This window comes from Flavobacterium limnosediminis JC2902, assembly GCF_000498535.1.
GTDB classification, from domain to species: Bacteria; Bacteroidota; Bacteroidia; order Flavobacteriales; family Flavobacteriaceae; genus Flavobacterium; species Flavobacterium limnosediminis.
In genome coordinates this window covers 115343-173013 of record NZ_AVGG01000019.1, presented here as the reverse complement: position 1 = coordinate 173013, position 57671 = coordinate 115343, and the positions used below count along the sequence as shown (strand labels likewise).

49 protein-coding genes and 1 tRNA gene (2 of these 50 running past the window's edge) are annotated in these 57671 nt (G+C 39.6%); 24 read left to right on the top strand and 26 right to left on the bottom strand.

Annotated features, from left to right (window positions below; all coding sequences use genetic code 11):
* Positions 1-593, top strand: the 3' portion of a protein-coding gene (gene prfH, locus FLJC2902T_RS13635; protein WP_023580389.1) for a peptide chain release factor H. 100 nt of this gene lie to the left of the window's left edge; the window shows 593 of its 693 coding nt (coding positions 101-693); its start codon lies off the left edge, out of view; it ends in the stop codon at positions 591-593.
* The gene (locus FLJC2902T_RS13630; RefSeq protein WP_035678805.1) at positions 577-1131 is read left to right on the top strand and encodes a hypothetical protein; all 555 of its coding nucleotides are present in this window, start codon (positions 577-579) and stop codon (positions 1129-1131) included. Before prfH ends, FLJC2902T_RS13630 begins: the two co-directional genes overlap by 17 nt.
* 53 nt (positions 1132-1184) lie before the next feature.
* Here FLJC2902T_RS13630 and scpA read toward each other — a convergent pair whose 3' ends face one another.
* The 6 genes from scpA to udk all read right to left on the bottom strand — a co-directional run bounded on the left by scpA (position 1185) and on the right by udk (position 6299).
* Positions 1185-3308, bottom strand: a complete 2124-nt coding sequence (scpA, locus tag FLJC2902T_RS13625; RefSeq protein WP_023580388.1) for a methylmalonyl-CoA mutase — start codon at positions 3306-3308, stop codon at positions 1185-1187.
* A 26-nt stretch (positions 3309-3334) separates the two neighbouring features.
* Positions 3335-3631 carry a type II toxin-antitoxin system RelE/ParE family toxin gene (locus FLJC2902T_RS16625; protein WP_023580387.1) on the bottom strand — a complete coding sequence of 99 codons (297 nt, stop codon included), beginning with the start codon at positions 3629-3631 and terminating at the stop codon, positions 3335-3337.
* A complete protein-coding gene (locus tag FLJC2902T_RS13615; protein ID WP_155958914.1) occupies positions 3621-3854 on the bottom strand; it encodes a hypothetical protein in 234 nt (77 codons plus the stop codon). Before FLJC2902T_RS13615 ends, FLJC2902T_RS16625 begins: the two co-directional genes overlap by 11 nt.
* Positions 3855-3949: 95 nt before the next feature.
* Positions 3950-5314, bottom strand: coding sequence for a methylmalonyl-CoA mutase subunit beta (locus tag FLJC2902T_RS13610; protein WP_023580386.1), 1365 nt, complete (start codon positions 5312-5314; stop codon positions 3950-3952).
* A 15-nt stretch (positions 5315-5329) separates the two neighbouring features.
* The gene (locus tag FLJC2902T_RS13605; RefSeq protein WP_023580385.1) at positions 5330-5671 is read right to left on the bottom strand and encodes an FtsB family cell division protein; all 342 of its coding nucleotides are present in this window, start codon (positions 5669-5671) and stop codon (positions 5330-5332) included.
* A gap of 19 nt (positions 5672-5690) precedes the next feature.
* The gene (gene udk / locus FLJC2902T_RS13600; protein ID WP_023580384.1) at positions 5691-6299 is read right to left on the bottom strand and encodes a uridine kinase; all 609 of its coding nucleotides are present in this window, start codon (positions 6297-6299) and stop codon (positions 5691-5693) included.
* A 442-nt stretch (positions 6300-6741) separates the two neighbouring features.
* Here udk and FLJC2902T_RS13595 point away from each other — a divergent pair, with 442 nt between their 5' ends.
* Entirely contained in the window at positions 6742-8358 is a 1617-nt protein-coding gene (locus tag FLJC2902T_RS13595) for an NAD-dependent malic enzyme (RefSeq protein WP_023580382.1), read from the top strand.
* Between the two features lie 64 nt (positions 8359-8422).
* On the opposite strand, the gene FLJC2902T_RS15945 is transcribed toward FLJC2902T_RS13595, so the two are convergent.
* On the bottom strand, positions 8423-8770 hold the full coding sequence (locus FLJC2902T_RS15945; RefSeq protein WP_162147693.1) for a heavy-metal-associated domain-containing protein: 348 nt from the start codon (positions 8768-8770) through the stop codon (positions 8423-8425).
* Positions 8771-9226: 456 nt separating this feature from the next.
* A tRNA-Pro gene (locus FLJC2902T_RS13585) sits at positions 9227-9301 on the bottom strand.
* Positions 9302-9465: 164 nt separating this feature from the next.
* Here FLJC2902T_RS13585 and trxB point away from each other — a divergent pair.
* Together trxB and FLJC2902T_RS13575 are read left to right on the top strand one after the other, a co-directional pair.
* A complete protein-coding gene (gene trxB, locus FLJC2902T_RS13580) occupies positions 9466-10440 on the top strand; it encodes a thioredoxin-disulfide reductase (protein WP_023580379.1) in 975 nt (324 codons plus the stop codon).
* A gap of 6 nt (positions 10441-10446) precedes the next feature.
* A complete protein-coding gene (locus FLJC2902T_RS13575; protein ID WP_023580378.1) occupies positions 10447-10665 on the top strand; it encodes a putative signal transducing protein in 219 nt (72 codons plus the stop codon).
* A 52-nt stretch (positions 10666-10717) separates the two neighbouring features.
* Here the strand turns inward: FLJC2902T_RS13575 and FLJC2902T_RS13570 are convergent, their stop codons facing one another.
* The 3 genes from FLJC2902T_RS13570 to FLJC2902T_RS13560 all read right to left on the bottom strand — a co-directional run bounded on the left by FLJC2902T_RS13570 (position 10718) and on the right by FLJC2902T_RS13560 (position 13880).
* Positions 10718-11875 (bottom strand): DmpA family aminopeptidase, encoded by a 1158-nt coding sequence (locus FLJC2902T_RS13570; protein WP_023580377.1) that lies wholly within the window; start codon positions 11873-11875, stop codon positions 10718-10720.
* A 163-nt stretch (positions 11876-12038) separates the two neighbouring features.
* Complete coding sequence (locus tag FLJC2902T_RS13565; RefSeq protein ID WP_023580376.1) at positions 12039-13373, bottom strand: PKD-like domain-containing protein; 1335 nt, start codon at positions 13371-13373, stop codon at positions 12039-12041.
* 69 nt (positions 13374-13442) lie between these two features.
* Positions 13443-13880 (bottom strand): SRPBCC family protein, encoded by a 438-nt coding sequence (locus FLJC2902T_RS13560; protein ID WP_023580375.1) that lies wholly within the window; start codon positions 13878-13880, stop codon positions 13443-13445.
* A 161-nt stretch (positions 13881-14041) separates the two neighbouring features.
* On the opposite strand from FLJC2902T_RS13560, the gene FLJC2902T_RS13555 reads away from it, so the two are divergent.
* The 3 genes from FLJC2902T_RS13555 (at position 14042) to FLJC2902T_RS13540 (ending at position 20803) form a co-directional block, all read left to right on the top strand.
* Positions 14042-15676, top strand: a complete 1635-nt coding sequence (locus tag FLJC2902T_RS13555; protein ID WP_023580374.1) for an ABC-F family ATP-binding cassette domain-containing protein — start codon at positions 14042-14044, stop codon at positions 15674-15676.
* A 346-nt stretch (positions 15677-16022) separates the two neighbouring features.
* A complete protein-coding gene (locus tag FLJC2902T_RS13545) occupies positions 16023-19499 on the top strand; it encodes a T9SS type A sorting domain-containing protein (RefSeq protein WP_023580373.1) in 3477 nt (1158 codons plus the stop codon).
* A 188-nt stretch (positions 19500-19687) separates the two neighbouring features.
* A complete protein-coding gene (locus FLJC2902T_RS13540) occupies positions 19688-20803 on the top strand; it encodes a hypothetical protein (protein WP_023580372.1) in 1116 nt (371 codons plus the stop codon).
* 92 nt (positions 20804-20895) lie between these two features.
* On the opposite strand, the gene FLJC2902T_RS13535 is transcribed toward FLJC2902T_RS13540, so the two are convergent.
* Both FLJC2902T_RS13535 and FLJC2902T_RS13530 read right to left on the bottom strand, forming a co-directional pair.
* Entirely contained in the window at positions 20896-21381 is a 486-nt protein-coding gene (locus tag FLJC2902T_RS13535) for a YybH family protein (protein ID WP_023580371.1), read from the bottom strand.
* Between the two features lie 216 nt (positions 21382-21597).
* Positions 21598-22434, bottom strand: a complete 837-nt coding sequence (locus tag FLJC2902T_RS13530) for a DUF6929 family protein (protein WP_023580369.1) — start codon at positions 22432-22434, stop codon at positions 21598-21600.
* Positions 22435-22568: 134 nt separating this feature from the next.
* Here FLJC2902T_RS13530 and FLJC2902T_RS13525 point away from each other — a divergent pair, with 134 nt between their 5' ends.
* Complete coding sequence (locus tag FLJC2902T_RS13525; protein WP_023580368.1) at positions 22569-23444, top strand: PPK2 family polyphosphate kinase; 876 nt, start codon at positions 22569-22571, stop codon at positions 23442-23444.
* A 192-nt stretch (positions 23445-23636) separates the two neighbouring features.
* Here the strand turns inward: FLJC2902T_RS13525 and FLJC2902T_RS13520 are convergent, their stop codons facing one another.
* Positions 23637-24197, bottom strand: a complete 561-nt coding sequence (locus FLJC2902T_RS13520; protein WP_035678792.1) for a hypothetical protein — start codon at positions 24195-24197, stop codon at positions 23637-23639.
* Positions 24198-24415: 218 nt separating this feature from the next.
* On the opposite strand from FLJC2902T_RS13520, the gene FLJC2902T_RS13515 reads away from it, so the two are divergent.
* Positions 24416-25789: an MATE family efflux transporter gene (locus FLJC2902T_RS13515; RefSeq protein WP_035678790.1), complete on the top strand. Its 1374-nt coding sequence runs from the start codon at positions 24416-24418 to the stop codon at positions 25787-25789.
* Between the two features lie 109 nt (positions 25790-25898).
* On the opposite strand, the gene FLJC2902T_RS13510 is transcribed toward FLJC2902T_RS13515, so the two are convergent.
* Positions 25899-27311 (bottom strand): TlpA family protein disulfide reductase, encoded by a 1413-nt coding sequence (locus FLJC2902T_RS13510; RefSeq protein ID WP_023580365.1) that lies wholly within the window; start codon positions 27309-27311, stop codon positions 25899-25901.
* Between the two features lie 32 nt (positions 27312-27343).
* Entirely contained in the window at positions 27344-28039 is a 696-nt protein-coding gene (locus FLJC2902T_RS13505; protein WP_155958913.1) for a hypothetical protein, read from the bottom strand.
* 573 nt (positions 28040-28612) lie between these two features.
* On the opposite strand from FLJC2902T_RS13505, the gene FLJC2902T_RS13500 reads away from it, so the two are divergent.
* The 3 genes from FLJC2902T_RS13500 to FLJC2902T_RS13490 all read left to right on the top strand — a co-directional run bounded on the left by FLJC2902T_RS13500 (position 28613) and on the right by FLJC2902T_RS13490 (position 30306).
* On the top strand, positions 28613-29518 hold the full coding sequence (locus FLJC2902T_RS13500; RefSeq protein WP_023580363.1) for a prohibitin family protein: 906 nt from the start codon (positions 28613-28615) through the stop codon (positions 29516-29518).
* A gap of 97 nt (positions 29519-29615) precedes the next feature.
* Positions 29616-29843, top strand: coding sequence for a hypothetical protein (locus FLJC2902T_RS13495; RefSeq protein WP_023574249.1), 228 nt, complete (start codon positions 29616-29618; stop codon positions 29841-29843).
* A 97-nt stretch (positions 29844-29940) separates the two neighbouring features.
* The gene (locus tag FLJC2902T_RS13490; protein ID WP_023580362.1) at positions 29941-30306 is read left to right on the top strand and encodes a four helix bundle protein; all 366 of its coding nucleotides are present in this window, start codon (positions 29941-29943) and stop codon (positions 30304-30306) included.
* A gap of 241 nt (positions 30307-30547) precedes the next feature.
* Here FLJC2902T_RS13490 and meaB read toward each other — a convergent pair whose 3' ends face one another.
* Positions 30548-31633 carry a methylmalonyl Co-A mutase-associated GTPase MeaB gene (gene meaB, locus FLJC2902T_RS13485; RefSeq protein ID WP_035678886.1) on the bottom strand — a complete coding sequence of 362 codons (1086 nt, stop codon included), beginning with the start codon at positions 31631-31633 and terminating at the stop codon, positions 30548-30550.
* A gap of 118 nt (positions 31634-31751) precedes the next feature.
* On the opposite strand from meaB, the gene FLJC2902T_RS13480 reads away from it, so the two are divergent.
* From FLJC2902T_RS13480 to FLJC2902T_RS13470, 3 genes are all read left to right on the top strand, one after another.
* Positions 31752-32663, top strand: coding sequence for an AEC family transporter (locus tag FLJC2902T_RS13480; RefSeq protein ID WP_023580360.1), 912 nt, complete (start codon positions 31752-31754; stop codon positions 32661-32663).
* The gene (locus tag FLJC2902T_RS13475; protein WP_035678788.1) at positions 32663-33874 is read left to right on the top strand and encodes an MFS transporter; all 1212 of its coding nucleotides are present in this window, start codon (positions 32663-32665) and stop codon (positions 33872-33874) included. Before FLJC2902T_RS13480 ends, FLJC2902T_RS13475 begins: the two co-directional genes overlap by 1 nt.
* 113 nt (positions 33875-33987) lie before the next feature.
* Positions 33988-35391, top strand: coding sequence for an FAD-binding oxidoreductase (locus FLJC2902T_RS13470; protein WP_023580358.1), 1404 nt, complete (start codon positions 33988-33990; stop codon positions 35389-35391).
* Between the two features lie 82 nt (positions 35392-35473).
* Here FLJC2902T_RS13470 and FLJC2902T_RS13465 read toward each other — a convergent pair whose 3' ends face one another.
* Entirely contained in the window at positions 35474-35872 is a 399-nt protein-coding gene (locus tag FLJC2902T_RS13465; protein ID WP_023580357.1) for a hypothetical protein, read from the bottom strand.
* Between the two features lie 164 nt (positions 35873-36036).
* Between FLJC2902T_RS13465 and FLJC2902T_RS13460 the strand changes: the two genes are divergently transcribed.
* The 3 genes from FLJC2902T_RS13460 to FLJC2902T_RS13450 all read left to right on the top strand — a co-directional run bounded on the left by FLJC2902T_RS13460 (position 36037) and on the right by FLJC2902T_RS13450 (position 40012).
* A complete protein-coding gene (locus FLJC2902T_RS13460) occupies positions 36037-36405 on the top strand; it encodes a hypothetical protein (RefSeq protein WP_035678883.1) in 369 nt (122 codons plus the stop codon).
* Positions 36406-36621: 216 nt separating this feature from the next.
* On the top strand, positions 36622-38781 hold the full coding sequence (locus FLJC2902T_RS13455) for a TonB-dependent receptor (RefSeq protein ID WP_023580355.1): 2160 nt from the start codon (positions 36622-36624) through the stop codon (positions 38779-38781).
* Positions 38771-40012, top strand: coding sequence for a sialidase family protein (locus FLJC2902T_RS13450; RefSeq protein WP_035678785.1), 1242 nt, complete (start codon positions 38771-38773; stop codon positions 40010-40012). The genes FLJC2902T_RS13455 and FLJC2902T_RS13450 overlap by 11 nt, the downstream gene beginning before the upstream one ends.
* 116 nt (positions 40013-40128) lie before the next feature.
* On the opposite strand, the gene FLJC2902T_RS13445 is transcribed toward FLJC2902T_RS13450, so the two are convergent.
* The 6 genes from FLJC2902T_RS13445 to FLJC2902T_RS13420 form a co-directional block, all read right to left on the bottom strand.
* Entirely contained in the window at positions 40129-40707 is a 579-nt protein-coding gene (locus FLJC2902T_RS13445; RefSeq protein WP_023580354.1) for a hypothetical protein, read from the bottom strand.
* Positions 40708-40796: 89 nt separating this feature from the next.
* The gene (secA, locus tag FLJC2902T_RS13440; protein ID WP_023580353.1) at positions 40797-44162 is read right to left on the bottom strand and encodes a preprotein translocase subunit SecA; all 3366 of its coding nucleotides are present in this window, start codon (positions 44160-44162) and stop codon (positions 40797-40799) included.
* Positions 44163-44251: 89 nt separating this feature from the next.
* Complete coding sequence (locus FLJC2902T_RS13435) at positions 44252-44473, bottom strand: DUF2795 domain-containing protein (RefSeq protein WP_002986941.1); 222 nt, start codon at positions 44471-44473, stop codon at positions 44252-44254.
* A 154-nt stretch (positions 44474-44627) separates the two neighbouring features.
* Entirely contained in the window at positions 44628-45200 is a 573-nt protein-coding gene (locus FLJC2902T_RS13430) for a cob(I)yrinic acid a,c-diamide adenosyltransferase (RefSeq protein ID WP_023580352.1), read from the bottom strand.
* Between the two features lie 266 nt (positions 45201-45466).
* Positions 45467-46156: an ABC transporter ATP-binding protein gene (locus tag FLJC2902T_RS13425; RefSeq protein WP_023580351.1), complete on the bottom strand. Its 690-nt coding sequence runs from the start codon at positions 46154-46156 to the stop codon at positions 45467-45469.
* A 238-nt stretch (positions 46157-46394) separates the two neighbouring features.
* A complete protein-coding gene (locus FLJC2902T_RS13420) occupies positions 46395-47174 on the bottom strand; it encodes an O-methyltransferase (RefSeq protein WP_035678782.1) in 780 nt (259 codons plus the stop codon).
* Between the two features lie 151 nt (positions 47175-47325).
* On the opposite strand from FLJC2902T_RS13420, the gene FLJC2902T_RS13415 reads away from it, so the two are divergent.
* Positions 47326-48879 (top strand): SDR family oxidoreductase, encoded by a 1554-nt coding sequence (locus tag FLJC2902T_RS13415; protein ID WP_035678880.1) that lies wholly within the window; start codon positions 47326-47328, stop codon positions 48877-48879.
* A gap of 125 nt (positions 48880-49004) precedes the next feature.
* On the opposite strand, the gene FLJC2902T_RS13410 is transcribed toward FLJC2902T_RS13415, so the two are convergent.
* On the bottom strand, positions 49005-50867 hold the full coding sequence (locus FLJC2902T_RS13410) for an ABC-F family ATP-binding cassette domain-containing protein (protein ID WP_035678779.1): 1863 nt from the start codon (positions 50865-50867) through the stop codon (positions 49005-49007).
* A gap of 209 nt (positions 50868-51076) precedes the next feature.
* On the opposite strand from FLJC2902T_RS13410, the gene FLJC2902T_RS13405 reads away from it, so the two are divergent.
* On the top strand, positions 51077-52267 hold the full coding sequence (locus FLJC2902T_RS13405) for a BamA/TamA family outer membrane protein (protein WP_023580347.1): 1191 nt from the start codon (positions 51077-51079) through the stop codon (positions 52265-52267).
* A 202-nt stretch (positions 52268-52469) separates the two neighbouring features.
* Here FLJC2902T_RS13405 and FLJC2902T_RS16580 read toward each other — a convergent pair whose 3' ends face one another.
* A complete protein-coding gene (locus tag FLJC2902T_RS16580) occupies positions 52470-52598 on the bottom strand; it encodes a hypothetical protein (protein ID WP_023580346.1) in 129 nt (42 codons plus the stop codon).
* Between the two features lie 129 nt (positions 52599-52727).
* On the opposite strand from FLJC2902T_RS16580, the gene FLJC2902T_RS13400 reads away from it, so the two are divergent.
* The 3 genes from FLJC2902T_RS13400 to FLJC2902T_RS13390 all read left to right on the top strand — a co-directional run.
* A complete protein-coding gene (locus tag FLJC2902T_RS13400) occupies positions 52728-54554 on the top strand; it encodes a cytochrome-c peroxidase (protein WP_035678874.1) in 1827 nt (608 codons plus the stop codon).
* 137 nt (positions 54555-54691) lie between these two features.
* Entirely contained in the window at positions 54692-56992 is a 2301-nt protein-coding gene (locus tag FLJC2902T_RS13395; protein WP_023580344.1) for an alkaline phosphatase PhoX, read from the top strand.
* 63 nt (positions 56993-57055) lie between these two features.
* On the top strand, positions 57056-57671 hold the 5' portion of the coding sequence (locus FLJC2902T_RS13390) for a leucine-rich repeat domain-containing protein (protein WP_023580343.1). It continues 293 nt past the right edge of the window; the window shows 616 of its 909 coding nt (coding positions 1-616); it begins with the start codon at positions 57056-57058; its stop codon lies off the right edge, out of view.

The window sequence follows — 57671 nt, the reverse complement described above, 5'->3', positions numbered from 1 at the left end:
TGAATCTGAAAGCAACAGTTTTGCAACACGAAGCAGGTTCGGAAAATGGAACGGTGGATTCGGCGATCATTTTGCTTGAAGGCAATACTGCCGCTGACTTTACAGCTTCCTGGATCGGAACAATTCAATGGATCGGAAAGAGTACTTTCAGGAAATTTCATAAACGGAAAAATTGGTTTATCGGGATTTTTGAAATTGAGAAGTCAAAAGAGATGGTATTTTCCGAGAAGGATATTCAGTATCAGGCGATGCGAAGTTCCGGAGCGGGCGGGCAACATGTTAATAAAGTGAGTTCCGCTATCAGGGCCACACATTTGCCTACGGGTTTGAGTGTTGTCAGTATGGATTCCCGTTCGCAGCATCAGAATAAAAAACTGGCGACGGAACGTTTACTACAAAAACTGAAGGAAGAATCGGTTTTACAGATAAAAAATCAGTTTCAGACACAGTGGACGAATCAACTTCAGATTGAAAGAGGGAATCCAATCCGGACTTTTGAAGGTTCTGATTTTAAGAAACAAAAAGAAGAAAAGAAAATCAAAGCTGAACGACAGCGATTAAAAAAAGAATTGTATAATGAAATCAATAGATAAATACTTATTTCAGGCATTGGACAATTACCCGTATTCCTTAGAGGAAACGGTTGAATCTTTGGATTATGCTTTGTCTTATGATGCCAAAAATACTATGGCTTTATGTTTGTACGGTCGTGTGTATTCCGAGCAATTACAGCGTTACGAAGTGGCGAAAGATTATTTTCAACAGGCGATTGCGGTTGATATCCATGCCTTGGAAGTTTATCCGCATTATATCCAAACCTTGTTGGTAAATGAAGATTTTGAGGAAGCAGAAAAGCTGATAACCTTCGCATTGACAATCAAAGGAATCAATAAAGCGGAGGTTTTGCTGAAAACCGTATTGCTTTTGGAACGAAAAAGAGAAATCAAAAAAGCGTTAAAAACACTAAAAGAAGTGAAGCTTTTATCTTTTACCAATGACATTTCCTATGAAATGGAAGAAATCGAAAAGCGATTAAAGGCTAAGAAAGAATTGCTGGCACCAAAGAAGAAAGCAAAAAACAAAAAAGGAAACGATTCTAAGGCTAAGAAAAAAGGAAACAAGAAAAAGTAATCTTGTTGGAAACAAAAAGAGCGGCAAGTGCCGCTCTTTTTACATTATATAATTTAATCTTCCAGTAAAACCTCCAGAATAGTAATGGCCGCTTCACTGATTTTAGTCCCTGGACCAAAAACCGCTACCGCACCCGCGTCAAACAAATACTGGTAATCCTGCGCCGGAATCACCCCGCCCACAATAACCATAATGTCTTCACGACCGTATTTTTTCAGTTCTTCAATAACCTGCGGAACCAACGTTTTGTGTCCCGCGGCAAGAGAGGAAACGCCTAAAATATGTACGTCGTTTTCCACCGCTTGTTTGGCTGCTTCGGCTGGGGTTTGGAAAAGCGGACCAATATCCACGTCAAAACCTACATCGGCATAACCGGTAGCGACTACTTTCGCGCCACGATCGTGTCCGTCCTGACCCATTTTTGCAATCATAATACGAGGACGACGGCCTTCTTTTTTTGCGAATTCGTCGGCCAACTGTTTTGCTTTTTCAAAGCTTTCGTCGTTTTTAATTTCTTTGCTGTACACGCCGCTAAAAGATCTGATTTGTGCTTTATATCTTCCGAAAACGGCTTCCAATGCATCACTGATTTCACCTAAAGTGGCTCTGTTACGTGCTGCATCTACCGCTAAATCCAATAAGTTACCTTCTCCACCTTGTGCACAAGCCGTTAGTTTTGCTAAACATTCCTGTACTTTTTGGGTGTTTCGGGTTGCTTTTATGTTTTCCAGTCGCTCAATCTGTTCTGCACGAACGGTTTGGTTGTCTACTTCTAAAATGTGTAATGGGTCTTCTTTTTCCAGACGGAATTTATTCACCCCAACGATAATATCCTGTCCGCTGTCAATACGCGCCTGTTTACGCGCTGCAGCTTCTTCAATTCTAAGTTTCGGAATCCCTTCTTCAATCGCTTTGGTCATACCACCCAAGGATTCCACTTCTTCGATCAAAGCCCAGGCTTTATCCGCGATTTCTTTGGTTAGGCTTTCCACGTAATAACTTCCCGCCCACGGATCAACCGTTTTACAGATTTTGGTTTCTTCCTGTAAAAAAATTTGGGTGTTACGGGCAATACGCGCTGAGAAATCGGTTGGTAAGGCAATCGCCTCGTCTAGTGCATTTGTGTGTAAGGATTGTGTCCCTCCGAAAGCTGCTGCTGCTGCTTCAATGGCAGTACGTGCCACGTTATTGAAAGGATCCTGCTCGGTTAAACTCCACCCGGAAGTCTGGCAGTGTGTTCGTAGTGCTAATGATTTCTCGTCTTGCGGTTCGAATTGTTTCAAGAGTTTTGCCCAAAGCATACGACCGGCGCGCATTTTGGCAATCTCCATGAAATGGTTCATCCCAATCGCCCAGAAGAATGATAAACGCGGAGCAAATTCGTCGATTTTCATTCCTGCTGCCAATCCGGTGCGGATGTACTCCAGTCCGTCGGCTAGAGTATATGCCAATTCAATATCGGCGGTAGCTCCGGCTTCCTGCATGTGGTAACCTGAAATGGAAATCGAGTTGAATTTTGGCATTTTTTTGCTGGTATAGTCGAAAATATCAGCAATGATTTTCATCGATGGTGTAGGAGGGTAGATGTAGGTGTTACGCACCATGAACTCCTTTAGAATGTCGTTTTGAATCGTACCCGAAAGTAGTTTGGCATCAACGCCCTGTTCTTCGGCAGCTACGATGTAGAACGCCATAATAGGCAATACCGCTCCGTTCATGGTCATGGAAACCGACATCTCGCCCAATGGAATCTGATCGAAAAGGATTTTCATGTCTTCCACCGAGTCGATGGCTACTCCGGCTTTTCCAACGTCGCCAACCACGCGCTCGTGATCGGAATCATAGCCTCGGTGTGTTGCCAAGTCAAAAGCTACGGATAATCCTTTTTGTCCGGCAGCCAGGTTACGGCGATAGAACGCGTTACTTTCGGTTGCGGTGGAGAAACCGGCATACTGGCGCACGGTCCAAGGTCGGCGTACGTACATAGTAGCATACGGTCCGCGTAAATTCGGTGCAAAACCGGCTCCGAAACCTAAATGTTCCAAACCTTCCAAATCCGCTTCGGAATAGGTTTGTTTTACTTCGATGCCTTCAGCGGTTACAAAGTTTTGCTCTTGTGATTGCGAACTTTTAACTTCTGAAGTTTCTAATTTGATATGTTGAATGTCTTTTCTCATTTTTTGCAAATGCTAAAAAAATTGTTTTATTTTCTTGTAATCCAAATTTTGGAGTCTCTGGACGTATGAAAAATAGCTTTTATTAAAATAGTGTCACCTTCTAAACTAAAATGTATCAGATATGGAAAAGATTTTACAAAAATCACTCTCGTGTTGTTATATCTGATTTGAAAAAGCAAAGGATTGGATTTGATGGTTTTCAAACTTCTTTTAAAGGAATTCTTAAACTGTTCACCAAGTTTAAGATTGATTTCTTTATAATATTCAAAGCTTTCTATAAAATCGAATCGGGCTTCTTCTAAAATTTTTACGTTATAATTCACCTTCAATCTCTTTTAAAAAATCATCAATGTCTTGTGCGCTTGATGGGTTTTTAAGATATTTTTCAGTTCTTTCCCTTACCTGATCAACTTGCCATTGCGGAATCTGAAAATCATTGTGTTTCGGCAAAATAATCACCTCTACTTCTTCGGCATTGAAATCATCCGGTAACGTGATGTTTATCTGATGATTTTTTACGGTAACGAATTGTCTGATGGCTTCCATATTTTTTTGGTTTTCAGTGAAGTAATGTACGATTTCTTTGTTGTCGTTATTTCTGCTATCTGTTCCCAATAGCTATCGGGACTGCCTTCTGCTGTCTATTTTTCCGTTTCCAATCGTTCCTGTTCCAATTTCTCCGCCAATCGTTTTTCAATAATCGGTGTGATTAACGTTTTACGCGGATTGGTTTTTACGAACGGGAACAGTTCCAATTCATGGTGCATACGGTCGTCTTTGTTCGGATATTTGTTGGTCCCCAATAAGATTTCCTTACCGTTGTCAAACAAGTCCTGCTCTTTTTCGGCACTTTCCTTAATTTTTCGCTGAATGTTTCCTTCGATTAATTGTGTAATGAAACCACCGTTCGCTTCGATGTCTTTGAATAAAATCAGTGCTTTCTCTGCTAATTGTTCGGTTAACACTTCAATATAATAGGCACCGTCTGCCGGATTGTTTACCTTATCGAAATAACTTTCGTGTTTTAAAACCAGTAATTGGTTACGCGAAATTCGGTCGCCAAACTCATTGTCTTTATGGTAAATTGCATCATAGGCCAAGTTCGAAACCGCATCGGCACCTCCTAAAATGGCACTCATGCATTCGGTTGTGGTACGAAGCATGTTTACGTTATAATCGTATAAGGTTTTGTTGCGTTTGGTTGGCGTTGCGATGATATGACAACTGATTTCGTTGTTGTATTCTTTTGCCAAGGTATTGAATAATAAGCGTAATGCTCTCAATTTCGCGATTTCAAAGAAATAATTCGTTCCGACAGCGACCTTAATTGTTACTTGTTGGTTGAAATTGGCAATACGATTAAAATATTCGTTGGCATGGGCAAGAGTGTAGGCCAATTGCTGAACCATATTGGCTCCCGCGTTTTGATACAAAGCCGCATTGATGCTTAAGAACTGAATATTGGTACAACTTTTTACCAGATTATTTAAAATAGCAAAATCGCCTTCCACGTTGGAAAACAGGTTACCGTCTTTAGCGAATTGTCCGATCGGATCAGCTAAAACGTGAATGGTTGCCGAATGTTTTGCCGCAATTTCATCAATTTTTTTAATGAAATCTTCCGATAAGAAATGCATCGAAATGTAAATCGGAGTCGTTTCAAGCGGAAGTGAAGTCAGTAATTTAGTAATGTCAACCGATTCATTTTCTAATGTAAAACGAATACTTTCGGCGCCTCGCGATAAAGTTTCCAACGCTCTTGCAATGGATTTGTCCAAATCATGTACAAAAATATCCTGTACGATTTTAAAATTAGTTGCTTCGGTATTGGCCGGAAAGGTTTTTTTGTCTTCATCGGCATGGTAAAACGGACGCACTTTTATGCCTTCCGGACTTTCCCAAACCAGTGTTTCGTTGTAATCGGCACCTTTCAGTTCATATTGAATCTGGTTTTTCCATTGTTTGGAAGAAACACCTTCAAATTCAGTAAACAGCTTCTCGCTCATAGTGTGTGTTTTGGGTTATTCAGCACCTCCATCAGGAGCTTCACCTTCAAATTCTATAATATAAATGTCTTCGTTGTCGCGTTTCATGTAGTATTTCTCGCGAGCATATTTTTCTACCTGTCCCGGGTTTTTCAGCTTTTTGATATTGCTGTTGTCCTTTTTGATTTCGTCCTGGTAGTATTTTTTATTGTCTTCGAGTTCGTCGATTTCCTTATTTAAAACGCGATGTTCGAGATAGGAGTAGTTGTCCAGAAAAAGCATCCAAATTGTAAAAAAAAGCGAAACCAACACATATCGGTTCCCGAAGATTTTCAGAAACGGATAGCGGATAGCTAAATTTTGAAATGCTTTTTTCATCGTGTTAAATATATGAAAATTAAGCGATTCGCTGATTGATTACCGCACGAACCACATCAATGGCTACCGTGTTGTGTTTATCGTTCGGAATAATGATATCGGCAAAGGCTTTGGTAGGCTCGATAAATTGCTGATGCATCGGTTTTAAAGTGTTCTGATAACGGTTTAAAACTTCTTCCATATCACGGCCTCGCTCGGCAATATCACGTTTTACACGACGGATCAGACGCTCATCGGAATCCGCATGAACAAAAACTTTAACGTCAAACATTTCACGCAGTTCCGGATTGGTAAGGATTAAGATGCCTTCCACAATCATTACTTTTCGTGGGTGGGTAACGATGGTATCGTCAGTTCGGTTGTGGGTAACAAAGGAATATATCGGTTGTTCGATGGTTTTTCCTTCCTTTAAATCTTTAAGGTGACTTACAAGCAATTCGAAATCGATGGCCCGGGGATGGTCGAAGTTAATCAACGCACGTTCGTCGAAACTCAGATTGTGAGTGGCTTTGTAGTAAGAATCCTGAGAAATGATTCCCACCTCGGCTTCCGGAAGTTCATTCATAATCTGATGAACCACGGTTGTTTTTCCGCTCCCGGTGCCACCGGCAATTCCAATAATCAGCATAAAATCGTTTGTTAATTTATCTTGGCAAAAATAGGAATTTATCAATTGAAAAAACGATTATCGGTAAGGAATGCAAACAAAAAATCCCTATTGAAAACAGAAAGGATTTGAGAACTTTAATTTTATAGTTTAAATTTTACAACATCCGTCATTTTTTTCGGAATCATCAATATTTGAGTTGATCCAAATGTGATATGATGTGGTCGTCTTTTAAAAACATCCAATCAACTACAAAAATGTTTTTTCTTACGATTAAAATAATATTATCGTTAAATTTACTATGTCAATTCCGTTATAAAATCACCTGATTTACTATGTTTTTTATTTAATATCGATTGCAAATAGCCTCTTTTCGACTGTTAAAAAAGAAGATTCATTTAAAAATCACTTCAAGCCCAAAGCATCTTGTTGGAATAATTTTAATCATCAATATTGTTTAAAAATGGAAAAAAGAAAAGGTTATTCGTTATTGCGCGACTCCCGAACAAATAAAGGAACAGCATTTTCAAAAGCGGAGAGGGAGGAATATGGCTTAGAAGGGTTGTTGCCTGATAATATAGAAACACTGGAAACTCAGATGCTGCGGGTGAATGAACAACTTGGTAATTTTGATGAACCCATCGATAAATATGTTTATCTGATGAGTCTGTATGATACGAATGAAACCTTGTTTTTCAGAACGGTTATCGGTAAACCTTCGGTCTATCTGCCTTTGGTTTATACTCCAACTGTTGGGGAAGCCTGTCAGAGATTGGGGCATATTGCAAGACGCCCCAGAGGTCTTTTTATTTCCATCAATCAGAAAGACCGTATCAAGGAAATTCTGAAAAACTGGCCGTATGACAATGTGCGCTTTACCGTAGTCACTGACGGGGAACGTATTCTTGGACTTGGTGATTTAGGGATTTCCGGAATCGGCATTCCCATCGGGAAGTTGGTTCTGTATACCAGTTGTGCCGGAGTGCCGCCGGAATATACCTTACCAATTGTTTTGGATGTAGGAACAAATAATGAAGCTTTTTTGAAAGATCCGCTTTATTCCGGTTTAAAACAAAAAAGAGTTACAGGTAAGGAATATGATGATTTTATTGATGCATTCGTAGTGGCAATAAATGAAGTTTTTCCGAAAATCTGCATCCAATGGGAAGATTTTGCAGGAGTTAATGCCATTAGGATTTTAGACAGATACCGATATAAAATCAGTACTTTCAATGATGATGTTCAGGGGACTGCGGCTATTGCTACGGCTGGTTTTATTGCGATTAGCCGACTTATGAAAAAAACGTTCCGGGAGCAGCGTTTTCTTTTTCTCGGTGCAGGGGCAGCAGCCTTTGGAATCGCGAATATGCTGGTGCAGAAATTTAAAAAAGACGGTTTAAGTGAAGAGGAAGCGCTAAAGCGAATCTGGATGTTTGACGTTAACGGATTGCTCGTAAAATCGAGAACTGACCTCGCTGAACATCAAAAATCTTTTGCGCACGAAAGTGTGTTCGTAAGCGATTTTGCTGAGGCTGTTCTTGAAATAAAACCCACGGCCATTATTGGTGTAAGTACCGTTGGAGGCGCTTTTAACCAACAGGTTATTGAGAATATGAGTCTGGTAAATGAACAGCCTGTTATTTTTCCGTATTCCAATCCCACATCCCATTCTGAATGCACTGCCGAAGAAGCTTATGTGTGGAGTAAAGGAAAAGCCATTTTTGCAAGTGGAAGCCCATTTGCCCCTGTAACGTATGAGGGGAAAACCTTTACACCCGGACAAGGGAATAATGTCTTTATTTTTCCGGCGATGGGTCTGGCGATATTTGCAACCGAGGCTAAAAGAATTACCGACGAAATGCTGATTGTTGCTGCCGAAGCTGTTGCAGCACAAATATCAGATGAAGATTTTGAGAAAGGCTTAATTTACCCGCATGTAGATAATATCTTGGAGGTTTCTGTAAATGTAGCCGAAAAAATAGCCGAAGAAATTTTTAATAGCGGAGTAGCGGGTGTTGACAAACCGAAAGATATCCGCGCTTTTATCAAAAGTAAAATGTATGAGCCGGATTATAAATGAAAAAGGTCTTATTTAATACAAACAAAAATCCCCTCTGGAAACAGAAGGGATTTGATTTTATAGTTTAAACTTTGCAGCATCCGTCAAGTTTTTCATAACCTTCAGGACTGGCTTTAACCCCGTCCGCGTCATAGCCTAAGTTGCTGATTGCATTCCTGATTGCGGTTAAATCTGTTTTTTTGGAATTGAAAATGACTTCTATGGTCATTTCCTCCACGTTCAGGGTAACCATTTGTATTCCTTTTTCGCGAAGCAATGTTTTTTCAAATAATTGTCCGCAGGTTTCGCACTCTTTGCAGTGATCGCAGGTAATGGTGGTTTTGATAATTGCTTTTTGCGTTTTCTTGGTTTGTTGAGCGAACGAAGCAGTCATGCTGAAAAGCATAAATGCTAAAGCAATGAAGTATTTCATTTTTGTTTTCATGTTTTTGAAATTGGTTTTCAAAGATACAGCTATAAAGCGAATCTCAAATTAATCTGTTAATTCGGCAGGGCTATTTTATGATTCTGTTTTGGGTTTGTTGCTAAATAAATCCTTTTAAAGTTTATGCTTTTTTTGTTTAGATAAGATTCAATTTTGAATGTATTCCTTTTTTGCAGGATTATTTCATGATCCTGATTTGGGTTTGATGCTAAAAAAATCGTTTAAAGTTTCTGTGATTTTCTTTTGTTTAGATAAGATTCAATTTTGAATGTATTCTTTTTTTGCAGGATTATTTCATGATCCTGTTTTGGGTTTGTTGCTAAATAAATCCTTTAAAGTTTTTTGCAAAACTTTTGGTCTTTTTTGTTTTTTGAAAATTTCAAGCGAGCTTGAATTTTCCTAAAAACAAAAAATCCCTTCAGCAAAACTGAAAGGATTTGTTTGTCGGGGTGGCAGGATTCGAACCTGCGACCTCCTGGTCCCAAACCAGGCGCGATGACCGGGCTACGCTACACCCCGTGTAATTGTGGTGCAAATATAGAGCTAATATTTTATTTCCAAAATATTTTCACAAATAAATATAAATTATTTTTGAATAGTTAAATCTGATATCTTTTTTGAGGAACTTTTTTAATTAAAACTTACATTTGTGAACTTGAAAATATTAAAAACACAATACAATCATGTCTGATACTATAGAAAAAATCAAATGTCTTATTATAGGTTCTGGTCCAGCAGGTTATACTGCGGCGATTTATGCTGCCAGAGCAAACATGTATCCAGTTTTATACCAGGGAACTCAGCCGGGTGGTCAGTTAACAACAACAAATGAAGTGGAAAACTTTCCGGGTTATCAGGACGGAATTTCCGGTCCGGAAATGATGATTGAGTTGCAAAAGCAGGCAGAACGCTTCGGAACCGACGTTCGTGACGGCTGGGCAACCAAAGTCGATTTCTCCGGAGATGTACATAAAGTATGGATAAATGATACCAAAGAAATTCACTGTGAAACAGTTATTATTTCAACAGGAGCTTCTGCAAAATATTTAGGATTGCCTTCGGAACAACATTACCTGCAAATGGGTGGAGGCGTTTCTGCTTGTGCGGTTTGCGACGGATTTTTCTACAGAAATCAGGAAGTAGTGATTGTTGGAGCAGGGGACAGTGCTTGTGAAGAGGCACATTACTTATCTAAATTGTGTAAAAAAGTAACGATGTTGGTGCGTAGTGAAAAATTCCGTGCTTCTAAAATCATGGAAGAGCGCGTTCGCAAAACAGAAAATATCGAAATTCTTTTGCATACTGAAACTGAAGAAGTTTTAGGGGATGGAAACGTGGTAACAGGTGTTCTTGCAAAAAATAAGACAACCGGAGAAATTAAGGAAATTCCGGCGACTGGATTTTTCGTTGCCATTGGTCACAAACCGAATACCGATATCTTCAAAGATTATCTGACTTTAGATGAAACGGGTTACATTATTAATGAACCTGGTACTGCTAAAACAAATGTTCCGGGTGTATTTGTAGGCGGAGATGCTGCCGATCACGTATACCGTCAGGCGGTAACTGCAGCGGGAACAGGTTGTATGGCTGCTTTGGATGCCGAGCGTTATTTGGCCGCTAAAGAATATGCTACTAAAGAATATATAAATAATTAAGACAAGATGGGATTAATGAAAGTGTTTTCGGGGAGCGAGATTTTAGCATTGGCATTGCAGGCTAAAATTGAAGAAGCAGGAGTGGAAACGCTTTTGAAAAATAACATCCAATCGGCAAAACTGGCCGGTTTTGGAACTTCAGGTTCGGCGGTGGAACTGTTTATTCAGGAAACGGATTTTGCAAAAGCCAATCCTGTGATAGAAGAATTCCGCATGAATATTTAAATTCCGAAGAATTGTTTAAAAAAAGCTTCAACATTGTTGAAGCTTTTTTTATTTATTTTTTATAGCGGTTGTATTTTTTCAGGATAGTCTGTAAAAGACTGTGAGGCAAAGCAAATATTTTATTGTTATTGATGCCTTCCATGTCTTCGGCAGCCACTAAGGTGTTGATGATGGCTTCTTCGGTAGCTTCCACGGTAGCTCTGAAAATCGGATTTAATTTTTCTTTCGGCAATACATTCCAGGTTTGCATCGTTTCGTTTTCATCTGTTTTTGGTTCGGCTGTGGAAAGCGCTAAAAAGATTTCTCCCGAACTGTCATTGGAAAAAGTTCCCGTTCGCGCGATTCCGTGGGCAACACGCTTTGCTACCAGTTTTAGCTGATTTGGCAGAAGCGGAGCATCGGTTGCCACGATTACGATTGCCGAACCGTCTTTTCGTTTCGGATTATTGAAAATGGGTTTGTAGTCTTTGATTTCCTTTCCGACAGGTACTCCGGATATCATCAGATCTGATCTTCCACCAAAATTGGCCTGAATGAAAACCCCCAGCGTGTATTGTTTGCCGTCGATGGTAAACGTCCTGGAAGCCGTTCCGTTACCGCCTTTAAAATGATAGAGCGCCATTCCGGTTCCGCCACCCACGTTACCTTCCTGAATCGGGCCTGTTTTTGCATTGTCCAGTGCTTCCCAAACGTGTTCTTTTTTTACGTGAAAACCGTTGATGTCATTTAGTAATCCGTCCCAAGTTTCGGCCACAATTGGCAATCCGAAGGAAAAATCAATGAAATCGCCTTCCGAAAATTTCCTGTAACTCCATTCTCCGATGGCATCCCTAACCGTCCCCACACTGTTCGTGTTTGTAATTCCGATAGGACCATACCCTAATCCGTAATCTTCAATGTTTGGGATTCCGGTCATTTCACCGTCGCCGTTTAAACTGTACCAGGCGGCAGGGTAGCTTTTTGCTGTTTTTCCTTTGGGAAGAATCACGGTAACTCCTGTGCGAATCGGACCTTTTCCCGGTTCCAATTTCCCGCTACCTTCAACTATGGTTTTGTAGCCTACTTCGAGGCCGGGCACATCAGTGATGGCATTGTTTTTTCCGGGAGTTCCTTGGAGCGGGACTCCCAAATCGCGTGCTCTGGGTTTTGTCTGCGCCAATCCTGTAACGACTGCAAATAAAAAGGCTGTTGATATAATTATTCTCTTCATTTTTAATTGTTTGATATATCAAGCAATTTTACTGAAAATTTCAAAGCAGTATTGCTAAAAGTTTGTTAATCTTAAAAATCGGAAATGTGGATTGGGAAAGTGATCGGAACAAAAAAAGCTCCAATACTATTGAAGCTTTTTGTATTTGTATGAAAGATGATTTCTAGTTTTTCACAATTTTAAGGGTCTCTGTTTTGTCGGAATCAATGATTATGAAATAGATTCCGGCATTTAAGACCGATAAATCGATCTGCACGTTTTTGCTGTTGGATTCTTTTTCAAAAACAAGTTGTCCCAAGTGATTCAGAGCGATGACTTTAGTAATGATTTGATCGTTATTGATCGTTAAAATGTCGGTCACCGGGTTTGGACTGATGGCTAAATCCTGCTGAATGATTTCAGGTAAATCAAGATTTAGCATCAGGTCGGAGCAACCATTGCTGTCCGTTACATGAATCGCATGTTGTCCGAAAAGAACACCAGTAAATACATTTGAGGTTTGTAATACTCCGGCATCCATCTGATATAAATAAGTTCCGCTTCCATTTGTTGTTACGGTTACGGTATAATTGCCGTCGAACTGTTCCTCATAGGTTGCACTTGCAGATTGTGCGGGGTAAGATTCAATTACATTGGTAGTTGCTGTTGACGTGCATTCTGTTGTTGTATTCGTGGCGATAACCCGATAGTCTCCGGCACTATCAGCCGAATACGTACTGTTTTCTGCTTCAGGAATAAGGTTTCCGTTAAAATACCATTGAAAAATATAATCAGAAGTTGATAAGCTGGTGTCTAATACATAAGGAGTAAGGACAGTGTTTGTGGATTCATCCATGCAAATAAGTCCGTCTGGTATATTAATATCCGGTAGAGGATTAACAGTTAATGTTATGGTTACCGGATTTCCGGAACATCCGTTAAGAGATGGTATTATTGTGTAGATTGCCGTGCCTGAAGTATTTCCCGTGGTGGTTAAAATGTCACTAATGTGTAATGGATACGTACTGCTGCTTCCGGCCATTGCACCGGTTACTCCGTTTTGAACGATATTCCATGTGAAGGTTGTCCCGGGGATTGCACTGAAAATAGAAATTCCTGTACTTTCTCCACTACAAATTGATTGTGGTAAGGTTGGGGCGAAAATTTCAGGTCTTGGGTCTACGGTAATACTAACTGTGATTGAAACGCCTGTACAGGCATCTGCATAGGGAGTAATTATGTAAGTGACAGATCCAGAGGAAAATCCTGTAGTAGTTAACGTTTGATTAATTGAATTTCCGGAACCACTAAAGCAGCCCGAAACACCGGACGGTATAACATTCCAAGAGTAAGTCGTGTTGGCTACATTACTGCTAAGTTGGATATTGGTTGTTTGTCCACTGCACAGCGTTTCAGACAAAGGTGTTGCGGTAACAGTAGGGCAGGTTACTTTTGTCGTATTGATAGCCATCAAAGTCCAAAAACTTACAAGAAATACAAGAGTAAAGATTTTCTTCATGAAATGAATTTTTTATTCAATACGAAAATAATCTTTTTAGTACAGTTTAGCGAATTCTGAGTTATTTATTCACGCCTCTGCAAGTTTTTTCACAAAATCCAAAGCCAGAGGAAATTTTTCATTGAAATAATTGATGAATTCTTCTGTCATGTCCATTTCAACCGAAAGCAATGTTCCTCCACTGGCGTCAGTCAGCAAATAGTTTTCCGTACAACCCGACCAGCTTTGCGTGGTTTCGTCCTGCGGTTGTTCCTCTCCATTTTTAATGTTGCCGATGTGCGTAAAATTCATGGTTTCATTGTCAACATACTTGCTTATCATGCTGTACATTCCGTTGTTGTTCGCGTCCAGAAAATGTATTTTAGAACCTTCTTTCCAATCGGAAACCGCTTTGGATCCTTCACTGAAAACCGAAGTCCATTTTTTATACGTGTCATCGTTCCACAACACATTCCATACTTTTTCTCTTGGAGCATCAATAGCTACTGTGAATTTTACTTTTTTCATGATGAAGGAATTTTGAATCTATCAAAGTTACTGAATTATTCATTTTAATAAATCTAACAATCTGACAATCTAATTGTCTAATAATCTAATTCAACTATCTTTGCACCTTTAAAATTTGATTGTTCATTAATCCGACAATCTAAGAATCTAACAGTCTAAAAATGATTACAGTAAACGATATCGCCGTAGAATTTGGCGGAACCACATTGTTCAGTGATGTGACTTTTGCCATCAATGAAAATGATAAAATTGCCCTTATGGGGAAAAACGGCGCGGGAAAATCGACGTTGTTGAAGATAGTTGCCGGTGAAAACAAACCTACCCGTGGCGGAATTTCGGCTCCGAGTGATGCTGTAATTGCTTATTTGCCTCAGCATTTGTTGACTTCCGATGATTGTACCGTAATCGAAGAAGCATCAAAAGCATTTGCGGATGTTTTGAATATGAAGAAGGAAATTGACGAGATTAATGAGCAGTTAACCATCCGTACCGATTACGAGAGTGATGGTTATATGAAACTGATCGAACGTGTTTCTGAATTAAGCGAGAAATACTATTCAATCGAAGAAGTAAATTATGAAGCGGAAGTAGAGAAAGTACTGAAAGGCCTTGGTTTCGAAAGAGAAGATTTTACTCGTTCGACATCCGAATTTTCCGGAGGTTGGAGAATGCGTATCGAATTGGCTAAAATCCTTTTGAAAAAACCCGATCTGATTCTTCTGGATGAGCCCACGAACCACATGGACATCGAAAGTATTCAGTGGCTGGAGGATTTCCTGATTAATTCGGCGAAAGCGGTAATGGTAATTTCCCATGATAAAACTTTTGTTGATAATATTACCAACAGAACTATTGAAGTTACTATGGGTAGGATTTACGATTACAAAGCCGTGTATTCTGAATATTTAGAATTGCGAAAAGACAGAAGAATTCATCAACAAAAAGCGTACGACGAGCAACAGAAATTCATTGCAGAAAATCAAGCTTTTATTGATCGTTTTAGAGGTACTTTTTCAAAAACAGAATCGGTGCAATCGCGTGTGAAAATGTTGGAAAAAATTGTCCCAATTGAGGTAGATGAGGTAGATACATCGGCATTAAAATTAAAATTCCCGCCATCGCCACGTTCAGGACAATATCCTGTTGTTGTGGATGGTTTGTCGAAATCCTATGGTGACCATGTGGTGTTTAAAGATGCGAACCTGGTAATCGAACGCGGACAAAAAGTAGCTTTCGTAGGTAAAAACGGTGAAGGTAAATCGACCATGATTAAAGCTATCATGAAGGAGATTGATTTTGACGGTGGAAAATTAGAGGTAGGTCACAATGCTCAGATAGGTTATTTTGCACAGAATCAGGCTTCATTATTAGACGGTGAAATGACAATTTTCGAAACCATCGATCAGATTGCGGTTGGTGACGTTCGTACAAAAATTAAAGATTTGTTAGGCGCGTTCATGTTTAAAGGCGATGATATTCAGAAGAAAGTAAAAGTGCTTTCCGGTGGAGAAAAAACACGTTTGGCCATGATAAAATTGTTGTTGGAACCGGTAAACGTTCTGATTCTGGATGAGCCAACGAATCACCTGGATATGAAAACCAAAGACATCATCAAAGATGCTTTAAAAGATTTTGACGGAACGTTAATCTTAGTATCTCACGATCGTGATTTCCTTGACGGATTGGCGGAAAAAGTTTTCGAGTTTGGTCACAAACGCGTGAAAGAGCATTTCGAAGATATTAAAGGTTTCTTAGCTCACAAGAAAATGGAGAGTCTGAAAGAGATTGAAAAATAAAATACCAAAAAAACATTAAAAAGTGAACCCGATAGTTTTATGCTATCGGGTTCTTTTTTGCATGGGGATATAATGGTTTTTAGTTTTTTAATTGGAAATCAATGATTTGGTTTTGTTATGATTTTCCTGAATTTTAGGGTGAGATCGTAAAATAATGAAAAAGATATTGTTTTTATTGTGAATAATAAAGGGAATCTTAACACTTTATTAAGATAAAAAACACTCTGTTGTTTTTTTGTTACAAACTGAGAAAACAGCTGTTTTTGGGTTAATTTGTTGAATTTATGGGATGTAAATTTTGTTAATTTGAATAAAAATTCAAAAAACAACTAAAACCAAATTAACTATGAGGAAATTACTACTCTTATTCTTTGTTCTGATTCAGGTCAATCTGATGTCGGCACAGAGTGTCGGTGATACCATCAGGGTGCAGGCCTTTAATCACAACAGCATCACCAGAGATACCGTAATCGGTTTTCCTAACAATGCAAGTTTAACTTTCGAAAAGATAATTCTTAAGTACAACCTTCGATGCCGAAACGCAACGGTAAGAAATGGGCCGGAAGACGGTGTGACGGGGTGTGGCGAATGGGATTACTCGGTTAATACATTTATAGGCGATAGTACAAAAGTTGAAAAAGCACTTTTCAAGCAGCCTAACTACACAATCACCGGTTTTACAGGAACTTCCTTCCCTTACACCTCACAGCAAACGTATGATCATTATGATTTTACTCAGAAAAATGTGGTGTTAAATTCTACGACTTCTGAAAATACATATCAGGTTGGGAACGGTAGTGTTTTAATGGCAAATTTGGTTAAAACTAACCTGAAAAGCGGAAGATCGCAAATGCTTATTACAGCTGCTCAATTGACGGCTGCCGGGTTTACTGCAGGTAATATTAATGCCATCAGATTAAATGTAGCAAATAGCGGCGGACTGGCGAAATTCCTGAAAATAAAAATGAAAATTAGCTCTGCAACCAGTATGCAGGCCAGTGCACTAGACTTTAATGGTTTTACTGAAGTGTTTTTCAGAGACTATACTTTTGTGAACGGTGCGAACAGAATTCAGTTCCATACGCCGTTTAACTGGAACGGAACTAATAACATCATCATTGAAATGTCCTTTACTAACGGGACAAACGGATCCAATATTGAGTTTTTAGGATTCTCTAATATTCAAACCAGAGTACTTACAGCAAGTAATAATGCCTCGATTAATGTTTCCGGTGGTGGATACGTTGACATTGGTACGCAATTTTTCAACACGATCAACAACCAGGTTACAGTGAGTTTCTGGACTAAAGGAGATAGCGCAATGCCTGTAAGTAACAGTATTATTTATGGGTACTCGAATAACAATACCGATGAAAGACAGTTAAATATCCACATGCCTTGGAATTCGGATGTTTATTTTGATTGCGGCTATGTGGGAACTACTTTCGACAGGCTGCAAAAAGCATACGGTTCAGCCAGTGTAATAAAAGATGTTTGGAATCATTGGACCTTTACTAAAAATGCTACCACTGGCGTGATGAATGTTTATTTAAATGGCGCTTTGTGGCATACAGGTACGGGCAAAACAAAAGTGATGAATATCATGAACTTTGTTTTAGGTAGATTATACACCCCGGCATACAATAATAACTACATGGGGCGAATCAGGGAATTATCCGTTTGGAATGCGGAGTTGTCTGCAGCAAATGTGTTAGCTTGGAAAAATAAGACAATCGATAATACACACCCTAATTATGCTAACTTAGTAGCATATTATAAACTGGATGAACTGACCGGGCAGACTGTAACTGACGCTAAAAATGGTGTAGTATCTCAAGGAACAAATCTGAACTGGGATTATGAAAGAGGCGATCAGTTAACAACAACTTTTACAGAATCTTCTGTTTTACCGAATATTACTTTTTACCGTGGAACGTATAACCAAACGGTTACGAATGTAGTAACTCGTTTTTCTTATCCGCGAAGCAAAAAAACGGTTAAAAATTATTCGATCACTTCTATGGATGGTATAGTGCCTATGAGAAATGATGTGATTAATACAGTGTCTACGACTTTCTTGTTTGATACTACAGCAGAAAATGTTTATAATGGTGATACCGGAGCATTGATTACCACCCTTCCTATTATACCGGAAGGAACTTTAGCGATAACGGATTTAAATTATTACAAAAGATATCCTTTCTATAATGAGCTGGTTTCCTTTGTGTCACCTTATGGAAACGGATTGGATTTAGGACCAAACGGAAAAACATGGTACTTTGACATGTCCGATTACGTGAAAATACTTAAAGGCAACAAGCAATTGGTAGTTAACGGAGGTAAGTGGCAGGAAGAAATGGATTTGGAGTTTTTATTTATCGTAGGAACGCCTCCAAGAAATGTAGTACAGTACGATCAGGTATGGCAAGGGCATTACCGTATGGGGAATGTTAGTATTGCCAATATCAACAACGGTTCAAAATTCACAACAAATAACTTTGTTTTCAGTCCGTCGGCCACTTCATTCAAATTAAAATCGTCAATTACAGGACATGGTAATGAAGGTGAATTTGAGAATAATGGAGGACAGATTTATCACAAAATTTTGATGAATAACGTGGAGAGATACAACTGGGTAATTTCACAAAGTTGTTCTGAAAATCCTATTTACCCTCAAGGAGGAACATGGGTTTATGACAGACAAGGATGGTGTCCGGGCCAAAGATCATTAATGAAAGAACAGGATTTGACACCAAACGTTACTCCTGGAGCTACTATTCCTTTGGATTACAGAACGTCTGCTCCGGGGGCAGGTGCTTATGACTACGTAGTGGCACATCAAATTGTTGGATATGGAGCGCCTAACTTTACAGTAGACGCAGCTATTGAGAAGGTAAAAGCACCAAACAACGATAATGCTGAATTCTCCAGAATTAATCCAATGTGTGAAAGACCAATCATCACCCTTAAAAATACAGGAGCAAATGCGTTAACATCGGTTGCTTTTGAATATTGGATTAATAATGCTGCAACACACCAGACCTATACCTGGACAGGTTCGTTGGCTTCGATGGCTACCGCTGATGTTCTTTTGCCGATAAGTAATTTATGGAATGTAGGGGTTAACAGTACGAATAATAAGTTTACTGTCAGAATAACTGCAGCTAATGGTGGTGCAGATGGGTATACCAATAATAATAAGGTGGTTTCGAAATTCAGTTTACCGGATGTTATGCCATCGGTATTCAAAATTCAGTTGAGAACAAATAATTATCCGACACAAAACAATTTTACCTTGAACAATGCAAGTGGTGGATCTGTAGACAATAGAATGTTTACCGCAGCGAATACAGTTCACACTTATACTTATCAGTCACCTCAGGTTGTTAATGGATGCTACCGATTGAGAATCAACGATTCGGGTAAAGACGGTTTGCAGTGGTGGGCAAACAGTGCACAAGGTACAGGATATGTTAGAATTTTGGATGCTTCCAACAATATCATTAAAACAATCAATCCGGATTTTGGAGGTGGAGTTGATTACAGTTTCTCTGTGAACACACTACTTTCCAACGATGAGATTGTTTCTAAGCAGGAAATCAATGTATATCCGAATCCGTCCAACGGTCACTTTACAGTGGAAGGCGATGATTTGGCTGGATCAAGAATCGTTGTTTATGACGTTTTGGGACACTTAGTGGCAGAAAAAACGGCAGATGAAAATCTTATTGAGTTTAATCAGAACAACCTGAGTGCAGGTGTCTATATGGTTAAAATCCAAAAAGGGAAACAAGTTGAAGTTAAAAAGTTAATCGTGAACTAAATCAGCCACTTTTAATACAAGTAAAAACACCCAAACGATTTTACAATTGTTTGGGGGTTTTCTTTTGTTTTGATTTCGTCATTTTTGAAGGTTAGTAGTGAATAGAAAGTAATAAGTATTTGTTATTCAGTATGTTTGAACTATTTTTTGTAACTTTAGTCAGATAAGTTGTAACTAAAGATTTTTTTATGAAAAATTGGATAAGCATATTTGTTTTGATTAGTGTTCTGAATGTATCCGTTTATTCACAAGACACTAAAGATAGTGGAGACCCACCGGCGTTAGGTCTTCCGGGAGATAATCTGGATCTTTATGCGGTATTGGATCTGTTTCAAAAATCCAAAACCATTGAAGGCTTTGAAAAATCGTTAAATGAACAAAAAACGGGAATCAATAACCTGGATTTGGATCTGGATAAAAAAGTTGACTTTATCAAGGTGGTTACCAAACAGAAAGAATCGTCCTTTACATTTATACTCCAGGTCGCGGTCAGTAAAACTGAAGAACAGGATGTAGCGGTAATTTTAGTGGATAAAGATAAAAACGGTAAAGTTTCGCTGCAGATTGTTGGTGATGAAGATTTGTATGGAAAGGATTATGTTATTGAGCCCAAAGGTAAGGAAACTGCTAATCCAGGGTATACCGGAAATGAACCTGTTACTCAGCAAACTACGTCAACGACTACCGTAGTTGTAGAACAGGTGCCAATCGTACAGTATGTGTATTCTCCGGCCTATGTGCCTTATTATCCGCCTTATTATTACGGCTATTATCCGCCCTATTTTGCGGCATTTACAATCATGGCTGTTGGTATTTATCGTCATAATCATTATCATTACCACGGTGGTTACTATGGAGGCCATTACCACGGTGGCGGCAATACCGTTGTTATTAATAACAGGAATAGTTATAATAACTACAATAATAATAAAATGAGATCCAATACCGTAGCAAATAATAAGGCCAGTGGCAGGTATGATGGAGGTAACAGAGCCACTGCAGGGACATCCAATCGTCCTTCGGCTGGGACATCGAATCGTCCTTCAGGTGGGGCTTCTGCATCAACACGTCCATCTACGGGAACATCCAATCGTCCATCGGCCGGGACTTCTGCATCAACGCGTCCGTCTACAGGAACATCTAATTTTGGATCTTCATCATCACGTCCCTCAACCTCAAACTCTTCAATGAGTTCAGGCCGCACCAGAAGTAGCAGTTCAAGTAATTTTAGCAGTGGTGGAATGAGTCGTGGCGGTGGAGGCGGGATGAGTCGCGGCGGTGGAGGCGGCGGAAGAAGACGCTAAGTAACCGAACTTTTTACCCTATAAATAAACAAAAGCGAGTGGACGAAAAATTATTTTCGTTCACTCGCTTTTTAAAACAACTTCTGCAAACCTTATTTACTCGGCATGTCAGAAGCACTCATGTCTCTAAGGCATACATATTTGCCATCTCTTTTTTCAAATAAACTCATGTAATTTCCGCTGTTAAGGGTAGTGTTCGTAGAATCAACTACTTTGTAATAACCAACTTCCACAACCTGATTCCCATCACTTGATACAAAAACATCGTTTGTCTGAAACGAAATTTTATTGGAATTGGAAGTTAAATCGGATTTTAAAAAATCTACGATGGCCTGTTTGCCCACCAACGGTGCCCGGTTCTGAAAAAAGGTTATCGCATCCTCTGCATAATAACCTATATCTTTAAGTTCTCCGGAATTATAAATCGCGGCAAATTCATCCTCTCTGGCCTGAATTTCTTTTTTTATCTGTTCTTTGTCAACCACTGCTGTTGCGGGTTCTTCTTTCTTGGTATTACAAGCGAACAGTAGAGTCAGTAAGCCTGCAAATAATACTCCTTTTAAAGTCTTGTTTCTCATATGCTTATGATTTAAACCGAATATTTAAAGTTACTATAAAATTCTGAATTCCAGGTGTTTTTATTGAGAAAAATATTATCTTATTGGTATGGTTCAGTTCAGAAAGCAGTAGCTAAGCAAAGCAGGGCAGCGAAGTATACGGGTAATAAGTGTTTTTATAAAAATGAAAAGGAACTGTTTTAATGCAGTTCCTTTTTGATTATGGTTTTCAGAATCTTACTTCTTTTTCAGAACCAGTTTATGAATACCGGTTTTTAATTCGGAAGTATCGTTGTCCTCGCAAAGCAGGAAGACAATTTCTTTATCCGTTTCCTGAAACAATGTCAGTCCTTCCAGTTTCAGCGTATCGGTGATTTTCTGAGTGAAATCGATTTTCATTTTTTCAAGATCGATGCGGCCAATCAAACTGCCCATAACTTCCCCGTCATTATAGGTTGATTTGGTGTTTTCGGCAGTGGCTAAAAAGTAGATTTTTTTGTTAACCAAAACCGCGTCGGTAAAACTGGCTCGGATGCCTTTTATTTTCGGAAGTTCAAATTCGGTGGAAATGATGTTGAATTCTTCGGTAAGATTTTTTCCCTGAACCGTGAAAATGATATTTTTTCCTTTGGCACCATTCCCACGATTGAAGAAAAACCATTCCGATCCATTATAAACGGCACCTTCTATGTTGAGGTCGTCTTGTGGTAATTCGGCAAACGTTTGCATGACCAGATACAAATCACTCAGATCAGTGGTGGCGATGATTTCCTTCGATTTGGCGTCAAGGGTTACCATTTTGTTCCTTTTTTCGGTGGATCCTGAGCCAAACACGTAAAATTTTCCGTCGAATTCGGTTATAGCTTCAAAATCGGGTTTGTCTTTTTTGGGTATGTTTTCAGATAGATTTTCGCTTAACGGATGCCGTTTCAATTCATTATTGGTGATTTGATATTCGTACAGATAACCGCTGTTGTCGCCAATAACAAACAACTGATTGTCTTTATGGATAAGTCCGGAAGCCGAACCGATTCCGATAATCTGAAACAGGATTTCCAGGGTGAATTTATGCATACGTTCTTTTTTTGGTTTAGCCCCGATGGGAACGGCATCCTTTTTTTGCTTTCACAAATGGCAAAAAAAGATACAGTGGACAGCGGGAACAAGCTCCTAAAATTACTTATATTTACGAATATAATCCGAAAATTATGGCAGTATTTAATCCCGATGATTTTAAAATCACCTCGACTTTTAAAATAGCCGGTTTTCCGACCGAGCTGAAGACTTCTCTTAATGATGACGATAAGGAGGACAAACTCGACAAGGTTCAGGCCAAGCTGAGTGAGTTGCAGGACGTGATGTACGCGCACAATCGATACGGCGTGTTGATTTGTCTTCAGGGTATGGATACGTCGGGGAAAGACAGTCTGATTCGGGAAGTTTTTAAGGAATTCAATCCGCGTGGGGTAGTGGTGCACAGTTTTAAAACGCCCAATTCCACCGAACTCGAACACGATTATTTATGGCGTCATTATCTGGCGTTACCCGAAAAAGGGAAGTTCGCGGTTTTCAATCGTACGCATTATGAAAATGTGCTGGTGACCCGCGTGCATCCGGAATATATTTTAAACGAGAATTTACCCGGAATTGAAAAAGTGGAAGATATTCCTGCCGATTTCTGGGAAAACCGCTTCGAACAAATCAATAATTTCGAGAAGCACATTGCACAAAACGGAACGATCGTGTTGAAGTTTTATTTCCACATGAGCAAGGAAGAACAGCGCAAACGATTACTCCGTCGTCTGGAAGAGGAAGAGCATCACTGGAAATTCTCGCCCGGCGATTTAAAAGAGCGTGACCGTTGGGATGATTATATGAGTTATTATGAAGAGGCGATTAACAAAACCTCAAAACCGCATGCCCCTTGGTATGTGATTCCGGCTGATGACAAGGAAATGGCCCGTTACATGGTGGCCAAAATCATCTGGGAAGAAATGCAGCAACATACTGATATTAAAGAACCCGAACTGGATGAGAAAGTGAAAGCGAATTTTGCGATGTATCGCGATCAGTTGAAGAAATAAAAAAAATGCCTAACGTGGTACCCGTCGGGATACGTATATTTAAATAAAATTCTAGCCACGAATTCACTAATTTATACAAAATAATTAGTGAATTCGTGGCTAAGTTTTTTAATAAGAATATGAATCAGTGCAAATCTTTTCAATCAGCATTATCTGTATACTATTTTTTAGTGGTGTGTCCAGACGGTAGGCCTAACGTGGCGTTTTTTTGTTTTTCTTCTTGTTTTGATAGTTGTTGATTTTTTTAGAACTGAAACCATAGGCCAGGCGCAGTGAAATTTGTCCCAGATCAAAATCGGAATAGTTTTCATAACGCAGACTGATGTCGATGTGCTTGGTAGCCACTCCCATTCCCGGTGCCCATAAAAAAGAATTGCCTAATTCTTTTGTGGTTCCGAAAGCGCCTCCGGCTTCTCCCAATACATAATACTGATTGCCTAAAAATGCCTTGAAGCCCAATTTTGCGGGGATAAACCCGGAATCTTTATCAGGGCTGAACAAATGGGTATAACCTGTGGTAAAAGCCAACGATGTTTTGGTGGTGATATCATACTGCAAACGGGCATCGGCTCCTAAACTGAAATTGTAATCATTGCCGAAAGGAAGGCCCAGATTGAGTCCGTATCCGATGCGCCAATGGCGCAGGTATTCCGGTTTCAGAGGTTTTTCCTCATCTTGTGCCTTGGTTTCGATGGTAAATAATACTGCTGCCATAATAGCAAACAGACTTAAGATTTTGGGGATCTTGTTCATACTAAAAATACATTTTAGGTTAGTTTTTCAGTATCAGAACTGTAAATTCGGTTTTTTAGTTTGTATGGATATGTTAAAATATCTTAAGGTTTCCGACAGATAAGGCGTATTGTTTTGACTTTTAAATTTTTACGTAAAAATCAAAATTGAGTTAAATTTTTATTTTTTAATAACATTTTGCGAAACTCCAGTGCTTACCTTTGCACAAAATTTAAAAAATGCGTTTGTCCGTCTATACCAAAGAGTTCTCCTATAATTTAAAATTAGCTTATCCGATCATTCTCGGGATGCTGGGCCATACCTTAGTGGGAATTGTAGATAATATCATGGTTGGGAAATTGGGTCCGACCGAATTGGCAGCGGCTTCTTTAGCCAACAGTTTCGTTTTCATAGCGATGTCAATCGGTTTGGGATTTTCGACGGCCATTACGCCTTTGGTAGCCGAAGCGGACGGTGAGAAAAATGTGGATAAAGAACGAACCATTTTTCATCATGGATTGTTGCTGTGTACCTTTTTAGGGATATTCCTTTTTTTGGCGATTTACTTCTCAAAACCGCTTATCGTATACATGGGGCAACCTGAAGCCGTAGTGGAAATGGCGAAACCGTTTTTGGACATCGTGGCTTTTTCACTGATTCCGCTGATCATTTTTCAGGGATATAAGCAATTCGCCGACGGAAAATCGGAGACGAAAGTGGCCATGTGGGCGAACCTTATCTGTAATGTGGTGCATGTTTTTCTGAATGTAGTCCTGATTTACGGAATCTGGTTTTTTCCGAAACTGGGCATGTTGGGCGCTGCCTGGGGTACCGTGATTTCCCGTTTTATAATGCTGATCTTTATTCATTTCTCCTTAAAACACAAGGCACGGTTCCAAACCTATTTCGAACAGTTTTCGTTTAAGGAACTTCAAAAGGATATTGTAAACAAAATTGTGAACCTTGGTTTGCCTTCTGCCATGCAGATGTTTTTTGAGGTAGCTTTGTTCACCGGTGCGATTTGGCTTTCCGGACTTTTGGGGACAACGAGTCAGGCAGCGAATCAGATCGCGTTGAGTTTGGCGACATTTACCTTTATGTTCGTATCCGGTTTCGGAGTTGCGGGAATGGTGCGTGTGGGGAATTTCAAAGGGTCACAGGATTTTATCGGGTTGCGGATTGTGGCACGTTCCATATTTTTATTAGCCATTATAGTTCAGGTGATTTTTGCTCTTATTTTTGTTGTTTTTCATCAGCTTTTGCCCGAAATGTTTATGAATGCAAATGATTTAGCCCATTTGAAAGATAATACCGAAGTGATTTCAATAGCGTCACATTTAATTATAATTGCAGCTATTTTTCAGATTTCCGATGGGATTCAGGTGGTGGTTTTGGGAGCACTTCGCGGTTTGCAGGATGTGAAAATCCCAATGTACATGACGTTTGTTTCCTATTGGGTTATCGGTTTTCCGATTTCAATTTACTTAGGATTGTATACCGATTTGAAAGCGGTGGGCATCTGGATCGGACTTCTGGCCGGATTAACCGCAGCGGCCATCTTTTTGTATCTTCGCTTCAATCATTTAACTAATAAATTAATTGCTCGAGATTAATACTTTGTAATTCGTAATTAAAAAATAACCCCATAAAAACTGTTTTTTTATGGGGTTATTTTTTTAAACGTTCCGCTTGCAAAAGGCGGCAGTTGTGTATTGTGCTTTTTTACAAATCGCTGTACTGTTTTATAAAATTTACCCAATCAGTGTCAAAAGGGATTCTAATGTATTTCCCTTTGGGGGTTACTAAAATTTTTGTTGGATAGCCTTGAACTTTAAAATTAGTTTCAAAATTCCCGTCAGACATTGCAACTGGGAATGAATAACCTTTTTCTTTCATGTATTTTGCAACCTTATCCTCTGTATCTTTGCAAGCGAAAGTTAATAATGCTATTTTATTTGAATTTTGTAAGACAAGTTGGTTGTAGAATTTTTGTAAATCAGGATGTTCTCTTCTGCATGGTGCGCACCAGGTTCCCCAAAAGTCAATTAGGATCCATTTTCCGTGGAATTCCTTGCTTGAAAATAGTTTTTTATCAATCTGATTTGTTATGATTACTGGAGAAGGTTCGGCTTTATTTTCTATTGATTCAGCCCAAAAGGTGGAAAAATTTGAGTCGGAGGGATAAATTTCAGTATAAAATTGTCGAAGTTTTTCCTTATAATTAGGCTCATTTAATGCCGTTTTGAGGAGGGTTTGCAAAACTTGTTTTTTATCAGAGTCATTTTTGATGAGAAATGTCAGATAATCCTCTTCAAAAGATTCTTTACCGCCAAGAAAGCCCATATCATAATAATATCCTTGTTGATTATTTTTATCATTAAAATCGGGGCTAAAGTCAAATGCAGTTTTCAATAAAGCTTGTTTTTGAAATGGGTCAGCAGTTGTGGAGGCTTCATTACTGCTGATAAAAGCATATAAATATCTGTAATATGCTCTTTTTTGTAGCTCTGTTCTTGAGGTTAATTCTGTGGCAGCTATTTGATTGTTTTTCAAATTATCTTTAATAGAATTGTATATTTTTAAAGCCAATGGTTTTAATTCGGGTTTTTCATTTATGATTTTGTAAATCAATAACCCGTACCGACCAGTTTTGTTAGAATAGAATTGGGACGGTGTCAGGTTATGAGTAAGAAACTCCGTTGCAAGATTTGTTAGAAGGGGTATGTCATTCGGATTATCCTGAATTTTAGTCCAAATAATAATCGGTCTTGCTACTTCTTTGAGTAGATGAGTAGTATCAGTATCTATTTTTGATAAGACCAATTTGCTTACCGCAATTGTCTTATTCAATTGATTTATTTGATTTGCATCATTTATGCCTTCTGAGATGTTTTTAATAAACGATTGAGTAAATTGATTATGCATTAAATCCTTCAAAGATGGTTCTAAGAGTTTGTCTGAAGCTATTTTTTTGACATAATAAAATGCTGAATCGGCATTATGCTCATTATATATAAATTTTCGAAAATTGTTATTGTACAAAGCAGATAATTCATAATTAACTTTATTTGTCTGTGAATTTGCAGTTATGCAGATTCCAAAAAATAAAAGTCCTGCGATAATAAAGTGTTTCATCTTTGATAGTTTTTTGATATCATAGTACACAGCTATTGGATTTCAGCAGTGGGAACAATAGGTGCTTCTCCCGATACCGTATCGTAAATAATGTAATCGTTGTACTTGGCTACATCCGTGGTTTCCCAGATGCTACGGCCTGTAGTGGTATAACTTACTAGAGTAGCGTAAACTGCATTTCCTGCTTCAACCCTGTCTTCCTGAATGATGTCACGCTCACTCATTTTTACCTGTAAATCCAGCATCAGATTTTCAAATTCATAGCATAAAGACGAGATGTTAATCAGCATTTCGGTTGTCAGTCCGTGACTTGCAAGATCATCTAAAAACTCTGTTCCTACACGAACCACTCTTTTTCCGGTAATAAACAATTCCGGGTCGGATAATTGCGAGATAGCCCCAGTGCCAAATTTTTTGTATCGGGCACTGTTTGTCCCATATTTCAATTCCACCCGGGTCATAACGTTTCTGATGGCTACTCTAAGTTGTTCGGCTTTGTTTGTTTTGTTTTCCGTGACTCCGGTTTGGTCGCTCAACGCTTCGATGTCGGTAATGCCATCTGAAAATTGGATAAGATTGCTCTCAAGGTCGGAGATCATCGCTACTGTGATTCCAAAGGATGTAAATGCCTCCAGGTCACGGCGCATAAATGCAATCTTTTCTTTTCCTAAAGCTACCAGGGTGGCATCTGAAAATTTATACAAACGGGTTACTTCTTGTTTTTTCATAAAACTGATTTTTTTGGGTTGGGACACGAATGTAGTTGTTTTTTGGCAGAAATAACCTATTTGCAATAATTATTTTAAGGTAATAACCTACAAAAAGAACTTCCAACCTTGCGAAAATCTCTGAAAACCCTTGTGAAGACTATTTCAACAACACGTAAGGATGTTTCAAGATCACGGAAGCAAATTCCAATCACCCGGAAGACCGTTTCAAGTCCCCGGAAGACCATTTCAGCGACCCGGAAGACCATTTCAAGTCCACGGAAGCTCGTTTCAAGGCATTATTTAATCTTCCGACTTCTTTTATTCTTTTTACCAATCAATTAAGATTGTTATTTCTTTGCTTATTAAATTAAAAAGTCTTTGGTATAGGAGGACATAAAGACGTTTGTTTTACTTTTCGGATAATCTCCTTTCATACAAAGAGTTCCGGTAATCTGATGATTAAAGATCTTTACTGAAGAGACATGAGAATACCTCTTCTCGTTAGTAAGCGCTCAGTTGCAAATAAAATCTTTATTTGTAACTATTAATAAGTATTTACGTATAATCACAGTATAATTTAAAACATAAAAAATGATACTGTTACTTATTATTGGTGTGATACTTGTTATTGCGGGTTTCGCACTGAAGAGCAGCCCAAATCAGTTGTCTAAATTTTCGGCGATTCTCAGAAATGTTGGTTTTGTCGTAATCCTTTTAGGTGTGCTTTCCTCCGCTTTTAAACAGATTGAGGCCGGTCAGGTCGGTGTAAAAGCACTTTACGGAAGGGTGCAGCCTGATATTCTGGAAAGTGGTTTGCATGTTGTAAATCCGTTGCTGAATATTACCCCTTTTGATATTCAGACCCAAAATTACACGATGTCGGCAATTCACAGTGAGGGGGCTCAGGAAGGCGATGATGCGATTCGGGTATTGTCTAATGACGGATTGGAAGTGGTAATCGACTTAACTGTTTTGTACCGGATTTCCCCGGAAGACGCTCCGAAAATTTTCAAACAGATTGGTGTCAACTATGCCGATAAAATTGTCCGCCCGGTAACCAGAACCCGTATTCGTGACAACGCTGTTTATTATGATGCCGTGGCTTTGTATTCGACAAAACGAAACGAATTCCAACAAAGAATTTACAAAAGCATCGAAGACGATTTCAAGAAAAGAGGACTGATTTTAGAGCAATTGTTAATTCGAAACATCAATTTACCGGCTTCGGTGAAAACCACAATCGAGAGTAAAATCAATGCCGAACAGGAAGCCCAGAAAATGCAATTCGTACTTCAAAAAGAAAAACAGGAAGCCGAACGTAAACGAGTAGAAGCACAAGGTATCGCCGATTATCAGCGTATCATTTCAACCGGTTTGACTGACAAACAATTGCAATACGAACAAATCAAAGCACAAAAAGAAATTGCCACTTCCAACAACTCGAAGGTGATTTTTATGGGTAAAGGAAATGTTCCGGTTATAATTTCTGATAAATAGTTTTTTTAAAAGTTTATTTGGTAATTTGTTTCTTTGTTACTTTGCCTAACGAATCAAACAAATAATCAAATCCACAAATAATCAAATCCACACACCTATGGAATTACCAAAATTTGTATTAGCAGACAACACCGATTTTCCGGACGATATTTTCATTATTCACTTGGATTACCCAAGATTCATTATCAATTTAAAAGACGACGAAATCGAGTTTTTAGAAGAATTGGATGAAGAAGAAGAGGAAGAAATCGAAGCCGAAATGGAAAGACTAATAAACCACGCTGGTGAGTTTTACGACAGGGAGATGAAACGTTACGAGGAGTAGTTTTTAGTCACAGTCGCAGTTTTCAGTCACAGTCACAGTTTTTAGTAGCAGTTTTCAGTTACGGTCGCAGTTTTTAGTATACGCCAAAATAAATAGTATGGATTTCAAAGAGTTATTAGCCTTTCAAAAAGCTTTTTCGCTTGCTATGGAAATTTATGAAGTTTCCAAATCCTTTCCGAAGGAAGAGAAGTATTCATTAACGGATCAAATCAGACGTTCTTCACGCAGTGTTTGTGCAAATATTGCCGAAGCGTATAGAAAACGGAGATACGTAAATCATTTCATTAGTAAGTTAACCGACAGTGATGGTGAAAATTCAGAAACCAGCGTTTGGCTGGAGTTTGCGTTGCAATGTGAATACATCAGCAACGACGAATTTAAAAAGCTAAACGATAAAACAATTGAGATAGGTAAACTAACCAATTACATGATTAACAACCCAGGAAAATTCGGTTGTAACTAAAAATTATCCGTAAAGTAAATTCTGAATACCGCGTTCTAAATTCACACAAACTACGTCATTGAAAACCGCGACTGCGACTGCGATTTTTTTCAATTGCGTTCTAAATTCACACAAACTACGTCATTGAAAACCGCGACTGTGACTGCGACTTTTTGCAACTGCGACTGAAAACTGCATTCTAATTCACACAAACAAAATCACTGAAAACTGCGACTGTGACTGCGACTGAAAACCGTGACTGTCAACTTCCTTTATAGGTATTCAAAAGCAACTGAGCGGCTGCAAACGGTGAAATCTCATTGTTTTGCACCGCTTTTTTATTCTCTTCCAACAATTTTTGGATTTCCGGATGGTTGTAGAAATTCAGTTTCAGCTGTTCGTTGATGGTTTCCAGCATCCAGTATTGACTTTGTTCTTTACGTTTTTTATCGAAATAACCATTTTCTTTGGTGAGTGTAAAATAGTCGGTAATCGTTTCCCAAACATCGGATATACCTTCATTGGTTAAGGCGCTACAGGTATTCGCTTTCGGAGACCAACCGGAACTTTTCTGCGGAAACAAATGTAAAGCGCGGTTAAAATCAACTTTCGCCAATCGGGCACGTTTGATGTTATCGCCATCGGCTTTATTGATTACAATCGCATCGGCCATTTCCATAATCCCGCGTTTGATGCCTTGCAATTCGTCGCCGGCACCGGCTAAATTCAGCAGTAAAAAGAAATCCACCATACTGTGAACGGCGGTTTCACTCTGACCCACACCAACGGTTTCAATCAGTATCGTATCAAATCCGCAGGCTTCACAAAGGATAATCGCTTCACGGGTTTTTCGCGCCACACCGCCCAGACTTTCTCCTGAGGCACTCGGACGAATGTATGCATTTTCGTCTTTCACCAATTCTTCCATACGGGTTTTGTCACCCAAAATACTGCCGTGGGAAATCGAACTGCTCGGATCAACAGCCAAAACAGCTACTTTCTTTCCGATGGACGTCAGGTATTTTCCAAACGCTTCGATAAACGTACTTTTTCCCACTCCAGGAACACCGGTAATCCCAATCCGTAATGAATTATTCGCGTAGGGCAGACACCCTTTGATGACTTCATTGGCTTTTTCCAAATGGGTCGCACTGGTGCTTTCCACTAAAGTAATGGCGCGGCTCAGTGCTACTTTATCTCCTTTTACAATGTTGGAAATCAATTCCTCGGCGGAAGGTTGTTTTCTTCGGAATTGCTGAATATGTTCCACGGAAGAAGCACTAATGCTGTCCGGTTGTTCAATACCGTCATTTTCTTTTAAGGCCGATTTGTTTGGTTTTGAATTCAAAATGGAAAAAGCTTTTGGTAAAAGTACTAAATCCAATAGTCTTAATCAAATGCTAAAGTTGAATAAAATCGGGGCTTAAAAATGAAATAGTAGTAATTTTGTGCCGCTTTAAACCACTATGGAAAACATTTTACTCATTTTCGTCTGTATGCTTTTGGGATTTTTGGTCAAAAAAAGCGCGGCATTTCCTCCGTTAAGCTATAAAACGCTCAATCAGTTTGTGATTTACATATCGCTTCCGGCCGTGGCGTTATATTATATTCCGAAATTGGAAATCAGTTCGAAACTGTTATTTCCACTGGGAATTGCCTGGTTGGGTTTTGCACTTTCCTATCTTTTTTTTACGGGTTTCGGGAAATTATTCGGTTGGTCCAAAAAACTAACAGGCTGTTTAATCATCACCGCCGGATTGGGAAATACCTCGTTCGTAGGTTTTCCCGTAATTGAAGCGGTTTACGGTAAACAAGGACTCGAAACAGCGGTTATTGTAGATCAGCCTGGTTCGTTCGTAGTGGTTTCGACTTTGGCGATTTTGGTGGCGACCATGTATTCCAGAGGAACGGCAAGCTCGAGTATGATTCTCAAAAAAATACTGTTTTTTCCGCCGTTCATTGCCTTTGCGATTTCTTGTGTCCTGAACGTTTTACAATTGGATTTTCCCGAAATGCTGCAATCCGTTTTTCAGCGTTTGGGAAGTACAGTAACTCCTATAGCGCTTGTCTCGGTTGGAATGCAATTGGAATTCGGAAGCAAGAGCAAACACTGGAAATTCTTAACCTTAGGCTTATTTTTCAAACTGTTCCTTACACCGGCATTTTTCTATTTACTATATGTGATGTTATTGGGCGGAACCGGTTTGGAAGTTCAGGTTTCCATACTCGAAGCGGCCATGGCACCGATGATAACCGGAGTCATAGTGGCATCCAATTACGGATTAAAACCTAAACTGAGCAGCATGATGATCGGTTTCGGTATTCCGATTTCATTCATCACCTTAATTTTCTGGTATTTTCTTTTACAGCATATTTAATGAAAACTGAAACTGCAACAGCAACCCTCGATACTAAAAATTTAGCGCAAACCACGGTATATCCAATTTTGTTTTCTATCTGCTTTGCGCATTTGCTCAACGATTTGTTACAAGCTGTCATTCCGGCCATGTATCCGGTTCTGAAAGCAAACTACGGCTTAACATTTACACAGGTCGGTTTGATCACATTTACCTATCAGGTTACCGCTTCGTTATTACAGCCTTTCGTGGGAATTTATACGGATAAACATCCTAAACCATATTCGTTGGCTTTCGGAATGCTGTTTTCGCTATGCGGCATCATAATGCTCTCACAGGCTTCGAGTTTTCCTCTGATATTGGCTTCTGTAGCTATGGTAGGAGTGGGTTCGTCCATTTTTCATCCGGAAGCTTCCCGAGTAGCGTTCTTAGGTTCAGGCGGTAAACGCGGATTGGCGCAATCCATCTTCCAATTAGGCGGAAACACGGGAACGGCAATCGGACCTTTATTGGTGGCTTTAATTGTAGTGCCGCGCGGGCAATCACATATTTTGTGGTTCGTATTAGTAGCCGTGGTCGGAATCATCGTGTTGAGCCGAATCGCCGTTTGGTACCAACAGAAACTGATTTCCATAAAAGGGAAGAAAAAGGGCGGTGAAAGACTGCACAATCTTTCCCCGATGAAAGTGAAAATGTCGGTCGTTTTATTGCTGATTCTGATCTTTTCGAAATCGTTTTACACCTCGTCAATGTCAAGTTATTTTACTTTTTACCTGATAGAAAAATTTCATATTTCCGTGCTACAGGCGCAGTATCATTTGTTTTGGTTTTTAGGCGCTGTAGCTGTAGGAACCTTGATTGGCGGGCCGTTAGGTGACAGGTTCGGGCGAAAATATATCATTTGGTTTTCCATTTTAGGTGCTGCTCCGTTCACATTACTGCTTCCGTTTGCCGATTTGTTCTGGACCGGAATTCTCTCGGTGATCATCGGGATTATCATCGCTTCGGCATTCTCCGCCATTTTGGTATACGCACAGGAATTAATGCCCGAAAGGGTCGGAATGATTTCCGGTTTGTTCTTCGGTTTCGCCTTCGGAGTAGGAGGATTGGGTTCTGCTGTTTTAGGGTATCTTGCAGATGAAACTTCTATCGAATTCGTGTACGGTATCTGTTCGTTCCTGCCTTTAATAGGAATCACAGCTTACTTTCTGCCGAATTTAAAGAAGAAATAGGAGTGAATGGTTTTATACCTGACAGGTTTTAAAAACCTGTCAGGTATTGTACGTCTCTGTGAAATAACTTTGTAACTTTGACACTTAACATACTTTGTAGCTTAGTTATGACAATGCAAATCACACCTGAAATACTTCAGAACCTCCAAAATATAGTCGGTGCATCTTTCGTATTCACAGACGATGAAACCCGAAACCATTACGGTCACGACGAAACCGAAGATTACGTTTTTCCGCCGTCTGTAGTGGTGAAACCGGCTTCGGCTCAGGAAATTTCTGAAATAGTGAAAGTGGCGAACGAGTACAAAATCCCGGTAGTTCCCATTGGAGGAAGAACGGGTTTGAGTGGAGGCGCTTTAAGTATTCATCAGGGCATCGGTTTGTCCACAGACCGACTGAATAAAATCATCGAAATCGACGAAAGAAACCTGCAGGTAATCACCGAACCGGCTGTCATAACTCAGGTTTTGCAGGATACTGTTCTGGAAAAAAGTCTGTTTTATCCCGTAGATCCAAGCAGCCGAGGCAGTTGTTTTATCGGCGGAAACGTAGCCGAAAATGCCGGTGGCGCAAGAGCCGTGAAATACGGCGTTACCAAAGATTACGTACTGAATCTGGAAATGGTTTTACCAACAGGAGAAATCATTTGGACAGGCGCCAATACATTAAAAAACTCTACAGGTTATAATCTGACGCAATTGATGGTCGGCAGCGAAGGAACGCTGGGGATAATCACTAAAATTGTTTTAAAACTGTTACCGAAAAATTCGCATAACGTATTAATGTTAGTACCGTTTTACAAAGCGGAACAGGCGTGCGAGGCGGTTTCGGCGATTTTCAGGGCAGGAATTGTTCCGAGTGCGTTGGAATTCATGGAACGCGATGCCATCGACTGGGCGATAAAATTCATTGAAGGCGTGAATGTCGATATTAAACCTGAAATTCAGGCACATCTGTTAATAGAAGTCGACGGTAATTACCCCGATGTTTTAATGCTCGAAGCCGAAAAAATAATGGGCGTAGTCGAAAATTTCGAGATTGACGAAATCCTTTTCGCCGATACCGAAGACCAGAAAAATGCCCTTTGGAGAATGCGTCGCGGTGTTGCGGAAGCGGTGAAATCCAATTCGGTTTACAAGGAAGAAGACACAGTCGTGCCACGCTATGAATTGCCAACATTGTTAAAAGGTATCAAAGAAATAGGGAATAAATACGGCTTCAAATCGGTTTGCTATGGTCATGCCGGCGACGGAAACCTGCACGTAAACATCATCAAAGCAGACATGACCGACGAAAACTGGAAAACCGAAGTTCCAAAAGGGATCCGTGAAATTTTCGAACTGACCGTTTCATTAAAAGGAACCTTATCCGGCGAACACGGTATCGGTTACGTACAGAAGAATTTTATGGATATTGCGTTTAATGCTACGCAATTGCAATTGATGAAAAATATCAAACAGGTTTTTGATCCGAATACTATCCTGAATCCGGGGAAGATTTTTCCGGACGGACTTTAATCTTCAAGAATATAAAATTTTTTCGCCACGAATTCACGAATTAATCTGTGAAAATTCGTGAATTCGTGGCGGATAATCGATTTTAGTTACCTCTAAATTCCGCTAAAACAGCATCCGGATTTTTAAAAGTAGGCGGTTGCTCCGTAATGTTGGCAATGCGTTTTTTGTTTAATTTCATGGTGATATCCGCTTCGGTGGTAAACAACAATACCCACATAAACGGATTATTGATGTACGGCACCAACTCGGCTTCCATGGTGTCTAATTCTACGATTTTTTCGATTTCCTGTAAACCTTCGTTATAGATTTTATGTGTCACCGATAATTTCAAAACACCGTCTTCCACAGCGGTTCGCACGTAAATGTTTTGCAGTTCCGGTTGGCCAATCGTTTTGGTTAAGGTGAGTTTTGCAAAAGTGCCGTCATGAATACTGTTTCTCACAGCATTAAAGAATGTGTTGAAAGTTATGTTATTTTCCATTTTTAATTTCTGAAATGAATATTTCCATGTGATTGTACTGCAAAAGTAGTTTTTTTGTTACCGATGAAAATGTTTTTTGGATCTTTTTAAATACGGATTACGTGATTTTACCAAATCTGATAAAAATCAGTTTTCAGGAAAGAATTATGAATTATCTTTACCCCATGAAAAGAGCAATTGTAATCGTCGTATTCCTATTCGTCATGAAACCGATACTTCCGGTTTTGGAATACGTTTTCAATTACGATTACATTGTAAAAGAACTTTGTGAGAATAAAGCCAAACCTGAAATGAAATGTAACGGAAAGTGTCATTTGGTGAAGGAACTGGCAAAAGTGTCTGAAAGCGATAATCCGGTTTCACAAGACAAAAAAACTTCTCATGCTGAATTCGAAATCCTTTTTTTAGAAAAATCAGTTTCATTTGAAATCGCAAATCTGAATTTCCCGATTCAGAAGAAAATCAAAACGAACTACTCCGATTTGTATTTTTACGAAAACACTATTGCTGTTTTTCATCCTCCAACTGTTTAATTATTGTTTTACGTTTTAATGCTTATCTGCGTTTGGTCTGTCTTTTTAGAAACAGGTTTGCAAGTTAATATCTGTTTCGGAAATAGTTAACCTCAAGGCGTATTTGGCCAGACAGTCTGATAATCATTAAACCTTTTTAATTCCGTTGTTTAGCCGGGAAACTGTTTCCGCGGGTTCAAACCGATGGGATACACTATGCAATAATTATACAGAAAAATGAAAAAAATATTCTTTGCCGTATTGGTTTTAGGACAAATGCTGTACGGTCAAAATCCGGTAGATAAAGATTCAGTCAGTACAAAACAGCTTGAAGTGGTTGTAATTACAGCCAACAGAGGTGCCGCACTGAAAAGAGAAGTCCCAGTTGCGATTTCGAAAGTATCACAAAAAACAATAAGCGAAACCAAAGCCACTGCGGTTTATGAAATCATGAATAAGGTGCCCGGTGTTTTAATGGTTAACCTTGGAAATGAACAACATTCGATGGCTATTCGACAGCCGATGACCACCAATCCTTATTATTTATATCTGGAAGACGGATTGTCGATTCGTCCGATGGGCGTTTTCAACCACAATGCACTTTTAGAGATCAATCAGTTCAATTTACAGAACATAGAGGTGGTCAGAGGGCCGGTTTCCTCGCTTTATGGCCCCGAAGCGGTGGGTGGCGCGGTGAATTTAATTTCGTTGAAACCTTCCCTGCAACCGGAAATGAAATTCGGCATTCAGGCAGATCAATGGGGGTATAAACGGTTTCAGGCCGCTGCAGGAGCAACTTTCGGTAAAGTCGGATTTCATGTTGCGGGTCTGTCAAGTGCCCAACGTGATTCCTGGATGACTTTCTCCGATTACAACAAAGATAACATCAACGCAAGGATCGATTACAATATCAACAGCAGTACGCGATTGATTGGGACTTTATTTTACGGCGAATATTATTCGGATATGAGCGGCAGCGTGAATGAAGCCGATTTTTACAACAGAACTTATAAAAGCAGCACCGATTTCACCTATAGAAAATCAGATGCTTTACGTAGCAAAATAGCCTTTGAAAAGGATTGGAACAGTAATGCACAATCCTCTTTTACGGTTTTCACAAGAGATAATAAATTAGGACAAAATCCGTCCTATGGAATTAAATGGACGCAGGGGCAAACTACTGCCAGAGGAGAAATCAATTCCAATAATTTTAAAAGTTATGGTGTATTGGCGCAACACAATCAGAAGTTTGATTTTTTGAACGGTTCTTTTGTTGTGGGAGGTTTGTTTGATAATTCCCCTGTGGATTACAATGCGTATCAGGTAGATCTGAAAGCCAATTTAAATCCGGGCGGACAAACCGTGAGCAGTTATGAAATTATAGCCGAACGTCCGGATATCAAGTTAGTGGATTATAATGCTAAGATTTACAATACGGCCGGTTTTGCGCAGTTGAATTTAAGACCCGTTCACAATTTGATTTTTACTGTCGGTGCACGTTACGATAATATGAGTTTCGATTATAACAACAATATTGACCAATCCACCGGAAGCAAAGTATACGACCAATTCACGTTTAAGGGAGGGGTTAATTACAATCCGTGGTCGTTTGCTGGATTTTATGGGAATTATTCACAAGGATTTGCGCCTCCGGGACTGACATCCATTTTCAGGACCAAATCGGGAACTGGGGGAAGTACAGGAGTTCCTGCGGAATTTTACTATAATTTAGAACCTGCGGAATTTGATAATTATGAAGCGGGAGGCTGGTTCAGTTTCTTTCAGAAAAAAGTAGCGGTTGAGTATTCTTTTTATTATATGGAAGGGAAAAACGAATTGCTGAATGTTCGCCAGCCTGATAATTCAACCGATTACCGTTCGGCAGGAGAAACATCGCATAAAGGTGTCGAGATGGCTGTGAATTATTGGCCGAGCGATCAATTCAAAATCAGATTGGGTGGCACATATGCCAAACATGAGTTTGTTGATTTTAAAGTGTCTGACAATCCAACCGATCCGGTTCAGAACCTTGATGGTTACGAAATGCCGTCGGCCCCTAATTGGGTAGCGAATTCGGAGGTGACTTATTATCCGAAATGGCTGCCAAATTTAAGAGCGGGAGTAGAATGGCAAATGGTTTCCAGTTGGTATCAGGATCAGATCAATACCGTGAAATATGAGGGTTACAACGTGTTTAACGGACGTATCGGTTACCAATTCAAAGGTTTGGAATTATATATGAATGTTATGAATTTTACCGATAAATTGTATGCTTACAATGTAACCCGCGGTAATACAGCTACAGCGACACCAAGTTACACGGCTGCGGCACCGCGTACTTTTGTTTTTGGTCTACAGTATCGTCTGCAACTTAATAAGAAAACAAATGAAAAATAATCTTTTTTTTGTTTTTGTGATGACATTGTTTTCATTGCAAAACGTTAATTCCCAGATAGTGCAAACCGATGCGGAATTCATTTCTCTTGAAAAGGGAGTTACAACCACCTGTCCGTTTTTAACTTCTGATACTCAGGGACGGATTGTGATGAGTTTCGGTAAGGAAATCAAAGGTAAAGACGCTGTTCTTAATTTTTCGGTTTTCGATACTGAAAGGAATAAGTTTGATCTGCCTGTTGAAATTCCGTCCAGCAAAGGGGTGGAACTCCACGGGGAGAATATGCCGAAGATGGTTTTCAAACCCAATGGGGAAATCATTGCGGTATGGGGCATTGATAATCCGACACCAAAGAAAAAATACGGCGGACTGATTCAGTATTCCCAATCGTTTGATGGGGGAAAAAGTTGGTCACCTGCCACGAAATTGGTAAAAGATGCAGACGGAATCGATCAGCGTTATTTTGATATTGATTTACTGCCAAATGGAGAAGTGGCAATCATCTGGCTCGACAATCGAAGTAAAACAGACTTGGACGGCTCTACATTGTATTATGCCCAAACCAACGGGAAAAATGGTTTTCAGAATGAAAAACCTGTCGGGGAAACTACCTGCCAGTGTTGCCGTACCGATTTATATGTTGGGAAGAATGGTATTATTTATGCGGCCTACAGGGATATTATCGATGAAGAAATCCGTGATATGGTTCTTTGTTATTCATCGGATAACGGTAAAACCTTTTCCGCTCCGAAGCGTATCAGTGCTGATGACTGGAAAATAAACGGCTGTCCCCATACCGGACCGACCATGACACAAAACGAAACAGGATTGCACTTTGCCTGGTTTACCATGGGTGGAGGAGCAGGTGTGTTTTATGCAAATTCCCCCGATAATGGCCGTAACTTTTCCCAACGGGTTAGTGTCAGTGACAATCCATCGGCCAAGCATCCGCAAATTACGACTTTAGGTACAGGAGGGATTTTAATTGTTTGGGACGAGACGACAGAGGTTGACGGAACTTATTTTAACAGAATCGGGTTGCAACACAGGACCAATGACGGGAAAATTTCAGATACAAAATTCTTAACATCTGTTGAAAGCACGGCGACTTTTCCGGTGGTAAAAATTTTGAATGAAAAGGAAGCATTGGTAGCGTGGAGTCAGGGAGGTGATGAAGAAAAGGTGTCTTACAAAATTGTCCGGTTCGGAATGAATGCTGAGGTTGATAAATAAAAAAAGTGTTTGAATATTATATACAAAAGTCCTCAATTACGAAGTGGTTGGGGATTTGTATTTTAATCTTATTTCGGATTTTTTTTAATGGGAAACACTATTAATGCAGACAAAATTTATAAGCCCAACTGCTTTCTTACTTTTTCGGTAATAACAGCATCGAGTAATTCTTTGTATTTCGGATCGTAACTTATGAATTTCCATTCTCCTTCGGTAAAGTCATCATAAATGGCCACGAGTTTATCGGTTTTTATGATGTTAAAGGCGTTGCGCTCTTTTTCAAATCGAATGATGGAACCGGGGAAGGATTTCTGAAGTGTTTCCATGATTCGTTTTTGGGTAGCTTCATTGTTTAAGGGTTGGTTATAGGTCATGCGAATGGAATTCTCATAACTTACAACACAATATAAACCGTTGTCAAATGCATTGATGTCGGAATAGGAAAAATGAGGAGTGGTGTACAAATAACGAATACTGTAGGTCTCGTTCTGAAAAGAACTGTCAAGGGCTCCGTACATGTCGGCTCTCTCCACAAATTTAAATACCAGCGGATAGGTGAAATCAAGCATGGTATCGAACGCCATATTGTAAGTGGCTTCATAAAGCATTTTGGAATCACGCTTTAAATCATCCATCGATTGCGCGGAAATGCCCACGGTAACGAGTAATGTTATAAAGGTGATTTTGAGCTTCATACGATGTTAATTTGTATAAAAATATAAAAAATCCCCAACTACAACTGTAATTGGGGATTAATTTATTTATATCGGATGATTTATCCTGTTTATTCATTCACAACAATCCATTCTCCTGAAGCCAGCATTGGTTCTGCTTTTTTGTACTTCATGGTTTCTGTTTTACCGCTCATAACGTGTTTAATCGTTACGTTGTCGTTACGGTTGATTTTAGGTTGGTCGCGTACAATCGTTTCAGTTACATGATGATGATGTTGTTCTTGTTGCATATGTCCTGCCTCGTGTTGTCTGGCGGCCATTTCATCAATGTTTAATACTTCTTCTTTTGAAATCGTATAATCTTCCTGAACCGGTACTTCGTGTGCTTCCTGAATGTTATTCGGGTTTTGTGAAGGTAAATCACCTTTGAAAAGGAATGAAATCACTTCTTTATTAATACCGTCCAACATGTTTTTGAACAGGTTAAACGCTTCGAATTTGTAAATCAGTAACGGGTCTTTTTGTTCGTGAACAGCTAACTGAACCGATTGTTTCAACTCGTCCATTTTGCGTAAGTGTTTTTTCCATGCTTCATCAACAATTGCCAAGGTGATGTTCTTTTCGAAATCAGTCAAAAGCGTTTTTCCTGTCGATAAATATGCTTTTTCTAAATCGGTTACAACATTAAGCGTTTTGATGCCGTCTGTAAACGGAACCACGATGCGCTCAAACTGACCGTTATTGTTTTCATATACATTTTTAATTACAGCATACGCTTCTTTTGCGTTACGCTCCTGTTTTTCATCATAATGATGTAAGGCAGCTTTGTATACTTTACCGGCCAATTCCATATCCGAAAGTTTGTGGAAATCACTTTCTGAAACCGGAGATTCGATAGCGAAGTAACGGATCAATTCGAATTCGAAATTTTTGAAATCTTTGGCAACTTTATTGTTTTCTACAACCAATTCCGCCAAATCATACATCATGTTTGCTAAATCCACTTTTAGACGCTCTCCGTGTAAGGCATGACGACGACGTTTGTACACCACTTCACGTTGCGCGTTCATTACGTCATCGTATTCCAATAAACGTTTACGCGTACCGAAGTTGTTTTCTTCCACTTTTTTCTGAGCTCTTTCAATCGATTTGGTCATCATCGAGTGCTGAATTACTTCGCCTTCTTTGATTCCCATTCGGTCCATGATTTTCGCTACTCGTTCCGAACCGAACAAACGCATTAGGTTATCTTCCAAAGATACATAGAATTGTGAACTTCCCGGATCTCCCTGACGTCCCGCACGACCACGTAACTGACGGTCTACACGACGCGAATCGTGACGCTCTGTTCCGATAATCGCTAAACCACCTGCCGCTTTTACTTCCGGCGATAATTTGATATCGGTACCACGACCAGCCATGTTCGTTGCGATGGTTACTACTCCTGCATTACCCGCTTCGGCAACAATCTGTGCTTCCTGTTTGTGTAATTTCGCATTCAATACGTTGTGTTGAACACCACGCATTTTCAGCATTCGGCTTAATAATTCGGAAATCTCCACCGAAGTTGTACCAATCAATACCGGTCTTCCTGAGGCCGCAATTTCCTGAACATCTTCTGCTACGGCGTTGAATTTCTCACGAACCGTACGGTAGATTAAATCTTCTTTATCTTTACGGGCAATTCCTCTGTTGGTCGGAATTTCCACCACGTCTAATTTGTAAATTTCCCAGAATTCACCTGCTTCCGTAACTGCAGTACCTGTCATACCTGCCAATTTGCTGTACATACGGAAGTAGTTCTGTAATGTAACGGTGGCGAAGGTTTGGGTAGCCGCTTCAATTTTTACGTTCTCTTTCGCCTCAATCGCCTGGTGTAAACCGTCTGAGTAACGACGACCGTCCATGATACGACCCGTTTGCTCGTCAACGATAAGGATTTTGTTGTCCATGATAACGTATTCCGTATCTTTTTCGAATAACGTATAGGCTTTTAAAAGCTGAGTTAACGTATGAATACGCTCGCTTTTCACTCCGAAATCCTGGAACAATTGTTCTTTAACTTCAGCTTCGGCTTCTTTTGAAAGTTTTTGTTTTTCGATATTGGCGATTTCGGTACCGATATCCGGAAGGATGAAGAAATCTTCGGAAGTATCCTGTGAAAGGAATTTGATTCCGTTGTCCGTTAATTCAACCTGATTGTTTTTTTCTTCGATTACGAAATACAACGCTTCGTCAACAATCGGCATTTTGCGGTTGTTGTCCTGCATGTATTCGTTTTCTGTTTTCTGAAGAATCTGTTTTACACCTTCTTCCGATAAGAATTTGATTAATGCCTTGTTTTTAGGCAAAGCACGGTGTGCTCTCAACAATTGGAAACCACCGTCTTTTGTATTTCCTTCTTTCAGTAATCGTTTTGCTTCGGTAAGGAAACCATTCGACAATTGACGCTGAAGGTTGTATAGGTTTTCAATTTTCGGTTTTAATTCGTTGAATTCGTGGCGGTCTCCCTGCGGCACCGGACCTGAAATAATCAACGGTGTACGAGCGTCGTCAATCAATACGGAATCCACCTCATCGACGATTGCGTAGTTGTGTTTTCTCTGTACCAATTCGCCCGGCGTATGCGCCATGTTATCTCTTAGGTAATCGAAACCGAATTCGTTATTCGTTCCGTAAGTGATATCGGCTTCGTATGCTTTACGTCTTGCATCCGTGTTTGGTTGGTGATTGTCGATACAGTCAACCGTCAATCCGTGGAATTCGAATAAAGGCGCTTTCCACGTGCTGTCACGTTTAGCAAGGTAATCATTCACGGTTACCAGGTGCACTCCGTTTCCGGTTAAGGCATTTAAGTACATTGGTAAGGTTGCTACCAATGTTTTACCTTCACCCGTTTGCATCTCGGCAATTTTACCCTGATGTAAAACGGTACCACCGATTAACTGTACATCGTAGTGAATCATGTCCCAAGTGATGGCTTTTCCTGCGGCATCCCATGAGTTTGCCCAAACCGCGTTATCACCTTCGATAGTGATGTAAGATTTTGATGCCGATAATTCGCGGTCTTTTGAAGTGGCTTTTACGGTAATTTGTGTGTTCTCCTTGAAACGACGCGCGGTTTCCTTAACCACAGCGAATGCTTCCGGAAGAATATCGGTCAGTACTTTTTCTGAGATTTCATAAGCTTCTTTTTCGATGGCATCGATAGCAGCATAGATATCTTCTCTTTTGTCGATGTCCTCTGTAGCTTCAACCTCTTGTTTTAAAGTTTCTATTTTAGCATCTTTTTCGGCACGTGCGGCTTTAATCTGATCCTTGAAATAGGTTGTTTTTGCTCTCAGTTCGTCATTTGACAGGGCTGCTAAAGCACTTTCGTATGACTTTACTTTGGCAATAATCGGTTGAATTGCTTTTACGTCTTTTTGGGATTTATCACCCACAAAAGCTTTTAATATGCTGTTTATGAAACTCATAATCTGGTTTGGTTTATATTCAAATAATAGTGTGCAAATTTACACAAAAAAAAAGCCTCGTGAGAGACTTTTTCGATGTGCTTTATTTTTTAATACTCATCCTCGTTCCAAAGGTAATCTTCGTCGGTCGGATAGTCTGGCCATATCTCTTCCATTGATTCGTAGATTTCACCTTCGTCTTCTATAGACTGTAAGTTTTCCACTACTTCTAAGGGAGCTCCAGTTCTGATAGCATAGTCGATAAGTTCATCTTTTGTGGCTGGCCACGGGGCATCGCTTAAATAAGACGCCAATTCTAATGTCCAATACATCTTTGATTGATTTATAGTTTTATGCAAAAATAAATTTTATACTGAAAAAATCAAGTAAAATTTCTTTTATTTTAAAAAAAGTTAAGAACGTCGTTTCTTAGTATTTGGTTTACAGTTGCTTATGTGGAACTGATTACTTCTTACTGATCACTGCCTACTGTTTTCTGGGAATCCATTTTACTTCGTCAGCGTTCAGGTCTTGGGACAACTTCCGTGCCAATACGAAAAGGTAGTCAGAAAGTCGGTTTAGGTAAGTCAGAACCTGCACATCTGTCGGTTCTAATTCATTAAGATGCGTAGCCAGACGTTCCGCGCGACGACAAACACAACGGGCGATATGACAATATGACACGGTGGTGTGTCCTCCGGGAAGCACAAAATGTGTCATTTGCGGAAGCGCTGCATCCATGCTGTCGATTTCATTTTCCAGAAAAAGGATGTCCTGATCCGAAATCCGGTTGATGTTTAAACGTTGTTGGCCATTTTTCAACACTTCTTTTTCCGGTGGAGTTGCCAAAATGGCTCCGACAGTAAAAAGACGGTCCTGTATTTCAATCAACACGTTTTTGTATAGTGGGTTGATGTCCTGATCGCGGATAAGTCCGATATATGAATTCAGTTCGTCTACGGTTCCGTAACTTTCGATGCGGATGTGGTGTTTTGGAACGCGTGTTCCTCCGAAAAGTGCGGTGGTTCCTTTATCGCCGGTTTTGGTGTATACTTTCATTTTTAGAGTTGCTTAGTGTCAAAGTTGCTAAGTTACTGAGTTTTTTGAGGAGTAACCAAAAATAAAAGACGAAAACTGACTAGCCCCGATTGCAGTGGATCCCGATTTTTCATCGGGAGGAACGGAAAGCGGGAACATGGATTACTGATAAAGCCCGAGCCATTCGCTTCAAATAAACCAAATGGAACTCGGGTTATTACGGTTTTTTAGATAGAATTTTTCTGCAATCTGCGTTCTGTTTACTGACCACTGAATACTGCCTTCTGCTACCTGTTCGGATTGTCGCTCTCAATAATGCCGTCTTTTAAACGGATGATGCGGTGGGCGTGTCTTGCAATTTCTTCTTCATGGGTTACAAGAATCACGGTATTTCCGTTGGCGTGGATTTCGTCAAAGAGGTTCATGATTTCCACTGATGTTTTACTGTCCAGATTTCCGGTAGGTTCGTCGGCCAAAATAATGGAAGGGTGGTTCACCAGAGCTCTTGCGACTGCTACGCGCTGACGCTGACCTCCGGATAATTGATTGGGCTTGTGGTCCATACGGTCGGCAAGGCCAACTTGGGTAAGTACTGTTGTGGCGCGTTTGTTGCGATCCTCTTTGCCGTGTCCGGCGTAAATCATGGGTAAAGCCACGTTGTCCAAAGCGGTTGTTCGGGGCATTAGGTTGAAGGTTTGAAATACGAATCCGATTTCCTTATTGCGGATTTCTGCCAATTCGTCGTCTTCCATTTTACTTACGTCTTTTCCGTTTAAAACATACGAACCGGCCGTTGGCGTGTCCAGACAACCCAAGATGTTCATTAATGTTGATTTTCCGGAACCGGACGGCCCCATTAAGGCAACATATTCGCCTTTATTGATGTGCAGGTCAATTCCTTTTAATACGTAAACGATTTCGTTTCCAAGTGGAAAATCGCGGGTAATACCTTTTATTTCAATTATGGGTTGTGCCATTTTAGCTGTTTTTCGGTTTTAAAGTTCAAAACGGATTGGATAGCGTATAAGTAGAAAAAATCAGCATTATGTTACAACAAAAATAAAAACTCCCCGCTGATAAGGCGAGGAGCTAAAAAAAGTATGATTGCTGTTAACCATCTGCAGATGTGGTATAGCGACATAAAGTTACTGAATTTCAATTGGTTAACTGGTTTGGATTTGTTATTAATTTGTTAATATTTTTAAAAGATCAGTATCAGATCCGGATAATAAAATGTTCTTTTTCCTGTTCGTAACGGAAGAACACCAGACCCCATTGGAATGTGTCGATGGTAACGGTAACTTTCGGATGGTTTTTGATGGTTTCCCAGGCGGCTTCCATGTCTTCTGACCAATGGATGTCGTCGAAAATCCAGACTGTTTCGTTGGATATGGTTGGAAGTAAAAGCTCGAAATAGTCTAATGTGGCTTTTTTGGAATGATTCCCGTCGAAATAGATCAGTCGAAAGTCGAAAGTCGAAAGTCGAAAGTCTTTTAGATACGTTTCAAATTCGGTTACAACTGATTCAATATTATCGAGTTTGAATTGTTGAAATTGTGTTTTTGCGATTCCTGAAGTTTCAGGGCAACCTTCCAGCGTAATGATTTTTGCTTTCTGATTTCCTAAGGATAGGGCAGACGTTGCTAGTCCCAAAGAGGTTCCGATTTCCAAAACAGTATCGGGTTGGAAATAATTTGCGATTCGGCACAATAATTCGGCACGTTTCGGAGTGATTCCGGCGGTTTGTGCGATTTTTGAAATCTGACGGGTATTCGATTTGAAAACCCGTGATCCGGCTCCGAAATCCGTTACTTCAATTGTGTTTTTGTTTTGAAGCAATGCGTTGCGGTATGCTTTCAGGATTTTGTATTCCGGTTTTATTTTCTTGTCGTAAAAGCATTTGGTCACCAAAGAATACACAAACGGCGAATGCACTCCATGTTGATTTTTGGAGTGCCAGAGGAAATTTAGATAGGCTTTGATTTGAAATAGCATAACGACATTTACAAAGTAGGCGCGAAGATACAAAGATAAAAGTCGAAAGTCAAAAGTCAAGACTTTACGACTTTCGACTTTGAAACTTTACGACTTTAAAAAAACTATATTTGCAGCCTTGGCAGATCCGCCAGGACCGACACCTTGTTTTATGAAGACGAAAGATGAAATAGAAATTACCAATGCAATAACTTCGGAAGAAATTGACAAATGCATAGCGATATTAACGCAGTTAAATACCGATACCGACCAAATATTTGATATTCCGAAAGCGCAAAGAACGGCTTTAATTAAGGTGGCCGGGCAATTTTCCAGACCTGATCGCGAAGAGCTTTCCCGCAGAAAAAAGGACGGAAAATTAGTGGCAAAGCGTAAAAAAGAAAATAAAGACAAAACAGCCCGAAAAGAAACCGGAATACGCCATGCCCGTGAAGCGAGTATTTTTATTGCTCCAAAATTACTGGCACCAGTGGACCTTGCCAATAAGAAACAATTGGAATTGGAAACGCCCAGAAATTGTTATGTCTGCAAAACATCGTTTACTAAACTGCACCATTTTTATGATACGATGTGCGGCGATTGTGGCGATTTTAATTATGCAAAACGTTTTCAGACTGCAAATGTAAAAGGACAAATAGCAGTGATAACAGGTTCCCGTTTAAAAATTGGGTATCACATTACGCTGATGCTTTTACGTGGCGGAGCAACCGTTATCGCAACGACTCGTTTTCCTGTAGATTCAGCCATTCGTTTTGCTAAGGAAGCGGATTTTATGGAGTGGGGACATCGGTTAAAAATTCACGGATTGGATTTGCGACACATTCCCAGTGTAGAGATTTTCTGCAATTTTATCGAACAAAAATACGGACGTTTGGATATTCTGATTAACAACGCAGCCCAAACAGTAAGACGTCCCGCCGGGTTTTATACTCATTTAATGGAGAACGAAGAGCGACCTGTAGCCTCTTTGCCAAAACAGGTACAAGATTTATTAGTGGACCATACCGATTGTTTGCAGGAATTGAAAATATTGACTGCAGGTGCTTCTTCCAATCAAAATATGCCGGTAACCTGGCATGGGCCCGAACCGGGAATTGGATTGCGGGCTTCGGCTCAATTATCTCAAATTCCTTATTCTTTCGATAATGCGTTGGTTGCCAATGAAGTTTTTCCGGAAGGAGAGCTGGATGCCGATTTGCAGCAAGTCGATTTAAGAAAAACGAACAGCTGGCGTTTAAAATTAGGGCAAATTGAAACGACGGAAATGATTGAAGTGCAATTGGTGAATTCGGTGGCACCTTTTGTTTTGTGTAACCGTCTTGCTGAGGTTATGAAGAAAGACAACACGGGACAAAAACACATTATAAATGTTTCCGCGATGGAAGGCAAGTTTTATTATGGTTATAAAGATGCCAGACATCCGCATACCAATATGGCCAAAGCAGCACTGAATATGTTAACGCATACTGCTGCAGGCGAATTGGCAAAAGAAGGTATTTTTATGAATGCGGTTGATACGGGTTGGGTTACCGATGAAGATCCTGCCGAATTAGCAAAAAGAAAGCAGGAAGAAGAAGACTTTCAGCCACCGTTGGATATTGTTGATGGTGCAGCGCGAGTTATGGATCCTTTGTTTGACGGGATTAACACAGGGAAACATTGGTGCGGAAAATTCTTGAAAGATTACGTGCCGATTGCTTGGTAATTCACACAAGTTTCTAATAAAAAAACCACAGCAGAATTTTAGTTTGCTGTGGTTTTTGTTTTATGATTTGTCTGTCAGTCTCGGTTTTTAGTCTGTTAACTGTGACTGCCAACTACGACTTAAAATTATCCTTCAATTTTAGCAGAAAGCTCAAACCAACGCTCTTCTTTTTCTTCTATTTTTTTAATAACGTTTTGCAATTCGTTGGCTTTCTTCTCAATATCGGCATCGGCCACTTTTCCGTCCGAAAACAATTGCTCTATTTCCTTCTTTTTGAATTCCAAATCTTTGATTTCGCGTTCGATTTTCTGAAATTCCTTTTGTTCGTTAAACGATAAACCGGTAGTGTTGTTTTGCTGTTTCCAGTCTTTCTTTTCGGCTTTGTTTTCTTCTTTTTGGGCTACATCGGCACTGTCTTCATAGGCTCTGAAATCGGAGTAATTTCCAGGGAAGTTTTCAATCTCGCCCTGACCTCTAAATACAAACAAATGATCGACGATTTTGTCCATAAAGTAACGGTCGTGCGAAACTACCAACAAACATCCCGGATAATCCAAAAGGAAACTTTCCAGAACGTTCAATGTCACGATATCCAAATCGTTCGTTGGCTCATCAAGAATCAAAAAGTTCGGATTCTGAATCAAAACCGTACACAAATACAAGCGTTTCAATTCACCACCACTCAGTTTTTCTACGTAATCGTATTGTTTTTTCGCATCAAAAAGGAAGCGCTCCAACAATTGCGAAGCCGAAATAATGCGTCCTTTCGCTAGCGGAATGTATTCTCCGTATTCTTTAATAATGTCAATAACACGTTGTCCCGGTTTCGGGTTGATACCACTTTGGGTGTAATAACCTATTTTGATTGTATCTCCGACTATTACTTTTCCTCCGTCAAGCGGAATAGTGCCTGTCAGTAAATTAAGGAAAGTCGATTTCCCGGTTCCGTTCTTACCAATGATTCCGATTCTCGCACCACGTTGGAAATCGAAACTGAAATTATCCAAAATAACATGATCGCCGAATTTCTTGGAAATTTTGTGAAGCTCGATAATCTTGCTTCCCATACGTTCCATGTTGATTTCCAGTTCCACCACATTTTCTTTTCTGCGGCTTTCGGCTTTTTCCTTGATGATGTAAAAATCATCCTGACGTGATTTCGATTTTGTTGTACGCGCTTTCGGCTGACGGCGCATCCAGGCCAATTCCTTTACGAAAAGGTTTTGCGCCTTATCAATGCTCGCGTTTTCCGAAGCGATACGCTCTTCTTTTTTCTCTAAATAATAGGAGTAATTTCCTTTGTATTGGTATAGTTTTCCATTGTCCAGTTCGATGATCTCGTTACAAACACGCTCCAAGAAGAAGCGGTCGTGCGTCACCATGAACAACGTAATGTTTTCTTTGGCAAAATAACTTTCCAACCATTCGATCATCTCCAAATCCAAGTGATTCGTAGGTTCATCCAAAATCAACAAGTCTGGACGGCTGATCAGAATAATGGCTAATGATAAACGTTTTTTCTGTCCACCCGAAAGGTTTTTTACCTTCAGTTTAAAATCTTCCAGTTTCAGTTTGAATAAAATCTGCTTGAATTGTGTTTCGAAATCCCACGCATTGTGACGGTCCATATTATCGAATGCCTTTTGATAGGCTTCTTCGTCTTCCGGATGTTCCAATGCTTTTTCATACTGCTCAATTACCTTCAGGATTTCATTGTCCGAAGCGAAAATACTTTCCTCAATCGTCAGTTCGTCCTGCAAATTATGATCCTGGGACAAAAACGCCATTTTAATATCCTTGCGAATGACAACCTGACCCGTATCCGGTTCATCCTCACCGTTGATAATCTTCATGATGCAGGTTTTTCCTGAACCGTTTTTGGCAATAAAAGCTATTTTCTGGTCTTTATTGATACCGAAAGAGATGTTTTCAAACAAGGTTCTTTCTCCAAAGGATTTTGATATATTTTCGACTGATAAGTAATTCACGCGGTATATTTTTTTACTTCAAATAATTCGACCTAAAAGGGTCTCGGGTGCAAAAGTAATCAATTAACGGTGATTCAAGGAGAGTTTATGTTTTCTTTAGGCTAATAGCAATGTGGGAACCAGATAATTTTGATTTGCATTGTTAAGTGTTTACGTACAGTTCAATAAATAGCTTAAATTTGTAATAACAGTGTTATAAAAAAGAAAATATGAATCAATTAGTTGTTGCGATACTGACGATATTTCTTTTTTCTACGGATATTGGATATTCGCAAAGCGATTCAATTAAATATAACAGTAAAGACATTCGGGATATTTATAAAAAGATTTTTTTAAAAAAAAATGACTCAATCAACAAGTTCAAAAATAAAAGAATTGCATTTTCATTGTTTCCTTCCCCTGCAGGATCAGATGCCGGTGGAGGGTTTGTAATTTCTTTTTTGACAACCTTTTACCTGGGTGATGATACCAAAAATACCAAAATGTCTGAGGTGGTTTTTACTCCTTATTTCAGTTTAGACGGCCAGTATGTTTTTCCGATTCAGACTTATTTATATACCAACAGAAACATTTATAATTTCACGGGTGATTATCGATACATGATCTATCCGCAACCGACCTATGGCTTAGGGAATAATAATTCGGAAACGGAAATATCAAGATTGGAATACAAACAGTGGCGTTTTTATCAGTTTGCTACCCGAAAAGTTGCTGGGGATTTCAGGATGGGACTTGGGGTTTTATTTGATAGCTATGAAGGTATTTCAGAGGAATCGTTTATTGAAGGAGAAACCGATTACGTTAAATACATGAACGGGGATTTCTCCGATGTGAGTTCGTTTGGGATCGCACTTCAATTTTTATACGATTCAAGGTTGAATGTAATCAATCCGGAACAGGGGTTTTATGCAGAGGTCGATTATCGGAATAATTTTAATGGAGGATTGGATAATCAGGACTGGAAATCCATATATATTGATCTGAGAAAGTATTATTCCTTGCATAAAAAACTTCATAGAGTATTGGCAGGAAGGGTTTTTTACTGGTCTACTTTTTGGGGTGATCCGCACTATCTGGATTTGCCGAGTATCGGTTGGGACCGTTATGGGAAAACGGGGAGAGGATTTACCAGAAACAGGTTCCGAAGTAATGCACTATTGTATTTCGAGAGTGAATACAGAACAGACATCACAAAAGATGGTTTTATCGGAGCCGTTTTTTTTGCGAATGTTTCCTCTGTTTCAAAACTGTACACCCAGGAATTTACAAAATGGAATCCGGCAGTGGGTACCGGATTGCGAATGAAATGGAACAAGAAAAATAATAACAATGTGACCCTGGATTTTGGGGTGAGTAAAAACGATTGGTCGTTGCGATTGAGTTTGGCGGAAAACTTCTAACTGCGGAAAACTTCGACTTTAATTTTGGAGCGAATGTCCCGATAGCTATCGGGATGGGATTTATTTGCAAACCGTTTTCCCGTTTTCCGTTGCAATCTTTTTGTTCTTAAAGAAAGAACAAAAAGGATTTCCACTGCACCCGGGGCTAAAGAGGATTGGTCTTTTGTGTTTTTAAGGTTAAGAAAAATATCGAAAATTTAAATTAGTAAATTTCAGTCTCGTGAAGCTCGATCATGTCCTGATTTAAGTGATTGGTCTGTTCGCCTAAAATTAGTAAATCCGGACGGTTAATCCAGATGTTGGTCAATGCCGAACGTTTTTTTGTCCGCATTTGATTTTTATATAGCCACAGAGGAATGATTTAGTCTGTTTTAAGTTGCTTAATCATTTCTTAATCTGAAGTTAATCCCCCTTTGACTTTGTGCATCTAGTTTTGTTTCCCAAAAAGCGATTTATGTTTATGAAGAAAAACAGCATCATAATAATGCTGCTTTGTTTATCTCTTATGGTTCTCTTTTCGTTTACCCATAAAGGTTACAGCACCAACGAGGAATATGTTGTCAATCAATTAGCGAATTTGAATAGGGCTTTTGAGACATTAGACAAAGCGGCTGAAAATTTTAAATCGGATAAAATAAACGAAGAAACACTTCAGAAAATTTTTCTGGAAACAAGGGAGCAATATAAAAAGACGGAGTTCTTTCTGGCGTTTTATCATCCGGAGTATGTAAACAGTCACATTAACGGAGCGCCGTTGTTGCATATTGAAAAGGAAAATTCCAATCCGTTTGTAGTGGAACCGGAAGGGCTGCAGGTGTTGGACGAACTTGTTTTTTCCGAGGAAGTGCAGGATAAAAAATATGAGATCGCCTCATTATCCAAAAAACTGAGGAACAGTTATTCATTGCTTTATGCGAAGATAGGAACTCAAATTCCGGATACAAAATACAGTTTGGTGGCGATGCGATTGCAATTGGTTCGTTTGTTTTCGATGGGAATAACCGGTTTTGATACTCCGGGTTCCGTAAATGCAATTCCAGATGCTAAAGCTTCCCTGGAAGGAATGCAGGTATATTTTAATCAGTATCATGGGAATGTTTCTAAGCAGGAAGTTGGGGAAGTAAACAAGCTGTTTGAAGGAGCGAAAAGCTTCTTGGCAACAGCTTCGTCATTTGAAAAATTAGATCGGTTCAGTTTGCTTACGCAGTATATTGACCCGTTGTATAAAAGACTCGGGCATTTGCAAGGTGAGATGAATTCAGAATTTTTGGAACAGACAACAGCCTGGAATCCGTCGAGTACGTCACTGTTTTCTGCGGATTTTTTAAATCCCTACTATTACACACTGCTCAAAAAAGAAGAAGATAATACCAAACTTAGCGCTTTGGGAAAAACACTGTTTTATGATCCCATAATCAGTAATGAAGGAAAAATGAGCTGTGTTTCCTGTCATCAGCCGGAAAAAAGGTTTGCCGATGGTGCGCCGAAATCTTTAAGCAGTATCAAAGGAAAAACGGTATTGCGTAATTCACCTACGCTTTTAAATTCGGTTTACGCCGATCGTTATTTTTACGATTTAAGGGCTTTTACGTTAGAACAACAAATAGAGCATGTGATTTTCAGCACAGACGAGTTCAATACAGCGTATGAAGTGATTCTGAAAAAATTAAACAATGATGCTAATTACAGCAAACAATTTCAAAACGTTTTCGGTAAAAAAGAAGCCGTCACCCGTGAAAAAGTAGCTAAAGCATTGGCGTCTTATGTACTTTCGCTGCAATCGTTTAACAGTCCGTTTGATCAATATGTCCGCGGGGAACAGAGGGGTATTCCAACAGAGGTGAAAAACGGATTCAACCTTTTTATGGGGAAAGCCAATTGTGCAACCTGTCATTTTGCGCCAACATTCAGCGGTTTGGTGCCTCCGTTGTACACTGAAAATGAAAGTGAGATATTAGGTGTGCCTGAAACGCCAAACGCAAAAATTTTAGATTCCGATGAAGGTAGGTTGCACAATCGGATTGCAAGTGAAAAAGCCTGGATCTATGAAAAATCATTTAAGACAACGACGGTAAGAAATGTTGGGGAGACAGCACCGTATTTTCATAACGGGGCTTATCGGACTTTAGAGGAAGTTGTTGATTTCTATAACAGTGGAGGGGGAAAAGGCCTTGGGTTGTCGGTACAGAACCAAACTCTTTCGGAAGAACCGCTTAATTTATCCGATAAAGAAAAGAAAGAACTTGTTGCTTTTATGAAAGCACTTAGTGACAATTCTATAAAGTAGTGACAGAAGAATTCTTTATTTGATAACGATTAGCTAAAACCGAGAGGTTTATCTTAATTTAATTTTAAAAAAGGCTTAATGCAAATGAAATTTCGAGAGTATAGTTTTGCTGCAAATCAATAAACTATATAACTGTTATGAAAAAAAGCTTACTATTTTTATTTGGCCTGTTCTCCCTGTGGAGTTTTGCGCTAATTAATTTTGAAGGAGTTCATTCTTTCCCAATCGTAGAAACCGAGGAAAAGGAACAGCCTTCAATCGAGAAAAAAAAGGAAACTAAAAACAAGGTAAAGGTCAAGAAGAATACGGTAACGACAGTTCTTCCGGTAGCACAGTACCCTTTGCAGAAAGGCTCTCAGTGGTCTTATTTGGACAACGGATCCGATCAGGGTGCAACCGGCTGGAATCTGACAACTTTTGATAATTCGGCTTGGGCGGCCGGAGCAGCTCCGTTAGGATATGGGGATCCAATGTCAACAGTAATATCATACGGGCCGAGTTCCAGCAATAAATACATCACTTATTATTTTTCAAGAGATATTCAAATAGATTTGAATGCGATTGGTGATGTGGTTGAGTTCGGTTTAAGACGTGATGATGGAGCCATCGTGTATATAAACGGTGTGGAAGTGTTCAGGGATAACATGCCGGCCGGAGCGGTTACGTATTTAACGAATTCGTCTGCCATTATTGATGGTGCCGATGAAAAAAGATACTTTGCAAGATATTTGCCTAAAACGGTTTTTCAAAATGGGGTAAACCGAATTGCTGTAGAAATACACAACCGTGATCAAACCAGTTCCGATATCAGTTTCGATATGTACATACGCGACAAAGCAGCAGATTATGTGTGTGAAGAAGATCATATCGCTTGTTTTACATCTATCGCACCAACCTCACAAACTCCGGTAATGATTATTCCGCAAGAGCATCGTTTTCAAATGTTGTTTAAACAAGGCGGCTCATATATGGATGGTTCCGGTACAATACCCGGAAATCATGATTTTACAGGGTATATTCCATCTGCTGGAGTTACTTCCAGTAGTTTAGGACATCTTTCGATAAATCACGAGAACAATCCCGGGGGCGTTTCCATATTGGATATTCAGTTGAATCAGGATTTGGTAAACCCGCTTTGGACGGTTAATAACTCAAGAAAAGTGGATTTCAGTAATTCCGCTTTAGTGAAAACGGAAAGAAACTGTTCCGGCGGAATCACACCTTGGGGAACAATTATAACTGCCGAGGAATCCACAACTTCCGGGGATGCAAACGGAGACGGGTACCAAGATGTGGGTTGGTTGGTTGAGATTAACCCGGTTACGGCAGCTGTAGTGAATTACGGAAACGCTTCTCATGAAAAATTATGGGCCTTGGGAAGAATGAACCATGAAAATATTGTGGTTTCAGCGGATGGTACAACTGCCTATTACGGTGAAGACGGAGGAACTCATTGTATGTATAAGTTCGTAGCGAATACCCCGAACAATTTAAGTTCAGGTTCTGTTTATGTGTTGAAAATGGATTTGGCATTGTCAAATGATGAACCGAGTTCGGCAACGGCAACTTGGGTACAAGTGCCAAACACAACCCAAGCTGAGCGCAACAATTTGACAGCCGCAGCCGCAGCTTTGGGAGGAACCAATTTTAACGGAGTTGAAGATTGCGAAATCAGTCCGATTGACGGTAGAATTTACTTCACGTCAAAAGGTAAAAACCGAGTATACCGATTCAAAGACAACGGAACCACCATTACAGAATTTGAAACTTTCGTAGGCGGAAAAAGCTATCCGATTACCACCGCTAACGGAGTCGTTACTGAAAACTGGGCTGATGGAAATGACAACTTGGCGTTTGATAATCACGGTAACCTTTGGGTGATACAGGACGGAGGACTGAATTATATTTGGGTGGTACGTCCAAACCATACGCAAAGTGATCCTAAAGTGTTAATTCACTCTTCTATGCCGGCGGGATCAGAACCAACGGGGCTTACGTTTACACCAGATTACAAATACGGTTTCTTTTCCGTACAGCACCCAAGCGGCAGTAATCAGGCACAACAAGACGCAACAAGAGGTAATGTGACGTTTAACGCTTCGGCAGCCTTAGTGTTTTCTAATAAAGACTTTTTAGGTGAGCAGCAGAATTTATCCACAAACCCTGTTACGGAGTTGAGTAACGAAATGCGTGTATATCCAAACCCGACAAAAGGATTGGTAACCTTATCGCTTAACGAAGAAGCCGGTAAAAACGTAAAAATTGAAGTGTTCGACTTTTTAGGGAGAAAAGTATATGCAAAAGACGAACTGACTACCGGAATCAATCAGGAAATAACGGTGGATTTATCGGAGTTCAAAGGAGAGCAATTGTTTGTCATTCAGGTGCAGGCTGGCGATAAAAAGCAAGTTTGTAAAGTGGTGAAAACCGATAATTAATTTGTGTAAAGTTAAACTAAGGTCGGTATGTTTTACTATGCCGGCCTTTTTATTATTTAAATGATGGGAAGAAATTTTTTAATGACAAGTCTGATGTTTTTAGGCTGTTGTGTTGCTGTTGCTCAAGATGCCAATCCCGAAAAACCACTTTTTTTTAGCGTCGAAGAAGCATTGGTTTCCGATAAAAAAGCAACCCAACTGAATTTACGCGATCAATTTCTTTTTGTGGTTCCCAATAATTTGCAGCAGCTTAAGGATTTGGAATTTCTAAATTTGATGAAGAACAATTTGGAAGGGCTGGACAATGAAATTTATACGTTAAAAAAGCTGGAAGTATTGGTGTACAGACAGAACTCGGTGAAGTATCTTTCGAAAGACATAAAAAGGCTGAGCAAATTAAAAAAGCTGGATTTAGCGACAAATAAACTCTCTTTGTTACCGGATGAAATGGGCAAATTAACACAATTACAGTACTTGTATTTATCACTCAATACGATTGTTGCTTTGCCTGAAACTATCGGTTATTGTAAAGATTTATTGTCTTTGGAACTTGATAACAACCAACTCAGTTATTTGCCAAACAGCATTTCCGAACTCAAAAAACTTAAAGTGCTTAACCTGTCTAATAATCAGTTTTATGAATTGGAAAAAGGATGGTTCGTTTTACCGGAACTGAAGG

Excerpts from the sequence above, each read along its gene's own strand:
- secA (WP_023580353.1), bottom strand. The coding sequence starts at position 44,162 with ATGAGTTTCATAAACAGCATATTAAAAGCTTTTGTGGGTGATAAATCC.
- udk (WP_023580384.1), bottom strand. The coding sequence starts at position 6,299 with ATGCTGATTATTGGAATTGCCGGTGGCACCGGGAGCGGAAAAACAACC.
- FLJC2902T_RS13475 (WP_035678788.1), top strand. The coding sequence starts at position 32,663 with ATGAAAACTGAAACTGCAACAGCAACCCTCGATACTAAAAATTTAGCG.
- FLJC2902T_RS13520 (WP_035678792.1), bottom strand. The coding sequence starts at position 24,197 with ATGAACAAGATCCCCAAAATCTTAAGTCTGTTTGCTATTATGGCAGCA.
- FLJC2902T_RS16580 (WP_023580346.1), bottom strand. The coding sequence starts at position 52,598 with ATGCGGACAAAAAAACGTTCGGCATTGACCAACATCTGGATTAACCGT.
- FLJC2902T_RS13535 (WP_023580371.1), bottom strand. The coding sequence starts at position 21,381 with ATGAGAAACAAGACTTTAAAAGGAGTATTATTTGCAGGCTTACTGACT.
- FLJC2902T_RS13470 (WP_023580358.1), top strand. The coding sequence starts at position 33,988 with ATGCAAATCACACCTGAAATACTTCAGAACCTCCAAAATATAGTCGGT.
- trxB (WP_023580379.1), top strand. The coding sequence starts at position 9,466 with ATGTCTGATACTATAGAAAAAATCAAATGTCTTATTATAGGTTCTGGT.
- FLJC2902T_RS13515 (WP_035678790.1), top strand. The coding sequence starts at position 24,416 with ATGCGTTTGTCCGTCTATACCAAAGAGTTCTCCTATAATTTAAAATTA.
- FLJC2902T_RS13570 (WP_023580377.1), bottom strand. The coding sequence starts at position 11,875 with ATGAAGAGAATAATTATATCAACAGCCTTTTTATTTGCAGTCGTTACA.
- FLJC2902T_RS13565 (WP_023580376.1), bottom strand. The coding sequence starts at position 13,373 with ATGAAGAAAATCTTTACTCTTGTATTTCTTGTAAGTTTTTGGACTTTG.
- FLJC2902T_RS13500 (WP_023580363.1), top strand. The coding sequence starts at position 28,613 with ATGATACTGTTACTTATTATTGGTGTGATACTTGTTATTGCGGGTTTC.
- FLJC2902T_RS13455 (WP_023580355.1), top strand. The coding sequence starts at position 36,622 with ATGAAAAAAATATTCTTTGCCGTATTGGTTTTAGGACAAATGCTGTAC.
- FLJC2902T_RS13630 (WP_035678805.1), top strand. The coding sequence starts at position 577 with ATGAAATCAATAGATAAATACTTATTTCAGGCATTGGACAATTACCCG.
- FLJC2902T_RS13605 (WP_023580385.1), bottom strand. The coding sequence starts at position 5,671 with ATGAAAAAAGCATTTCAAAATTTAGCTATCCGCTATCCGTTTCTGAAA.
- FLJC2902T_RS13510 (WP_023580365.1), bottom strand. The coding sequence starts at position 27,311 with ATGAAACACTTTATTATCGCAGGACTTTTATTTTTTGGAATCTGCATA.
- FLJC2902T_RS13495 (WP_023574249.1), top strand. The coding sequence starts at position 29,616 with ATGGAATTACCAAAATTTGTATTAGCAGACAACACCGATTTTCCGGAC.
- FLJC2902T_RS13575 (WP_023580378.1), top strand. The coding sequence starts at position 10,447 with ATGGGATTAATGAAAGTGTTTTCGGGGAGCGAGATTTTAGCATTGGCA.
- FLJC2902T_RS13400 (WP_035678874.1), top strand. The coding sequence starts at position 52,728 with ATGAAGAAAAACAGCATCATAATAATGCTGCTTTGTTTATCTCTTATG.
- FLJC2902T_RS13525 (WP_023580368.1), top strand. The coding sequence starts at position 22,569 with ATGGCAGTATTTAATCCCGATGATTTTAAAATCACCTCGACTTTTAAA.
- scpA (WP_023580388.1), bottom strand. The coding sequence starts at position 3,308 with ATGAGAAAAGACATTCAACATATCAAATTAGAAACTTCAGAAGTTAAA.
- FLJC2902T_RS13435 (WP_002986941.1), bottom strand. The coding sequence starts at position 44,473 with ATGTATTGGACATTAGAATTGGCGTCTTATTTAAGCGATGCCCCGTGG.
- FLJC2902T_RS13465 (WP_023580357.1), bottom strand. The coding sequence starts at position 35,872 with ATGGAAAATAACATAACTTTCAACACATTCTTTAATGCTGTGAGAAAC.
- FLJC2902T_RS13415 (WP_035678880.1), top strand. The coding sequence starts at position 47,326 with ATGAAGACGAAAGATGAAATAGAAATTACCAATGCAATAACTTCGGAA.
- FLJC2902T_RS13395 (WP_023580344.1), top strand. The coding sequence starts at position 54,692 with ATGAAAAAAAGCTTACTATTTTTATTTGGCCTGTTCTCCCTGTGGAGT.
- FLJC2902T_RS15945 (WP_162147693.1), bottom strand. The coding sequence starts at position 8,770 with ATGAAATACTTCATTGCTTTAGCATTTATGCTTTTCAGCATGACTGCT.
- FLJC2902T_RS13425 (WP_023580351.1), bottom strand. The coding sequence starts at position 46,156 with ATGGCACAACCCATAATTGAAATAAAAGGTATTACCCGCGATTTTCCA.
- FLJC2902T_RS13615 (WP_155958914.1), bottom strand. The coding sequence starts at position 3,854 with ATGGAAGCCATCAGACAATTCGTTACCGTAAAAAATCATCAGATAAAC.
- FLJC2902T_RS13545 (WP_023580373.1), top strand. The coding sequence starts at position 16,023 with ATGAGGAAATTACTACTCTTATTCTTTGTTCTGATTCAGGTCAATCTG.
- FLJC2902T_RS13610 (WP_023580386.1), bottom strand. The coding sequence starts at position 5,314 with ATGAGCGAGAAGCTGTTTACTGAATTTGAAGGTGTTTCTTCCAAACAA.
- FLJC2902T_RS13430 (WP_023580352.1), bottom strand. The coding sequence starts at position 45,200 with ATGAAAGTATACACCAAAACCGGCGATAAAGGAACCACCGCACTTTTC.
- FLJC2902T_RS13490 (WP_023580362.1), top strand. The coding sequence starts at position 29,941 with ATGGATTTCAAAGAGTTATTAGCCTTTCAAAAAGCTTTTTCGCTTGCT.
- FLJC2902T_RS13450 (WP_035678785.1), top strand. The coding sequence starts at position 38,771 with ATGAAAAATAATCTTTTTTTTGTTTTTGTGATGACATTGTTTTCATTG.
- FLJC2902T_RS13595 (WP_023580382.1), top strand. The coding sequence starts at position 6,742 with ATGGAAAAAAGAAAAGGTTATTCGTTATTGCGCGACTCCCGAACAAAT.
- FLJC2902T_RS13540 (WP_023580372.1), top strand. The coding sequence starts at position 19,688 with ATGAAAAATTGGATAAGCATATTTGTTTTGATTAGTGTTCTGAATGTA.
- FLJC2902T_RS13530 (WP_023580369.1), bottom strand. The coding sequence starts at position 22,434 with ATGCATAAATTCACCCTGGAAATCCTGTTTCAGATTATCGGAATCGGT.
- FLJC2902T_RS13505 (WP_155958913.1), bottom strand. The coding sequence starts at position 28,039 with ATGAAAAAACAAGAAGTAACCCGTTTGTATAAATTTTCAGATGCCACC.
- FLJC2902T_RS13555 (WP_023580374.1), top strand. The coding sequence starts at position 14,042 with ATGATTACAGTAAACGATATCGCCGTAGAATTTGGCGGAACCACATTG.
- FLJC2902T_RS13420 (WP_035678782.1), bottom strand. The coding sequence starts at position 47,174 with ATGCTATTTCAAATCAAAGCCTATCTAAATTTCCTCTGGCACTCCAAA.
- FLJC2902T_RS13405 (WP_023580347.1), top strand. The coding sequence starts at position 51,077 with ATGAATCAATTAGTTGTTGCGATACTGACGATATTTCTTTTTTCTACG.
- FLJC2902T_RS13560 (WP_023580375.1), bottom strand. The coding sequence starts at position 13,880 with ATGAAAAAAGTAAAATTCACAGTAGCTATTGATGCTCCAAGAGAAAAA.
- FLJC2902T_RS13445 (WP_023580354.1), bottom strand. The coding sequence starts at position 40,707 with ATGAAGCTCAAAATCACCTTTATAACATTACTCGTTACCGTGGGCATT.
- FLJC2902T_RS13480 (WP_023580360.1), top strand. The coding sequence starts at position 31,752 with ATGGAAAACATTTTACTCATTTTCGTCTGTATGCTTTTGGGATTTTTG.
- FLJC2902T_RS13460 (WP_035678883.1), top strand. The coding sequence starts at position 36,037 with ATGAAAAGAGCAATTGTAATCGTCGTATTCCTATTCGTCATGAAACCG.